The organism is Sinorhizobium glycinis (assembly GCF_001651865.1).
GTDB lineage: Bacteria > Pseudomonadota > Alphaproteobacteria > Rhizobiales > Rhizobiaceae > Sinorhizobium > Sinorhizobium glycinis.
Genome location: NZ_LPUX01000053.1, coordinates 674,323 through 731,993, shown reverse-complemented (window position 1 = coordinate 731,993; position 57,671 = coordinate 674,323). Strand labels below are relative to the sequence as shown.

Here is a 57,671-nt window from a genome sequence, read left to right as displayed (position 1 = left end):
CGCGTGCCGCAGAAGCGATGGCCTGCTCCAGCGACATTGGCGATGATCGATCGAGTCGATAACTGAAGCGCAATTCGTCAATATAAGTCAGCGACAACAGCGCCCACGCCGTCGCATAGCCGGGATACTGCCGGGTCGCCTGTTCAAGGCAATCTTGAACGGACGCGTGCGTCCGCGGATTCAAATCACCGCGGTAGTCGTAATAGGACAGGGTGCAGGCGTATGCTTCCCAATCGTCCGGAATCGACCGGGTGAAGCGCGTGGCGTTGTCCTGGAACACGATGCCGTAAGGCTGCGCCACCGCAGTGGCGACAGCCGCAGCGGCCTTCTCCTGCAGTTCGATAATCTTGTGCGCCTGCAGACTTTCATCGTAGTTGTTTGCCCAGACCACCGATCCGTCGGAGCGCTGAACGAGCCGTATTCCAAGCCGAAGCTTGTCACCGTCGAGCCGGACCCGACCTTCCAGCGTATATGCCGGACCATCGCCTGCGACATGCGAAACGAGCACTTCATCGGCGACGACGGTGATCTCTTTGAACCTGGCTATATTGCTGATTACCTCGTCGGCGAGCCCTCGCGCAATCATCGCCGATCGCGGTGTTCCGGAGAGATCCTCAAAGGGCTCTACGACCAGCTTCGGGATGTTTGGCCGAATGCGGGCATTCTCGACTTTTTCGACGGTTGCCACAGGGCGGAGGAGTGTATTTGCCGCCAAGCCGGCGACGGCAAGCGCGAGCGCTGCAATTCCGGCCCATATCCATGGCCGACGAGAGCGGTGAACGAACGGTGCCGACCAAGCGCTTGCGGACTGCTCAGGCGCATTGACGCGCCTCTCGAACGTTGGCACGTAGGCGCCTTTTGGAACCCTTATCACGATCGGGTCGTCCAGACCTGCGACGAGATAGTAGCGCTCGAGTGCGCGCCGGAGCCGCCCCGCTTCGATTCTGACGGCAGGATCCGTTTGGGCGTCGAAAGAGGAATCCCGTCCGAATACGTCGGTCGCTATCGAGTAGGCCTTTATTCGATCGGCGTGACCGGCAAGCGCCTGGTCGACGACATAAGCCAGGAATTTGCGTGCACGGTCCGGTGCATCGAAATCGGCGCTGGACCGTATCCGATCGAGTTGCGCGAGAATTTCCGCGTCAGTGGGTAGAGCGGTTGTCGGTCCAACCCGGACGCCCTGCTGGCCTGCAATTGCCATGTCCGCCGCCCCCATGGACACAACATAAGGCTGTCTGTACCGGCACTGTAACCTCCCGTATCTTACGTCCTCACCCGGCCAAAGCGCAATATAGATAGGGGAATTTATAGGAGTTGTATTTCATTTCGGACCCGGAGGGGGAGGAGCGGAATGAACGGGCGCTCGGGGGGAAACAACGAGGAACACGGGCTTGCGGCGGCATTGCGCCGATTTCCCGCCCGCTCATTGCAGATCAGGGAGTTGTCGATCCGGGACGAGAGTTTCAGGGGGATGTGCGAGGATTTCGCAGCCGCTGAACATGCGCTCGCTCGCGCCGATCAGCTTCCTTCCCATATTCGCGAAGAGCGCCGTGCGGAATTCGAGAGCTTAGTAGAGGGCCTGGCGGCAGAGATCGAACAGGCGCTCGGGCCTACAAAGGGTTTCATCTGAAATGGAAACCTGACCCAGCGATAGCCGGCGGGGCCGGTGCTTGATCGATCCGGCTCTTTGGTCGGGGCTGTTAGAACACCAGGAAGCAATGATGCTTTAGTCGCCGACGAAGCGACAAAGGGCATTGTCATGGGAGTGAAACGATGCACACGTCGATGTCGGCTCCTTCGGGAGCGCGAATAAATGCAATCCCCCTGCAACTGCGCGAACAGGGGGAAGTCGAATCGAGGCCGACCAGCAGCTTTGTCGACGGACAAAGCATCTATTCTTCGGGGGAGCGCGCTGGCCAAGCCTATCGGGTCGAGTTCGGGGCCGTGCGCGTATACCGCGTGCTTGCGAACGGGCGACGGCAAATTCTTGCATTCCATTTTGGGGGGAGCTGGTTCGGCCTGCAAAATGGTGACCATCACCGCTCCACGGCCGAGGCAATAGGCGTCACTGGCGTGAAGTGCGTCAGCCTCAGGGAAAGTCCGCACGTGTGGAATGGTTTGTTGCCGGCGGTACTGGAAAATTTCTCATCAGCGCAAGAACACCAGTTGGTCATCGGCCGTCAAAGCGCCGTCGAAAGGATCGCCGCCTTCCTGCTGGAGATGTCTGCCCATGCGGGCCATTCGCGAAGGTTCGAACTCTTCATGCCCCGCGTCGATGTCGCCGACTATCTCGGGCTGACGATCGAAACCGTCTCGCGGTCGCTCACAAAGCTGAAGAACAAGGACATCATCAAGCTGCATGGCGCCAGGGGCATCGAGATCGTGGATTATCGCGCGCTTCAGAATCTCTGCCTCTAGTGATTGCCAGGAAGGTCTCGTGCACTGGTCCAAGCCCCTAAGACTGCATCTTAGTGTCCTGGTCGTAGCACTGCTCCTTTGCACTTCGACGCCGATCATCTGGTTGGCTTTCAGCCAGGGGAGAGAGGCTGCCGTACTCTCGGGCGAGAAGCAGATGCGCGAGATGAGCTTGCGCCTGATCGAGGGATACAGGAATACGCTGGAGGGAGGTTACGAGGCCGTCGCGCTAGCATCCACTCTGCCGCAGCTCGGTTCCCCCCCGCCTCAAGACTCGGAGGCAAAACATGCGTTCTTTCTGGAGGTTCTCCGAAACGTCCCCAACGCAACGAGCGTCTATGGCGGCTATTCTGACGGCTCGTACCTGCAGGTGATCAACACCGCAAGTTCTTATGTCCGCCAGAGCCTATCTGCACCCGACGGCACGACGTTCGCCATCAGGACGATCGCTCTGAGACATGAAGTAGACGTGATGTCGACACTTCGGTTTCTCGACAGCGAAGCAAGGGTGATCGGAGAACGGAAATTCGAGTATGCATCATTCGATCCGCGGCAACGCCCGTGGTACCGTTCCGCGATCGGAAAGGGTTTGCCGGTTTCCGTCGGGCCCTATGTCGCCGGAACGGTCAAAGTTCCGACCCTGACGATTGCCGCGCCCCTGATGGGCAGACAGGTAGTGGTCGGTATCAACATCCACCTGCAGACGATCAGCCGACTGCTCGATCCGCGAGAGATGTCGCCGCGCGCCCGAGCTTTCATAATCGATGGGGGCGACAATCTCGTAGCCCATTCCGACCCGGCAATGATGAGCAGGGTGCTGGGAACGTGGTCCGGAAGCGCGGGTGCTACCGGCGGTTTGGACACCAGCCTGGAAACCGTGGTCCGGCTACGGCAAGACCCTGCGTATTCAAGCGGGGGCATGACACGGCTCGATCTCGATGGCGAGACCCATCTTGTACAGATCACCCCCGTCAGCGTGTCCGGCCTGTTCAAGGGTAGCCTGGTCGCAATCATCGTGCCGCTGGAGGACCTTGTCGCAGAGGCCAACCGGCTGCTGGCGCGCAACCTCCTCGTCGCCGCCGCCTGCGTAATCGCGGGCGTCGCTGCATCGATAATGCTTTCTCGGATGATCAGCCGCTCGATCTATCAACTCGCGGACGAAGCGCGGCGGATCGGCGACCTCGACGTCACCGAGAGAGGCGCGTCCCATTCCTGGATAACAGAGATCAACACGCTGGCGCGTGCGCTTGCGGCAAGCCGTCACGCTATCGGCCAGTTCGCCCTGTATGTTCCGCGCGAGGTCGTGCGGCGGATCGTCGGCCCTGAGGGGAGCGCGCTGGTAAAGGCGACGCGGCAGGATGTAACTGTCCTGTTCACCGATATTCGCGACTTCACGACAATATCCGAACAACATTCACCCGAGGACGTGGTCGATATCCTGTCAACCTACTTCGAACTCGTGAATACTGTTGCCGAGCGCCATGGCGGAACCGTCGTCCAGTACTTCGGCGACTCCGTCTTCGCAATGTGGAACGCCCCAATCCAGGACCTGCGGCATGCCGAAAACGGCGGTCGATGCGCGCTTGCCCTGAAAGCGGCGATCGATGACTTGAACGACGCCAATCGCAAGCACGGCCGCCCCGAACTGTGCACGCGATTCGGATTGCATACCGGGCCAGCGGTCGTAGGCAGCTTCGGGGCGATTTCACGCCAGCAATACACAGCCATGGGTGATACGATCAACGTGGCATCACGATTGGAAGGATTGAACAAGGAGTTCAACACGTCGATCTTGACCAGCGCGTCCATCCACGCCGCTGTTGTCGACGATTTCGAACTTCGACCGATTGGTCTGGTGCCGCTGAAAGGACGTTCCGAGAAGGTCGATGTATGGGAATTGGTTGGCGAGAAACGCAACTAATGCAGCGGACGACAACGTATCGGAAGGTCCGGTTTTCGCGGGGAATGTGCCCTTCGGAAAGGGGGAGCCGATGTCCGAGAAGGTGAAGGTTTTTCGATGCGGGCCTACACAGGCCAAGCCGCCAGCATCGCGCCGCGGCCGGTATCGACAAACCTTCACCTTCTTAGCCTGGACGAAAAATGGATCTGCCGGCGAGCTGATCTTCCACGGGCTCGGGGCTATCTGAGCCCCCATGACGTCGTCACCTGGTTGGCGTCTCAGATCTCAAATCGCGGGTTCGGCGAAGACGCCGATCATGGCGAGGCTGTGCAGGATCACTTGCAGGCCAAGGGCGACCTGAGTAACGCCAAGAACAACGGCAAATACCTGAAGCGCCGTTCCAACCCATTTCAGGATGGTCTCGGCGAACAGCATCGCCGTCCAGTCTAATGTGAGGATGAGCAGCACGATGCCGGCCACCGTCAACTCGGCGTCGTATCGATTTCCGGCCAACGTTGCGAACACGATCACTGCTGCGATTCCATAGGGTGTTACTATCGTCGGGAACGCGAGCGGCGTGAAGGCCAGTTTGAGATCGGGCGGTTGGTCGGCCCATTTTGGGAAGTTCACGGCGCCGGCAGATTGCTGCAGCACTGTTTGCAGAGCCACAAGAAACAGAATCACGCCGCCGGTGAGGGCGAGCACCGGCAATGAGATCTCGAAATTCTCGAGCATGCTGCGTCCGAGCACACCTGCAAGGGCAAGCGCAGCTGCGGAAAACAGAATGGCTCTTCTCGCCAAAGCACGGCGAAAGGCGGGATCGAAACCCTGCGTCATGCCTACAAACGGAACCAGAATCTTGATCGGACCGAGCATCAGGAACAGCATGAGAAAAATTTTGCGTGCACCAAATTCTGGTCCCTGGGCTACCGTTCCGGATGGCACTTGCGCGAACGCAGGCATCGCGAGGAGCACCGAGAGCCCCGCCATCAGACAAAGTGACGTCAGGCGGTTTCGGTCGAACTGTCGCGGCGCCAAATCTTTTGGGTTACCGTTGCAGTCGCAGGTGTTAATCGCCATTGCTTTCACCAGAATCCGCGCATCTACTGTCCGGGTGAACGGACGCTGTCACAAGGGGAAGCCAGTAGAGAGCACTCGGTCTCGTGATCGCTAACCAATTACGACATGAACATCGTGCGTCAGCCCGTCGTCAGTAAGTGGTACGATCCCGTCAGCAAAGACGGTTCCGTCCAACGTAACGGAGCGCACTCCCCGACCTGCCCTTTTTGAATTATCGAAATGGACGCGGTATGTCGCCGATCCATGCTTGTAGCTCAACTCATAACCTGACCAGCTTGCCGGAACACGGGGCTCAAATCGCAGGGTCTGGTCTTGTCGGCGCAGTCCAAGGATGGCTTCCAGTGCCACTCGATACAACCAGGCGGCTGATCCGGTGTACCACGTCCAGCCACCACGTCCGGTGTGCGGTGGTGCACCATAAACGTCGGCGCTGACGACATAAGGCTCGACCATATAGTGCTCGGCATCACGCTTCGTCGAAGCATGATTGATCGGATTGATCAGGCCCCAAAGCTCCAGGGCCCGATCGCCGTCTCCTTGCAGTGCCGACGCGAGCACGAACCATGCGGCCGCATGGGTATACTGTCCGCCATTTTCTCGTATGCCGGGAACATAGCCCTTGATGTAGCCCGGCTGCAGGGACCCCCTGTCGAACGGCGGGTCGAACAACTGAATCAGCTTGTCTTGCCGGCGCACGAGCCTTTGATAGGCCGCGCTCATCGCCTTCGACGCGCGCTCCTCGTCGGCCAAGCCAGAGATGACGGCCCAAGCCTGCGGAATGGCATCGATCTGGCATTCGTCGTTGGAGGATGAACCGAGAGGCGTGCCGTCGTCAAAATAGGCGCGGCGATACCAGGCGCCGTCCCAAGCATGTGCTTCCAGGGCAGCGCGCAGTTCCTCGGCGCGTTCTAGGCACCACTTGGCACGGCCGTCATCGCCGCGCGAAGATGCGGTCATCGCAAATGAATTCAGTACCGTCAAAAAGAACCAGCCGTTCCAAACGCTTTCACCTCTGCCGCCGGCTCCAACCTTGTTCATGCCATCGTTCCAGTCGCCGGTTCCCATGAGCGGCAAGCCGTGGCGGCCGAGCCGGAACCCGTGCTCCAATGCCCGGACGCAGTGCTCGTAGACGGTACCGGCCCCTTCGCTGAGTACAGGAACGCCGAAATCCTCTTCCTGATCCTCCTTCAGTGGTGGTGATGCGATGAAGGGTACCCGCTCATCAAGCAGGTGGGCATCGCCAGTAATCGAAACATAGTGGTGAACCACGAAAGGCAGAAAATACAGGTCATCGGTCATGCGCGTGCGCACCCCGACGCCGGACGGAGGATGCCACCAGTGCTGGACGTCGCCCTCCGTGAATTGGCGGCCGGCCGCCCGCAGAATCTGCGAACGAGTCTCATTCGGCGCACTGTGGACCAATGCCATCACATCCTGGAGCTGATCCCTGAAGCCGAACGCGCCTCCGGACTGATAGAAGGCAGAGCGCGCCCAGACGCGACAAGCGAGCACCTGGTACAACAACCAACGATTCATCATCAAGTTCAAGCCGATGTCCGGCGTTGAAACCCGCACCGCATTTAGAATTTCGTCCCATTCACGAGATATGACGGCGAAGCTTTCACGAGCACGGCCGGATTCGGCATGTTCGCGAACAAGCCGGCGGACCTCGTCGAGCCCAGCAGCCTGTCCAAGGACGAAGACAATCTCCTTGCTCTCGCCGGGCGCCAACGAAACACCTACCATCAACGCACCGCAGGGATCTTGCAGAGGGCCGAAACTCTCCGCCAGACCGGAGTGCTCCAGGGCTGCCGGCCGAAAAACGGTACCGTATTTGCCCAGAAACCCCGTGCGATCCGACGTGGCTGAACTCGCAGCGGGATTGGCGGCCACAAATGCCAGTTTTCCAGCAAAGTCGTTGGCCCATGGATTCCACGCCACGATGGCTCCTGAAGCGGCATCGCGTTCGCAGACGATCTGCATCGCGGCGTCTTCACGGTGCACCCCCAGAACCCACTCGACGAAATAAGTTGCCGATAGATGGCGACTCTTGGAGTCACTGTTGGTCAATCCGAGACGAACGATCTTGATTTCATCATTCGGCGGAACATGCACGGTTAATGTCTGATGGAGCTTTCGACTGTCGCTTTCATAACGACTGTAGCCCTGGCCATGCCGAACGGTCACGAACGTTCGCTCGCCGAGTGGCAAGGGCGTCGGAGTCCAAACCTCTCCGGTCTCTTCGTCCCGCAAGTAGACGACCTCGCCAGGCGTGTCCGAAACCGGGTCGTTCGACCAAGGCGTCAACCGGTTCATCTGGCTGTTGCCGGCCCAGGAATAGCCAAGTCCGGCTTCCGTCGTTAGGCAGCCGAAACTCGGGTTTGCGATGACGTTGCTCCACGGAGCCGGGGGCAGTGCCGACGGTTGCGAATTGACCCCGTCCACCGCAACGACGTATTCGCGCCCGTCAAGGGTGAAGCCTCCGAATCCGTTCCAAAACAGCAGATCCTTCACTGGGGCGGATGCAGGTTCCTTGAGTACGTCGCTTGCTCGCGACGTCCGCGCCTGTGAGGAACGCGATTCAACCGGGTCTTGCCGATCAAACTGCTTGGCGAGTGAACCCGATCTACTCGACAGGACGATGCGGGAGGCGGCGGCGATCGTTTCCACTTGATCGTCCGAGGCGGTGGCGGCTGACAAGACAAAGATTCCTCCTGGCTTGCCCAGCATGTCGGCCTCCGACCCGGCTTGCAGTTTCGTGATCAATCGCTTGGTACTGGTGGCGCCCCGCTCATCGAACAAGACAAGGTCGAATTGCAGACCTCGGCGGCGGCTGAAGTCGTGCGCAATCGTGACCTCACGAACAAGTGGCTTGTCGCCGTCGCTATCGATACGAACCAACACGATCGGAAGATCGCCCGAAATTCCGTGAGCCCATAGAGCCGCTCGGTCCAATCGGCTTTTCTTGAATGGACCCGCCTGCCGCATGGTCGGATTAGCAAACACGATACAGCCAGCGAGCCGGTTGAATAGGGCCACCTCGTCGGCAGTCAGCTTCAGATCTTCGGTTTGATGACTCTCCAGCGCGGCAGCGAATGCCTCATCGACCGCGTCGATACTCGAATACTGCTTGGCGATTGCCCGGACTGCCGATTCGTCGTCATCGGCTCCCGTCACGAAAGCCACGCGCGCCGTAGCGCCAGGCTCCAGATGCACCGTCCGTCGCAGACAGAAGACCGGATCGAGAACGGGACCTGTCGTTCTGGAAAGCGCTGTGCCTGCGTCAAATGCTGCGGGATTTGACGGCGTGCGGCCGCGTCCAAGGAATCTCAATCGATCGGTCTCATACTCCAGTACCTCGCCGACCTGTTCGCTGGACGACGAAACATGAACCGCCCAGACTGGTCTTTCTTCTGCATGGCGCGGCCTGCGACGCGCAAACAGGGCGCCCGTCACATCATCGTAGTCTGTCTCCACGAAGAGCTTGGCAAATGCCGGGTGCGCCCGGTCCGCGCGGCGATCGTTCAGGCACACCTCGGAATAGCTGGTGAATTCGAGGCTTCGTTCCCTTTTGCCATGGTTCAGGACCGTAAGCACCCGCACCTCCGCGTCGGCATTCGGTGGGACGCAGACTTTCCAGGAAATATCGATGTCTTCGGCGCGACAGCGGAACTCGGTCCTGTCACCATGAAAAGCGTGCTCGTAGATGGTTGCAGGTCGGAAGACTGGTTGCCTTCCAATGGACCACAGCGTGTTGTCTGCCAGATCTCGAACGTAGCAGAACTGCCCCCAGCAATCTCGTGTCAGATCCTCCCGCCACCGAGTAACGTCAAGGTCCCGCCACCTGCCACGACCGGCACCGGCGCCCGTGATCATGACGCTGTAGCGACCGTTAGAGAGCAAAGCGACGGCATGCCCCGGACCTAGCAACTCAGGACGGCCACTCTGTCTCGCCTTAGACGCGCCAAGGACCGATTTTGACATCAGCGTTTCCCCACCTTAACGCAAAGCTGGACGACGGCGCCCGCGCCAGAGCGGCGCAGATGTGGCGTTGTTCGAGCCCGCAGGGCGCAAAAGCCATGCGAGCATGCAAAAGGTCTCCGGCTCGCCGGAAACGCCCGGCGCTCCACCGGGTTCTAGCCAGCGAGGTGTCCATTCCAGATCCTCACTGCGGGTATCTCGTGGTAGTAGGCGAGAACGCTCAACGTGCCGGTATTCAAGAGAAAATGCTGTCCTGCACGCGGTGGCAATCCAATCCACCTTGCCGCGAGCACGCGCAGCACGTGCCCATGTGCGAACAGCGCGACGTCGCCGTTAGCAGCCCGCGCCCGACCCACGACCTGATCCACACGAGCACCAACTTGCGCCGGTTTCTCCCCGCCCGGGCATCCGTCCCGGAAAATCAACCAGCCCGGACTTTTTGCCTCGATTTGCTGAGGCGTCAGCCCCTCGTATTCGCCGTAGTTCCACTCCATCAAGCCCGGATCGACAATGGCGTTCTCGCCGAAGCCCGCCAAGTCGCAAGTCTCCCGTGCCCGCTGCAGCGGGCTTACGAGAACGAGCGCGAACGTCTGCTTGGCCAGTACCGGCCGCATTCGCTCAGCCTGTCGTCGTCCATTGTCGGTCAGGGAGACGTCTGTTGTGCCGGTATGCTGACCGCTCAGGCTCCACTCGGTCTCCCCATGTCTGATTACGAATATATTCACGTCCAGCCCTCCCAGCTTGGACGTTTGAACGTCCCATCCGACCGGCGCCAGGATGCACCGACGGTATTCCTCGTCGCCCCGGCTGGCCGCAATGGGGCGGATGCCCTAGGCTAGCGCTTCCATCTCATCGGTGTATGCCCCGAGACTGGCCGCCCCGTTGCAGCGAGCCCGGTGGTAAAGAGCCTGCTGACCCAGCTGCAGGTTCTCATCGCGCCCATGCCACGCCTTCAACGCCGGATCCTGGAGGGCGCGCCCATAGGAAAAGCTGATCTTCCAGGGGTTTGGTCCGGGCAGTCGGTTGATGGCGTTGAGGTGGGCGGTGGCCACCAGGTCGTCCTGACCGCCTGACAGGAACACGATACCGGGGACCGCCGCGGGGACGTGCTGGCGCAAGCAGCGGAGTGTGGCAACCGCAACCTCCTTCACCTTGTCCGGAGGAGAGCACTCTTCACCCGCGATCACCATGTTGGGCTTGAGCAGCATGCACTCCAGTACGACACGCTGCTCGAAGAGGGCGCGGAAGACCGCGTGAAGGACCACGCCGGTCACCTCCTCGCAGCGGGCGATCGTGTGCGATCCGTCCATCAACACCTCCGGTTCGACGATCGGCACGAGATGCTGCTCCTGACAAAGCGCGGCGTATCGACCGAGCGCGTGTGCGTTGGCACTGACGCACGCGGCACTCGGCAGGTTGTCCGCAATGCGAATAACTGCACGCCACTTCGCGAAGCGGGCGCCCATACTGCGGTACTCGGAGAGGCGATCTCGAAGCCCGTCGAGCCCTTCAGTGATCTTCTCGTCGAAAGAGCCGGCGAGAGGCTTTGCGCCGGTATCGACCTTGATGCCAGGAAGGATGCCCTGGTCGGAGAGGAGTTGAGCGAACGAGACCCCACTGGAGCTCTTCTGGCGGATAGTCTCATCGTGCATGATGACGCCGCTGATGAACTCGGCCGCGCCTACGGACGCGAAGAGCATTTCACGGTAGGTGCGTCGGCTTTCCTCGGTGGACTGGATTTTCAGCGCGTCGAACCGCTTGGTCAAAGTGGGGACGGTTTCATCCGCCGCCAGAATGCCCTTTCCCTTTGCGACTAGCGCCGCCGCGATGCTCCCCAGATCGTGGTTCATCGTACATCCTCTGGTCTTCGAAAGAATATCAGTCGAGATCAGAGCTGGCTTTGACTTCGATCAACAGGACGCGAAATTCAATTTCGCTCGGCCAAATCCAATGCATGCTGGGCGATCATCACTTCTTCGTCAGTCGGGACAATGAGCAAGGCGAAGCGGCGTCTTCGCTCGACATCTCCAGCTCTGCCGCTGTGTTGGCGGGTGAATGGAACGTGCTCCGGGCGTTCGAGCTTCGCTGTCCGGCGTCAATCTTCGAGTCCCCGCATCTGCAACGCCGCACTTTGCGGTCCGGAGGCGTGGGGCGATTCATGTCCGAACAAGGGCGCCTCATTGATTCAACGCAATGCCGGGTCGATGAAATTGAAGTAAAGTTTTGGTTTCGGCTGACGTGCCTCCGTCGCTGCTCAGCCGCAGCTTGTGGTGGCGCGTGCCTGTGTCGAGAGGAGCGACCCATGGCTTCGACCAACACTGCAATCAGCATGAACCACGATACCGTCGAGAGTTCAGCGGCATCTCGTCCTCTTTCGCCTGACGAATTGCATCTGCTCGATGCTTACTGGCGGGCTTCCAACTATCTCTCGGTCGGCCAGATATACCTGCTCGACAATCCGCTGCTCAGAGAGCCGCTGAAGCGCGAGCACATCAAGCCGCGATTGCTCGGGCACTGGGGAACCTCCCCGGGCCTCGACATGCTCTATGTGCACCTGAATCGGGTCATCAAGCGCGACGACCTCAACATGATCTACGTCATCGGCCCTGGCCACGGCGGACCGTCACTCGTCGCTCACGCTTACCTCGAAGGCACCTACAGCGAGGTCTATCCCAATATCAGCCAGGACGCGCAGGGCATGAAGCGGCTGTTCAAGCAGTTCAGCTTCCCCGGCGGCATACCGAGCCACGTCGCACCTGAAACGCCCGGCAGCATCCACGAGGGCGGCGAGCTCGGATACGCGCTCAGCCATGCCTACGGCGCGGCATTCGACAACCCCGACCTGATCGTCGCTTGCGTCGTAGGCGACGGGGAAGCCGAGACCGGGCCGCTCGCGACCGGATGGCAGGGCAACAAATTCCTCAATCCCGCCCGCGACGGCTGCGTGCTGCCGATCCTTCATCTGAACGGCTACAAGATTGCCAATCCCTGCTTTCTCGCCCGCATTCCCGAGGAGGAACTGCGCAAGTTCTTCGAGGGCATGGGCTACAAACCGTATTTTGTCGGGGGCCGCGATCCCGAGGATGTCCACCAGAAGCTCGCCGGCGTGCTCGACATCGCCGTCGGCGAGATCAAGAAAATCTGGGCCGATGCGCGTACGAACGGTAATCTCAAGCGCCCGGCATGGCCGATGATCGTCTTCCGGACGCCGAAGGGCTGGACATGCCCGCCGGAGATCGACGGCAAGAAATGCGAGGACTACTGGCGCTCGCACCAAGTGCCCATGGGCGAGATGGACAAGCCGGAGCATATCCGCATTCTCGAGCAATGGATGAAAAGTTACAGGCCGGAAGAGCTTTTCGACGAGACCGGCCGGCTCAAGTCCGAAATCGCTTCCCTTGCTCCTGAGGGCGCTCGGCGGATGAGCGACAATCCGCATGCCAATGGCGGGCTCGTTTTGCGTGATTTGAAGATGCCCGACTTCAAGGACTATGCCGTGGAGCTTTCCGGCCACGGAACGACTGTCGCAGAGTCGGCCCGCGTCATGGGCAAGTTTCTCCGGGATGTGATGAAATCGAACCTGGAGAGCCAGAACTTCCGCTTGTTCAGTCCAGACGAGAACAACTCAAACCGGTGGCAAGATGTGCTCGAGGTCACCAACCGCTGCTACATGGCAGAGATTTATCCGGAGGACGACCACCTTTCGCCGGATGGTCGAGTGATGGAGGTGCTGAGCGAACACCAGTGCCAGGGATGGCTCGAGGGCTACCTACTGACCGGACGCCACGGCTTCTTTTCCTGCTACGAAGCATTCATCCACATCATCGACTCGATGTTCAACCAGCACGCCAAGTGGCTGAAGGTCTCGAAGGAAATCCCGTGGCGGCGCCCGATCGGCTCTCTCAACTACTTCCTGAGCTCCCATGTCTGGCGGCAGGATCACAACGGCTTCAGCCATCAGGACCCCGGCTTCATCGATCACGTCGTTAACAAGAAGGCCGACGTCATCCGGGTTTATCTGCCGCCGGACGCGAACACGCTGCTATCGGTTACGGATCATTGCCTGAGGAGCCGCGACTACGTCAATGTCGTCGTCGCCGGCAAACAGCCCGCGCCGCAATGGCTTACCATGGACCAGGCGATCAAGCACTGCACCGCCGGCCTCGGGATCTGGGAGTGGGCGAGCAACGACAAAGGAGCCGAGCCGGATGTGGTGATGGCCTGCTGCGGCGACGTTCCGACCCTGGAGACGCTGGCAGCGGTCGAATTGATCCGTGAGCACCTGCCGGATATCAAGGTGCGCGTCATCAATGTGGTGAACCTGATGAAGCTGCAGCCAGCGGAAGAGCATCCGCACGGCCTGTCGAACCGCGACTTCGATGCATTGTTCACCAAGGACAAGCCGATCATCTTCGCCTTCCATGGATATCCTTGGCTGATCCACCGACTCACCTACCGTCGCGCGAATCACAAAAATCTGCACGTGCGCGGCTACAAGGAAGAGGGTACGACGACCACGCCATTCGACATGGTGGTGCTGAACCAGCTCGACCGATACCATCTGGTCGAGGACGTGATTGACCGGCTGCCGCAACTGGGGGCCCGTGCCGCCTATTTCAAGCAGGCGATCCACGAGAAACTGATCGAGCATAGGCAGCATATCGAGAAATACGGCGACGACATGCCTGCGATCAGCGGCTGGAGATGGGGCCTGAAAAGTACCGCCAGTAAATCTCAGGGCACGTCGACTGAAGGGGATAACGTTTAAGGACACCACGCGTCGGAAACTCGAGGGTCCTGATACAAGGGACCAACCCCAAGGACATGGGATACGAACGCATTCGTCCTCAGGAGATCGCCCGACGGAGCAGAAACCATGCCCGAGATGCTCTCGACCGATGCCGATCTCCATGGGCAGCCGACCGATGAAAACCTCGGGCGGCTGCAGTTCACGACATTGCTGTACTACCTGCAGGTCACAAATCCGGACAACGGCTTGGTTCGTGACAAAACGGAACCGAGCGCCCCGGCAAGCATAGCGGCAATCGGCATGGCGCTGGGGACGATTCCCGTTGTTGTCGAACGCGGCGTAATCATCCGCGAATTCGCGGCCAAGATTACCCGCAAGCGATTGCGATTCTTGTTGGAACTTCCACAAGGACCAGAGCCGGACGCCTCTGGTTACAAAGGCTTCTTCTATCATTTCCTCGATATCGAGACCGGGCGCCGGGTCTGGCAATGCGAATTGTCGACCATTGATTCGGCTTTCCTGTTTGCGGGCGCTTTGACCGTGGCAGCCTATTTCGACCAGGACACGGCCGCCGAAGCGGAGATCCGGCAACTTGCCACGGCGCTTTACCGGCGTGCCGACTGGAACTGGGCCCGCGATCATGGCCCTACTATCACCCACGGCTGGCGGCCGGAAAGCGGGTTCATCCCTTACCGATGGCGCGGATATGACGAGGGACTGCTTCTCTATATCCTCGGCTTGGGTTCGCCGACCCATCCCTTGCCCACAGAATCCTACACCGCCTATACGGAAAGCTACGAATGGAGGAATATATTCGGCCGCGAGCTGCTCTATTCAGGCCCCCTCTTTACGCACCAGCTTTCCCATATGTGGGTTGATTTTCGGGGAATCCGCGACGCCTTCATGCGCGAGCACGACAGCGACTACTTCCAGAACAGCCGACAGGCGACGTTCGTGCAGCAGGAATATGCGATTCGCAACCCGATGCAGTTCGTAGGCTACGGCGAGCACTGCTGGGGTTTCACCGCAAGTGACGGGCCCGGTTGGGTCACGCGAGTGGTCAATGGCGTCAAGCGGGAGTTCTTCGATTACATCGCCCGAGGGGCTCCATTCGGGCCAGACGACGGAACTGTTTCACCATGGGTTGTCATCGCTTCGCTTCCATTCGCGCCTGAAATTGTCATTCCGACAGCCCGCAACTTTGCCCGAATGAACCTCGGCATGACACGACTGTACGGGTTCAAACCATCGTTCAATCAGTCGTTTTCGGTGGAAAACAGTCCCACTGGATGGTGGGTCACTCCGTACCACTTTGGCATCGACCAGGGACCGGTTGTGCTGATGGTTGAAAACTACCGGACGGGCTTGCTCTGGGACATCATGCGCCGATCCGGACCCGTTGTGTCGGGGCTGCGCAGAGCCGGGTTCACCGGGGGTTGGCTGTGACACGCATGCTCATAGAAGGGCGGAAGGCGCCCTGCCGATCCACTGCGCCCGCCTGCCTTTCGTAACCCGTCCACGAACTGCCCGGCCGCTACTGCCGTCTTTTGCATCTCGGACAAGACGAGCGGCGCCGGAGGACGCGGACTGCCTGAACCTTCGGAAGCGTCGGTCATGGCGATCGCCGATCCCGACTTGTCGCTGCGCGACATTGCCGCCCAGTTGGACCAGATGCATGAGCGGCCGCCACGGGGGCGGCCGGAAATGGTAGCCGTCTTCCGTCAGTCCGCTGTTGGACGAGGCGAGCCGCGTCGGGCTCGTTCGCTTGTGCGCGCCTGGCCATGAGGTGCCCGAGCTTGCAAAGACGCGCCATTGCCGCCAACGGACGGATGACAGCTTCGCGCGCCACCAGAATCCTTCGCTTTCAAACCGTCACCGACTCGAATAGTCCTCGAAGGAGAGAAGCGCTTCGTTGAAGTGCTGTGCGCTCCTGTGCGTCAAGATCAGGGAGCAGTTCGGTTGTAATGCCTTCACGACCCACGACACGGGGTATCGATAAAGCTACATCCTGCACTCCCGCGACCACTGCGGTGACACTCGAGACCGATAGCACCGCCTGCTCGTCCTGTCTTATCGCCCCGACAATTCGGGCAAGACCCGCTCCAATCCCGTAGTAGGTAGAGCCTTTGCCCTTGATGATTGTGTAGGCCGCGTTACGGGTCTTGCTGTCGATGTCTGCCCGGACGGCGTCCGTAATTGGCGCGCCGACCCGTGCACCGAAGAGAGCAATCGGAACGGTGCCGGCCCTGGCGCCGGACCAGGCCAGCACCTGGCTGTCACCGTGTTCGCCAAGCACGTAGGCGTGAATGGATCGGGGCGACACGCGAAGGTGCGCCCCGAGCAGGCTGCGAAAGCGCGCGGTGTCGAGGATCGTACCCGAGCCGATTACCCGCTGGGTCGGCAGCCCCGAATAAATCGCGGCGATTTGGGTCATGATGTCGACCGGATTGGATGCGACGAGCAGAATTGCATTCGGGCAAAAGCGAATGATCTCGCCGACCACGGTGCGGAAGACAGCGGCGTTGCGACCCAGCAGGTCGGTCCGCGTCTCGCCGGGTCGCTGGGCGACCCCCGCGGCGATGACGACGACACCGGCATCTCGGAGGCGATCGTAGTCTCCGTGAACGATCGACGTCGCCGACGCAAATGGCATCGCATGTGCGATATCAAGGGCATGTGCCTCGGCGAGAGCTGGATCGAGATCAACCAGCACAATCTCGCTTGCCACGCCTCGCAGGCCGAGAGCGTAGGCAGTCGCACTGCCCACCATGCCGGTTCCGACAATACCGACTTTCATCCCGTGTCCCTCCATCGCGACCCGCAGCTGGGCGAGAAGGCGATCCGAAAGCTCGAAACGAGAACAAATTCTCCCAAACGGGAGCCCAAATGACTGAAAATGTTCCAACTGTGAGAAAGAAAAAGCGGCTTATAATCAAGTGGCTGGGGAACCTGGATTCGAACCAGGACTAACGGAGTCAGAGTCCGCTGGTCTACCGTTAACCTATTCCCCAAGGCCTGCAGGCGATGTGGCCGCCCGCGTCGGTGTGGCGGGCTTATAAACAAAAGAACTGCCGATGCAAATACCCTTTGGCAAAAAAATGCGGCCGGCCTGTGGTCAAGGCGCTGTCAGCGGGCACGGATCGCCGGCTTTTTGGACGCTGAGGCGGCGGAGCTGCGGTCGGTTGTGCGCCTCCAAAAAAAGTTTGGCGAAAAAGGGCGGCGCTGGTACAGTCGCGCCAACGCAAAATCGAGAGAGCGCCTTGAGCGGCCGGAAGGCTTCGCGCGGCGCGATGGTTGAGACAAGTGAAAGACCCCGATCACGGCGCAAAGCCGTCTGAATCCGGGGCGTCGGCAGCAGGTCGTGGCGAGGCGCATAAGCTTGTGCCGCGCGGCGGCAAGGGGAAACGGAGGCGGCGCAAGTCGTCCGGTTCGCCGTCTGCAGTTGCCAGCCGATCCGGGCATCCCGGAGAAGCAGGGCGTCCCGCAGCACTGGACGAAGCGGAGCCGGCGCGCAAGCGCAAGCGGCGCCGCCGTTCGAAGGCCGCAAGGCCGCAGGGCCAGGCGCCCGCCGTTTCAGGCGCCGCCGCCCACGAGACATCGATCACCGACAAGAAGGGCCAGAAGCGCGGCAAGAAGGCGCGCCAACGGCGCGGCCTGCAGGGGCGGCCGCTCGCGTCCAGCGGCAAGCCGCTTGCGGCGGAACGGCCCGCCGAAACCCAGCGGCCGCGCGAGGCCTCGGCCGCGCCGCAACAGCCGCGCAAGGATGAGCTGCGCGCTCCATATGTCACGCCCAGCGAGCCGCCCGTGCCGCTTTATGCGGCGCTCGACCTCGGCACCAACAATTGCCGTCTTCTGGTCGCGCAGCCGACCCGGCCGGGGCAGTTCCGCGTCGTCGACGCCTTCTCGCGGATCGTCCGGCTCGGCGAGGGGCTCGGCGCCAGCGGCAGGCTCTCCGACGATGCGATGGAACGCTCCGTCGAAGCGCTGAAGATCTGCGCCGGCAAGCTCAATGCCCGTTCGATCCGCCGCCGCCGGCTGATCGCCACCGAGGCGGCGCGCGCCGCCGAGAACGGCGAGACCTTCATGATGCGCGTCGCTGAGGAAACCGGGCTCGATCTCGAAATCATCGATCGCGAGACCGAGGCGCGGCTTGCCGTTTCCGGCTGCTCGTCGCTCGTCGATCGCGAGACCAAGTCGGTCGTCCTCTTCGACATCGGCGGCGGCTCGTCGGAAATCGCGGTGATCCGCATCGGCGACAACCGCTCGAGCCGGCTCGCCAACCACATCACTCATTGGACCTCGCTGCCGGTCGGCGTCGTGACGCTTTCCGAACGGCACGGCGGCGAGCACGTGACGCCGCAGAGCTTCGAGACGATGGTGCGCGAAGTCGAAGGCATGCTCGACCGGTTCGACGGCCCGTCGGTCGAAGCGCTGGAAAGCGCCTCCGGCAGCGGCTTCCATCTGATCGGCACGTCGGGCACGGTGACGACGCTTGCTGGCGTCCATCTCGACCTGCCGCGCTACGACCGGCGCCGGGTGGACGGGCTCTGGCTCACCGACGAAGAAGTCTCGGCCATGCAGGCGCGCCTGCTCTCCTGGGATTTTGCTGCGCGCGCCGCCAACCCCTGCATCGGCCCGGATCGCGCCGATCTGGTGCTTGCCGGCTGCGCGATCCTCGAGGCGATCCGCCGCCGCTGGCCGTCGACGCGGATGCGCGTCGCCGACCGGGGGCTGCGCGAGGGCCTGCTGACCGACATGATGGCTGACGACGGCGCCTGGCGCCGGGCGCGTCCGCGTCGTTATCAGCGCGGTCAGGGACCCACGGCTGCAAGCGAGGAGCGGCTGAGGCCCCACGAAGGGAACAAGGCATGACGAAATCCCCGATCGGCGGCAACCGCAGCGGTCGCAAGCTCGGCCAGAAGGTGAAGAAGGGCAAGCTCAAGGCGTCGTCACGCCGCTGGCTGGAACGGCACATCAACGACCCTTACGTGCAGCGCGCCCAGCTCGAAGGCTATCGCGCCAGAGCAGCCTTCAAGCTTCTGGAGATCGACGAGAAGCACAAGATCCTATCGGGTGCCCGACGCATTATCGATCTCGGCGCCGCACCCGGAAGCTGGTCGCAGATCGCGGCCAAGGTGACGAATTCGAGCGATGCCGACCCGCGCGTGGCGGCGATCGACTTTCTCGAGATGGACCCGATCCCCGGCGTCCGCTTCCTGCAGATGGATTTCCTAGATCCGCAAGCGCCGGAAAAGCTCAAGGAGGCGATCGGCGGGACGCCGGACCTCGTGCTCTCCGACATGGCGGCACCGACCACCGGACACCGGCAGACCGACCATCTGCGCACCATGCATCTCTGCGAGGTGGCGGCGCATTTCGCGGTCGAGGTGCTGGCCAAGGGCGGGCACTTCCTGGCGAAGACCTTCCAGGGCGGCACGGAGCGCGATCTTCTCAACATGCTGAAGCAGAATTTCCGCCAGGTCATTCATGTGAAGCCGGCTTCGTCGCGTGCGGAATCGGTCGAGATGTTCCTGCTTGCCAAGGGGTTCAAGGGCCGGGATGCGGCCGCGAGCGAGGAGGCGGCGGAGGACGCCGCGGCGGAATAGGACCATGCTGCTTTACGTGACGGTCGGCACCAACGATCTCGAACGCGCCGGCGCCTTCTATGATGTCGTGCTCCCGACCCTTGGCTACCGTCGCCAGCGGCAGGACGAAACCGAGATCGGCTACGGCGCCGATGGCGATGTGCGCGTCCGCTTCTGGGTGGTCACCCCGTTCAACCGCGAGCCTGCCACCTATGGCAACGGCGTGAGCATCGCGCTCGTGGCCGAGACGCGGAGCGCTGTCGATGCCTTCCATGCGGCGGCGCTGGCTGCCGGCGGCACCGACGAGGGCGCGCCGGGGCTGCGGCCGTTCCACGCGCATTTTTATGGCGCCTGGGTCCGGGATCTCGATGGCAACAAGATTGCCGCCGTCTGCGAACGCCCGGAATAGAGCACGATGCTGCCCGGCCGCTTTGTGAGGGCAGTTGGCGGAGCCCACCCCCCTCTGCCCTGCCGGGCATCTCCCCCACAAGGAGATCGACTCGCGGCGACCCCCTCGTTCCCGCATTTGCCTTGCAGCACTGCGGCATCCGCGGCCTTGATGTGGGGCGTGGCGATGCTTCCGGCCAATCTCCACCCTTGTGGGGGAGATGCCCGGCAGGGCAGAGGGGGGTGCCGATGTCTGGAACAGCTCCCGTCCAGCCGCCCAGATTGTATTCTACTTGCCCGCCGTGGCCTCGGCTTCCCGGAGCGCTTTTCGATGGCCGGATACGGACGCTCCGGCATTCTTCGCCATGGTCAGGAACGGGATCGCCGCCAGCAGGTTGGCCGCCGCGATCATCATGAAGGCGATGTGGAAATCGTCGAGGGCCAGCGGCCCGCCGTCGATCGCGGTTTGAATCTCGAGGATCGCACCGGCCACCGCCACTCCGAGCGCGAGACTGATCTGCTGCAGCACGGCGCTCATCGATGTCGCCTTGCTGGCGTCCGCGTCGTCGATGTCGGCGAATGAGAGCGCGTTGACGCTGGTGAAAAAGAAGGAGCGGGCGAAGCCGGCGACGAGCAGGATCGAAAGCATGGCAAGGTACGGCGTCGCCGGCGTGAAGAAACCGTTCGCGAAGGTGGTGACGGCGGCGATCACGGCGGCAACGATCAGCGTGGTCCGGAAGCCGGCAAGGGCAAGCACGCGCCGGGCGAAGAACTTGGTGGTGATCGCGCCGACAGCGCCGATGAAGGTAATCAGCCCCGACTGGAACGGATTGAGGCCGAAGCCGATCTGCAGCATCAGCGGCATCAGGAAAGGAACGGCGCCGACGGAGATACGGAAGATCGTGCCGCCGACCGAGGCGGCGCGGAAGGCGCCGTCGCGAAACAGCCCGAGATCGAGCACCGGCGCCGGATGGCGGCGGGCGTGGAAGATGTAGAGGAAGGTCGCTGCGACACCGGCCGAGACCGAAGCGATGCCGACCGCAGGCGGCAGGGCCGGCAGGCTGACGACCGACAGGCCGAAGACGATGCCCGACGCGGCGATGCCGCCGAGCAGGAAGCCGAGGATGTCGACCGGCGGCGGGTTTCGTACCTCCATCTCCGGCAGGTAGATGCCGGAAAGCACATAGCCGGCGATGCCGACGGGCACGTTGATCAGGAAGATCCAGTGCCAGGAGAAATAGGTGGTGATGAAGCCGCCGAGCGGCGGGCCCGCCAGGGGGCCGACAAGGGCGGGGATGGTGAGCAACGCCATGGCCGAGACGAGCTCGCTGCGCGGGGTGCCGCGCACCAGGACGAGGCGTGCGACCGGCGTCATCATCGCGCCACCCATGCCTTGCAGGAAGCGCGACAGCACGAAGGCGACGAGGCTGTCGGCGACGGCGCAGAACACCGACCCAATGATGAAGATGAGGATCGCAGCGCGAAAAATGCGCTTGGCACCGAAGCGGTCCGCCATCCAGCCGCTCAACGGTATGAAGATCGCCAGCGCCACCATGTAGGCGGTGAGCGCCAGCTTGAGCGTGATCGGCCCGACCCCGATGTCATGCGCGATCGCCGGCAGCGATGTTGAAATGACGGTGGAATCCATCTGCTCCATGAAGAGAGCGATGGCGAGGATCATCGGGACGATGCGGTTCATGAGAGGCCTTGGATGCGGGGCTCGGTGTCCGGTAGACGGTCCCGATGGCTTTGTCGGGGCAAAACCGGCGATTGCAGATCAAAAGCCTGTGATGTGGCTGACCTTTTCTGTCAAGGCCGCTACTTCTTGCCTGCGGCGAGCAGGAGCAGCGCCGATCAACAGGAGCGATCATGATCACACATAGTTTCAAGCGCCGAACCCTTTTCGGGGCAGGGGCGGCTGCCTTGGCAGCGCCGGGCCTTTTGACGGGGATCGCAACGGCTCAGGAAAGTGCGGAAATGGGCGCCATGGCAAGTGATGCGGCTTTCAAGGTGTTGAAGCTCGGCACCTTCAAGGTGACGGTGATCAGCGACGGCACCCGCGCCTCGGAAAACCCGCACGAGACCTATGGCACCAACCAGCCCGCAGAGGCGGTCTCCGCGTTGCTCGAACAGAATTTCCTGCCGACCACCGGTCTTATCAACGGCTTTGCCCCGGTTCTGGTCGATACCGGATCGGAGATCGTGTTGTTCGACACGGGCCTGGGCGAGGGTGGCCGGGAGGCCGGAACCGGAAAACTCGCCGAAGGGATCCGGGCCGCCGGCTACGCGCCGGAGCAGGTCTCGGTCGTCGTCATCACTCATATGCACGGCGATCATATCGGCGGCCTCGTGGAAGGCGGCAAGCCGGCCTTCCCGAACGCCCGCTATGTGACCGGCCAGGTGGAGTTCGACTTCTGGAAGGACGAGGCTCGCGTCGGTACGCCGGCCGAAAACGGCCACAAGGCGGTGCTGCAGAAAGTCGTCCCCCTGGCGGAAAAGACCACCTTCATCGCTGACGGTGCCGAGGTGGTTCCGGGGATCGCCGCCATCGCTGCTTTCGGCCACTCCCCAGGGCACATGATCTACCGGCTCGAGTCCGAGGGCAAGGCGCTGATCCTGACCGCGGACACGTCCAACCACTACGTCCTGTCGCTGCAGCGGCCGGATTGGGAGGTTCGCTTCGACATGGACAAGGCTGCGGCGAGCGCCACACGCAGAAAAGTCTTCGACATGATCGCGACCGACCGGCTGCCCTTCATCGGTTACCACATGCCGTTCCCAGCCGTCGGCTTCGTCGAGCGGCAGGACCAGGGCTACCGCTTCGTGCCGGCAACCTACCAGTTCGACATTTGAATTCAGAGCTTTGTTGCTCTGCAACAACAAATATGCGGGGCCCGGGAGATTTCCGGGCCTTAACTATTTCCATTCTGACATAACCGTGTTACGAGCCCTCGCCAACTTCCAAGACAAGCTTTGAAGTCACCCGGTGGACAAGTCGCTGATGGTCCCCGGGGATTTTCGTATATTCGAAGAGGAACTGGCCATGGCGCGCATCATCGAAACGGCAACCGGTCTGGAGGCTCTGACCTTCGACGACGTCCTGCTCCAGCCGGGACATTCCGAGGTTATGCCGGGCCAGACGAACATCGCGACCCGCATCGCCCAGGACATCGACCTCAACCTGCCGATCCTTTCCGCTGCCATGGACACGGTCACCGAGGCGCGGCTGGCGATCGCCATGGCCCAGGCCGGCGGCATCGGCGTCATCCACCGCAACCTGACGCCTGCCGAACAGGCCGAAGAGGTGCGCCAGGTCAAGAAGTTCGAAAGCGGCATGGTCGTCAATCCGGTGACGATCGGTCCGGATGCGACGCTGGCCGACGCGCTGAGCCTGATGAAGGCGCACGGTATATCCGGCATCCCGGTCGTGGAAAACGGCGGCAGCGGCGGCCAGAAGCAGGGTCGCCTTGTCGGCATCCTGACCAACCGCGACGTCCGCTTCGCTTCCGATCCGAGCCAGAAGATCTACGAGCTGATGACCCGGGAGAACCTGGTCACGGTCAAGGAAAACGTCGACCAGCAGGAAGCCAAGCGCCTGCTGCACAAGCACCGCATCGAGAAGCTGCTCGTCGTCGATCCGGAAGGCCGCTGCGTCGGACTCATCACAGTCAAGGACATCGAGAAGTCGCAGTTGAACCCGAACGCCTCCAAGGACTCCCAGGGACGGCTGCGCGCCGCCGCGGCGGTCAGCGTCGGTGATGACGGCTTCGAGCGCGCCGAGCGGCTGATCGATGCCGGCGTCGACCTGATCGTCGTCGACACCGCCCACGGCCACTCGCAGCGCGTGCTCGACGCGGTCGCCCGGGTGAAGAAGCTGTCGAACTCGGTCCGCATCATGGCTGGCAATGTCGCGACGGCGGATGGGACGAAGGCGCTGATCGACGCCGGCGCCGATGCCGTCAAGGTCGGCATCGGTCCCGGCTCCATCTGCACGACGCGCATTGTTGCCGGCGTCGGCGTGCCGCAGCTGGCGGCCATCATGGCGGCCGTCGAGGCGGCGCAGGCCTCCGGCATCCCGGTCATCGCCGATGGCGGCATCAAATATTCCGGTGATCTTGCCAAGGCGATCGCCGCCGGTGCGTCCGCCGTCATGGTCGGCTCGCTGCTCGCCGGCACCGAGGAAAGCCCGGGCGAGGTATTCCTCTATCAGGGCCGCTCCTTCAAGGCATATCGCGGCATGGGTTCGGTCGGCGCCATGGCGCGCGGTTCGGCCGATCGCTATTTCCAGGCGGAAGTCCGCGACACGCTGAAGCTCGTGCCAGAAGGCATCGAGGGCCAGGTTCCCTATAAGGGGCCGGTCGGCGGCGTCCTGCATCAGCTCGCCGGCGGCCTCAGGGCGTCGATGGGCTATGTCGGCGGCGCGACGATCAAGGAGTATCAGGAACGCGCCACCTTCGTGCGCATCTCCGGCGCCGGCCTTCGCGAAAGCCACGCGCACGACGTGACGATCACCCGCGAGAGCCCGAACTATCCGGGCGCCGCCTGATGTCTGCGGTGGGACGCCGCCCGGCGTCCCACGTCCGTGCTTCATCCTTCACCCTGCGCGGGTCGACGACGGCCGCATCGTTCTCGACCCGAACAGACCCTGCTGTAGATCACGACAAGTAACGCAGTTTTGACGTGTGCCTGCCGTCTGCTGACCTATGCTGTCGGCGCGCGGCCGGCTGTCGACACCGGTTCGCAAGAAACTGCCGGAGGAAAGCATCATGAACAAGCCTGTGATCACTCAGGCAATGATCGATGCCTATGACGAATACACGCACCTTACCCTCGATCGCCGCCGCTTCATGGAGAGGCTGACGACGCTTGCCGGTTCGGCGGCGGCGGCCGCGGCAATTGCCCCGATGCTGGCCGCCGACAGCGCCAAGGCCGAGATGGTCGGCGCGACGGACGAGCGGATCAAGGGAGAGGACATCACCTATCCCGGTGCCGATGGCGAGATGAAGGGCTACCTCGTCAGGCCGGCCAATGCGTCCGGAAAGATCCCGGCAATTATTGTCATCCATGAGAATCGCGGCCTCAATCCACACATCAGGGATGTCGCGCGCCGCGTCGCCCTCGAAGGATTCGTCGCGCTCGCTCCGGATTTCCTGTCGCCCGGCGGCGGAACGCCGCGTGATGAGGACAAGGCGCGCGAGATGATCAGCGCGCTCGACGCGGGTGAAACCGATTCCAACGCGGTGGCGACCGTTGCCTTCCTCATGGATCACGCGGAAAGCACCGGCGATGTCGGCGCGATCGGCTTCTGCTGGGGTGGCGGCATGGTCAATCGCCTTGCCGTCAATTCTCCCGATCTCAAGGCCGGCGTCGCCTACTACGGCTCCCAGCCGAAGGCCGAGGACGTGCCGAAGATCAAGGCCGCGATGCTTCTTCACTATGCGGGGCTCGACGAGCGCATCAATGCGGGCATCGAGGCTTACCGCAAGGCGCTGACGGAGAACGGGAAGGACGCCACGATCCACGTCTATGACGGCGTCAACCACGCCTTCAACAACGATACCTCGGCCGCCCGCTACGACAAGGCTGCAGCCGATCTCGCCTGGGGACGCACCATCGAGTTCCTGAAGACGAAGCTCGCCTGACCCGCGACGAATTCTCGGGATAGGGGACCGCTGCGTTCTCCTATCCCGTGGCGGCAGCCTCGTCGGATATCGAGCGAGCGCAATGGACGATCGCTTCGGCAAGCGCGTCCATATCGCGCCGGCGTGGGTTGCTGCGGCGCCAGATGAGCCCGATCTCGCGCGCCGGCCCGGGCGCGGCAAAGGGCACGATGCGGATGGAATTGCGCGACGCCTCGCTCGGTATGGCGATCTCCGGAATGAGCGTCATGCCCATGCCGTTGGCCACCATCTGCAGAAGCGTCGCCATGGAAGTGGCGCCGAAGCTCGTCAGCTGCCGCTTGCCGGCGGTATTGCAGACGGCCAGCGCCTGGTCGCGAAGGCAATGACCTTCCTCGAGCAAGAGGAGTTGCGAGATATCGACCTGCTGCTCGGTCAGGGGCGACATCAGCACGTTCCGTTCGTTGTCCGCGACTGCCATGAAGAACCGGTCGGAAAACAGAGGTCGCGTGGCGATGCCGTCGGCATCGATCGGCAGTGCCGCGACGACTGCGTCGAGGCGGCCGTCGGCAAGATCGGCGATCAGCCTATCGGTCAGCGACTCCTTGAGCTCGATTTCGATCTCTGTGTATCGCGCCCGCAGATAGGGAATGAGCCGCGGCACCAGATAGGGTGCCAGGGTCGGGATGACACCGAGGCGGACACGCCCTTCGAGCGTTCCGGAATTCGCGCGGGCGCTCTCCTCCAGCCTGTCGACATCGGCCAGGATGGCCCGGACCCGCGCCAGCACGTCCTCGCCCTTGCCGGTCAGAAACACGCCGCCGCGGCTTCTCTCGACAAGTTTGACGCCGAGATGCTCTTCCATCTCCATGATCTGCGCCGAAAGGGCCGGCTGGCTGACATGAGCGAGCTCGGCCGCTCGGCCGAAATGGCGGGCCGTGGCGAGAGCATCGAAATAGCGCATCTGCCGAAGCGTCAACATGATAGGAATTGCTTATTGAAAATGCGGCTGAGATACAATCACTGATTATCGGATTGAACGAACCGCCGCCACGGAGCGAAGGCGCAAGCGACCCCGAAGTAAGGTGCGAGGGCCACGCCTCGGGAGAGGCGTGGCCCTCGTTTCGGCCGTCAGGCGGGCTTACCAGCCTGGCAGCATATGGCTCTGCCTGAGGCGCGGGTAGCGCGGATAGCCCTTGATGTCGTTGTCGAGATCGTCGTTGACCGCGACCGGGGTGATATTGTCGAGGCAGGCGGTGATGTGGTTGGTGATCGCGTTCGAGAGCGATGGCGAAAGCCCGGGGCGCTTCATGATGCCGATCTGCACGGGGGCGAGCGCCGGGAACCCGTCCGCGAGCGTCAGCACCTTCATGCCGGGGCGAAGAGCCGACTCCGGCAGGACCGAAACCGCCATGCCGGCGAGCACCGCGGCGGCGACGACCGTCGACGACCAGCTCGTGAACAGGATCTGGTATTCCCGGCCCGTCGCATCGAGCGCGGCACAGGCGGCCTGGCGCCAGATGCAGTCGCGGCGTCCGACGGCGAGCGGAATCGGCGCGTTTTCCGGAAGCGGATGGTTGATCGAGCCGACCCAACAGAGCGGTTCGGTCCTGACCACATCGGATGGCCGCACCCGCGGATTGTGGGTGACGAGCGCGATGTCGAGGTCGCCCTTCGCCATCTTCTCGGCGAGGTCGGGCGAAGGCTCGCAGACGATGTAGAGCTCGACGTTCGGGTGCGTCTTCGCAAAGCGAACGATGATCTCGGGCATGTAGCGGTCGGCATAGTCGTCGGGGGTGCCGATCCTGAGCGTGCCTTCGAGCCGGTTATCGTCGAAGGAGGCGATCGCCTCGTTGTTGAGGCGGATCATCCGCCGGGCGAAATTCAAAAGCCGGTCGCCCTCGACCGTCAGCCGGTTGCCGCGCCCGTCCTTCATGAACAGCGGCTTGCCGATGCGTTCCTCCAGCCGGCGCATCTGCATCGATACCGCCGACTGGGTCTTGAAGACGCGATCGGCGGCCTTGGTGAAGCTGCCCGTATCGGCGATGGCGACGAAGGTTTGCAACTGATCGATGTCGAGCGGTGCGGACATGGTCAATACCCATAAGATTGTTTGATGAATACCATTAAAAACATTCGTTGGACTGATCAATAAGCATTTGCGATTCATAGCGTGCAAATCACGTCAATCCTCTCGGCGACTTTAGCCGTCGACCAACCAAACCATTCCCGTTTGCCCCTGCGATGACCTCCCCGCAGGGAACGGGTTTCTTCGTGCCTGAAAAAGGAGTTCCGCCATGCGCACGACCCAACACGCCCTCGATCTCGACCTCGCTGCAGGCAAGCCGTCGCTTGCGTCCCGCACGGCAGGTGTCATCGGCGTGCTGACGGCTGTCTGGCGCCTGTACCGAAACCGCTGCCAGATTGCGCGTCTTCACGATCTCGACGACCGGCAACTGCTCGACATGGGGCTGAAACGAGAAGATCTGCACGAGGCGATGACCTCGTCCTTCTTCGAGAACCCGGGCAGCTTCCTGACGCGCGCGTCGCGAAACCGGGCGCATCTCTTCTACAGGGGTGTCCGCCACGATTGATCCCAATGGCATGTCCCCCGCCTCGGATACGCCATTTGCGGCATGATCCCGCAAAAGCTTGCCGCCATCGCGCGGATCATGCCGCGAAATTCCAGTTACGGTGACGCTTATCACCGATCTGTTCCCCGCAGGGTATGAGCCAATAGACCCTGCCCCTTGCCCGGTACATGCCAAGACGTGTACCGGGCTTTTTTGTCCGTCAATTAGGAACGGCGAACCGAGTTTTTGCCCCTCATCCGCCTGCCGGCACCTTCTACCCGCAAGCGGGGCGAAGGGGTATGGCGCGCCAACCTCGTCCGCTCTTCCCGTCGAGACGTCGAGACGGGGAGAGGGGCAATTCCGCCGCGTTAACCCTTCGTACCTGAACCGCCCTTGTAGCTCTCGAACAGGGCGTCGATGTTCTTCTGATATTCCTTCTGCATCACAAGGCCAGTGTCGAACATGCTGTTCATCATCTGCGAGAACTGCGCGAGGGCGGGGTTTTCGTCGGGCTTCTTCTCGGCCGCTTTACCGCCGTTGCCCATCATGTCCTGGAACGCCTTGACGAAGGGATTGTCCGCGAAGAAGTCGGGTGTTTTCGGTTTCGCATCTCCCTTGCCGACGCCGAAAAACCCCTGCATCGCTTGGGTGAAGGGATTGTCGAACGGGTTCGGCGGAGGCTCGGGCTTCTTGGCGAGGCCGGTCGCCTCCATCCATTGCCGCATCAGCGTCATCATCGGATTGTTGGCGAGCGCTTCGTTCACCTGGCTGGTCGTCTCCTTGAAGAGACCGCCCATGAGCGTGGTCGCCATCACCGGCAGCATCTGCTTGTAGACTTCCTGGCCGATGCCGGTCATCTGCGCCGCCTGCGTGGCGATGGCCCGCGACATCTCCTTCGAGCCGAAGAGCTGGCCGAGAATATCGTTGCCGTCTGCCACGCCCTGGGGCGTGAAGGCCTGCCTCATATCCTCGAAATATTTCACATAATTGCCGGTCGAGAGTGCCGTCAGCAGCGCGCCGAAATCATAGGGATTGGCGGTGTTGCGCTTGAAGCCCGTGGAAAAGGCCGGCATCAGCGCCGCTGCCGCCTTCGCCATCTGCTCCTGGGCCAGGCCGAACTGCTTCGCCATCAGCTCGATCGCCTGGCCATTTTGCGCTTGTGCGAACATGTCAAAAAGCGGTGCCATGGCATTTCCTTCCCGGGCGAGCGACGCATGTCATTGCACTATAACGGGAATCGAAGGGCTGGAAACCGCTTTTTGCTTGGACGTGGGACGCGTGCCGCTCCTCAGTATTGGTATTCGGTGAAGACCGGATCGACGGAACGGTTCCAGCGGCCATCGTAGAGGGCGAGCAGGTCCTCGGCGAGCGTCGCCTTCTTCGCCAACACCTCGTCGAGCGGCTCCAGGAAGTGGCTCTCGTCTATGCCATCGCCATTCAGATTGTTGCGCCGCTTCAGCCCGGCGCGCGAAATCGCCAACACTTCGCGGGCGATGTCGAAGAGCGACGCCGTTCTGAACTTCGCGGACAGCCCCTCGGCGGGAACCGCGTCCCTGAGAGCCTGAACCTCGTCGTAGCCCCAGTCGCGCGTAAGAGCCTCGGCATCCGCCAACGACTGGTCGTCATAGAGCAGCCCCACCCAAAAGGCGGGCAACGCGCAGATCCGCCGCCACGGCCCGCCGTCGGCGCCGCGCATCTCGAGGAAGCGTTTCAGCCGGACGTCGGGGAAGAGCGTCGAAAGATGATTGGTCCAGTCGCCCATGTTGGGCCGCCATTCGGCGATCTCGCCCTTCAGCGCCCCGTCCATGAACTGGCGGAAGGTCACATGGGTACAGTCATGATAATGGCCGTCGCGCACGACGAAATACATCGGCACGTCGAGGGCCCATTCGACGTAGTCGGCAAAGCCGAAGTCGGGCTTGAAGGCGGATGGCAGGAGGCCGGCGCGTCGGTTGTCGGTATCGCGCCAGATGTCGCCGCGCCACGAAAGCAGTCCGTTCGGCTTGCCGTCGGTAAAGGGCGAGCTCGCGAAGAGGGCGGTGGCGAGCGATTGCAGCTTCATCGATACCTGCATCTTGCGCCGCATGTCCTCCTCGGAGGAGAAGTCGAGATTCACCTGGATCGTGCAGGTGCGATACATCATGTCGAGGCCCTTGGTCCCGACCTTCGGCATGTAGCGCGTCATGATCGCGTAGCGCGACTTCGGCATGCGCGGCGTCTCTTCGAAGGTCCACTTCGGGCTGCCGCCGATGCCGAGGAAGCGGATGCCGAGCGGCTCGGCGATTTCGCGAAGCACGGCGAGGTGCTGGTTTGATTCCTTGCAGGTCTGATGCAGGTTCTCGAGCGGCGCACCGGAAAGCTCGAATTGGCCGCCGGGCTCCAGCGAGATCGCGCCATTGCCCTCGCGTTCCGCAAGGCCGATGATGTTGCCCTCGTCGAGGATCGGCTCCCAGCCGTTCCTTTGAGCCATGCCCTTCAGAAGCGCCTCGATGCTGGCCTCGCCGAAATAGGGCACGGGGGTGTTGTCTGCCTTGAAGAAGGCGAATTTCTCGTGCTCCGTCCCGATCCGGAATTTATCCTTCGGCTTCGATCCGGACGCGAGGTAGGCGGTCAAGTCGGCAACGGAGGTGACCGGCGTCTGGTCGGTGGTGTCTCGGGCCATATTCGTCTTCTTCGTATGTGCGGGATCCCGCCAATAGCAGGACTGGATGGAGGGTGCTTGAACCGTAATCAAGTGCGGTGCAAGTCAATTTCTTTCAAGATGCCCTCAAAAAAACTCGGTTCCTGTGCCGCTGCCGATCGATGGCGTCATCGCCAATCGCCAAGCGTTGCCTGGATGATCGCAAGTGCGGCCACGGCTGCCGTATCGGCGCGCAGGATGCGCGGGCCGAGCGGGATCGCGGTGACGTAGTCGAGGCTGCGCAACAGCACCCGCTCGGCATCCGAGAAGCCGCCTTCCGGGCCGATCAGCAGCGCGAGACGGCGCTCGCTGATCCTATTGAGGATCGGCAGCGGGTTCTGGCTCTCATTGCCCTCGTCACAGAAGATGATGCGCCGTTCGCGCGGCCAGTTCGCCAGGAGTTCTTCGAGCTTTCGCGCCGGCTCCACGGAGGGAATGCCGAGAACACCGCACTGCTCCGCCGCTTCGATGACATTGGCGCGCAGCCGGTCGAGATTGCCGAACTTGCCTTGCACATGCTGCGTCATCACCGGCTGCAGCACGCCGGCGCCCATCTCGACAGCCTTCTGGACCAGGTAATCGAGTCGCCCCACCTTGAGCGGGGCGAACAGGTAGACGAGGTCCGCGGGTGCGGGCTGTGGACGCGTCTGCTCGCTCGCCGTGAGAACCAAATGCTTCCGGGAAGGCAGGGACAGTTCCGCACGCCACTCGCCGTCTCGTCCGTTGAAGACCAGGATCGACGAGCGCTCGCCGAAGCGCAGCACGTTGACCAGATAATTGAACTGATCCTTCGTCGCTTCGTGCCTTGCCCCGGCGTGAAGCGGGCTTTCGACGAACAGCCGTTGCATGCGGAAATTGGCGCGCATTCGGTACCTTCACAGAAACAGGCCGGCGAGGAGGCGATAGACGAGCGCCGAGAGCAGTGCGGAGGCCGGAAGCGTGATCACCCAGGCGGCGACGATCGTCAGGAAGTAGGAGCGGCGCACCAGCCTGCGGCGGCGCACTTCCGCGAAATTCGTTTCGATGGCCTCGCCCATGAAGCCCGATTGCCCGGTGCGGCGCCGGACATACTCCAGCCGGCGCCGCGAATGCTGCGTGTACCATTCGCGGAAGAAGCCCACGCCGAAAACTGCGCCGACCGCCGTATGCGTGGAACTGATCGGCAGGCCCAAGGCCGACGCGAGGAGCACGGTGACCGCAGTCGCCAGCGCCACACAGAAGGCGCGCATCGGATTGAGGCGGGTGATCTCCTCGCCGACGACGCGGATCAGGATCGGCCCATAGAGAAGCAGACCCAACGATATGCCGAAGGCGCCGATAAGCAGCACCCAGAAGGGCGCTTCCGACCGCGCCGTCGAAATCACGCCGCCGACCGCCGAGACGATCGCCGACAGGGGCCCGATGGCGTTCGATACGTCATTGGCGCCGTGCGCGAAGGAGAGCAGCGCGGCGGAGAAGATCAGCGGCAAGCGGAACAGCTTGCGAAGCGACTGGTTGCGGTTTTCGAGTCCCTCGGATTGGCGATGAATCCACGGCCTGCACAGCACGTAACATGCAGTGCCGGCGAAGATGCCGATAGGCAGGCCGGTCCAGAGCGAAGCTATTTGCAGACGGACAAGGCCGAAGACGGCCACATAGGTCGTGAACGAGCCCGCCGTGACGCCGAGCACGATCGGCATCCAATACCGTGCCGCCTGGATCTTGTCGTCGCGGTAGATGACGAATTCCTTGAGGAATGCCAGGAAGAGGGCGGCAATGGCGCCGCCGAGCAGGGGTGAGACCGACCAGCTCGCGGTGATCCCGGCGATTGCCCACCATTTGACGCTGGCGAAGCCCTCGGCTGCCAGGCCGGCGCCGATGATGCCACCGACGATCGAGTGGGTGGTCGAGACAGGCGCGCGCGAATAGGTGGCGATATTGATCCATATCGCTGACGAAAGCAGCGCGGCCATCATCACCCAGACCAGCACCTCTGGCCCGAGTAATCGTGCGCCGTCAACGATGCCAGCCTCGATGGTGAGCGTGACCTTACGCCCGGCGATCACGGCTCCGGCAATCTCAAAGACGGCGGCAATGCAGAGAGCCGTCGCCATCGTCATGGCCTTCGCGCCGACCGCGGCTCCGACATTGTTGGTGACGTCGTTGGCGCCGATGTTCATCGCCATGTAGGCGGCGACTGCGGCCCCGGCCACGACAATCGCCGTGCCGGACGCGCCTGTGAAATAACTGGCGGCGAATGCCATGCTGAGGATCAGGAAGAGCAGGCCGAGGCCGGGGGCGGCAAGCCCGCGCATGACGTATTGCGACGCCTCCTCGGCAAGGCTGACCTTGTCTAGATCCTTGTCGAGCGTCAGCTTTTCGAGGCGCGGCCTGGCCACAAATATTTCTCCATTGTCATATTCGCCAGTAGCGGTCCGCGACGGCGCATTCAAGCAGTGTCGGAAAAATTGGCACGGGGAAGGCGCGACGGATGGGCTGGCCGCTGGACCGTCAGTCCTCGGACGTCTCGGGCTCCGGCGGCAGGGCGGCGGCCATTCGCTTGCCGAAGCCCAGGATTAGCTCCCTCAGCGAAGGCTCGGCGACGCGCCTGGCAGCCTCCTCGTAGTCGACCCACTCGAGCTTCCGCTCGCCCTTCTCGGGGAAATTCTTGCAGAGATTGCCGACTTCGAGGGCGTGGACCTGGACCTTGCAGGGAATCTTCAGCCCGTGGTCCATGCGTTTCTGGTAGACATAGGAGCCGATCGCGGCCTTCTGCGCCTTCCCCTTGACCCCAGCCTCTTCATAGGCCTCACGCTCGGCGACTTCGTGCGCCCACTTTCCCTGCATCGGCCATCCCTTGGGGATGACCCAGCGGCCCGTATCGCGACTGGTGAGCAGGAGAATTTCCGGAGACCTCGTCTTCTTGCGGATGCGGTAGCACAGCGCGGCATATTGCATGCGCGCCGGTCGACGCAGCATCAGATGCACATCAGAAGCTAGACGGTGCAAGAGGTTCAAGGGAACCGATACTCCTTTGCGAATCACATTCAAAACCAGACATTCGAAAATTATGGCGCGCCTGACTTGCGTGTAAATGACGCCCGCCGATCAATAACCGATAAAGTGCGTTGCGGTTCCGTGAGCGGAACGCCGTTGCGAATACATGTAATGCTTCCGCGCGCCGCTTGCCAGAAAACGGCATTGCGGGTCGCATTCACTTCACATTGGAAACCTCGAGCGGCGCACCACCTGGAAAAGCCGGCCTTGCGCCTGATGCATGTCGCCCAGAAGTGTGCAGCGCTTTGGAACAACGACATGGATAAAGACAAAGACCTAAAGCGCGTCGCGTGAACCCGTTTGATCGCGACGCGCTTTAGGAGCCGGCGCGGTCACGTTGTTGCAGGCGCAGTCGCGCGATGCGGGCCCACTCGCCGCTGCGCTCCGCATCGCGCGCCGCGGCGGCGACGAAGTCGATATGGTCTTGTGCGGCAGCCTTGGCGGCCCCGGGGTCGCGCGCCATGATGGCGGCGTAGATCGCCTCGTGCTGGGCAAGCAGCCGGTCGCGCGCGCCCGGTGCGCCGAAGACCGAGCTGCGATGAAAGAAGATGCCCTGGGTCAGGAGCCGATAGCAGGCCCTCAGCGTGTGCAGCAGGATGATGTTGTGCGCGCTTTCGCCGATCGCGTTGTGCAGCTCGACGTCTGCTTCGAGCTCGTCGTCGAAATTGCCGCTGGCATGTGCCCCGCGCATCCGCTCGATGACGCGGGTAAGAAGGTCGCGGTCAAAGTCCGTGGCACGCGTCGCGGCAAGTTCCGCCGTCAGTCCCTCCAGTTCGCGCCGGTATTCAAGATAATCCTGCGTTGCCTTGTGGTGACGGCCGATGAGCTCGATCAGCGGTTTCGAGAAGATCTGGCCGACGACGTCGGCGACAAAGGTGCCGCCTCCGTGGCGGCTTTCGAGCAGCCCGCGCGTTTCCAGTTCCTTGAGCGCCTCGCGCAGGATCGGCCGCGACACGTCCAACCTCTTCGACAGATCCCGCTCGCCCGGCAACCTATCCCCATCACGCAGCACGCCCTCCAGAATCAGGAGTTCGATCTGCTGAACGACCTCGTCCGCGGTGCGGCTGTGGCTGATGCGCGCGTAGAGGTCGCTCTGGTCTTCGGTCACGGCAAATCTCCCGGGATACGGAAATGCTTGTTTCTTCCCGCTCACGCCATCGGCGGCAATCTAGCAGGCCCCATGAAGTGGTCAAATCGATTGTCCACTTGCCGAGATGCGGCTGCTAAAAGTCAAGCTGCGTCAATGCGTCCTGTTCTCTTTGCGCCCCCGGTTGATAAGAAAAAGGTGATGAACGCGTGAGGGGGATGAAACGCTTCATGGCGAAGGCAAGCTTTGGATTTCCGGCGGCGCCCTTGCGCGCCCAGGTGCTCGGCGAAGTTCATTCTCGACCCTATGCGCTGGTGTCGACGCCGCGCGTCATTTTTCAGCTCGCCTTCATCACCGAAGGCGGCTCCATCGTCGACCATGCCGTGCTCTCGGAACTGTCGCGCTCGCGCGGCATCGCGCCGCCCGGTCGCGATGCCAACCACCACGCCATGGCCTGGGGGCAGGGGACGTTGCGCTGGGAGCGCCACACCGAGTTCTCCACCTATTTCTGGGACGCGCCGGCGCCGGAACGCTTCGGCGGCGAGGTGCCGATCCATCCTTTCGGCGACGGTTTCTCTCCGCCGGGCCTGCTGATTTCCGGGATTCGCCTGGAAATCCGTCCGGATACGCCGGAAGCACGCGAGGCGATCAAGGCCTTCGATCCGACAAGCCTTTGTTACAGCGAGACAAAGAACGGCCAGGCGGTACTGCTGACCGACTTCCGGCAGAACGGCGATGGTCTCACCCAGATCCTCATCCTCGACCGGGGCCTGACGGAGGCGGGCACGGGGGCTCTCATCCAGCGCCTGCTCGACATCGAGACCTACCGCACCCTTGCCATGCTCGGACTGCCGCTGGCGCAGTCGCTGTCGCCGGAAATCCGCCGGACCGAGGATGGCCTGACTGGCGTCACCCAACGGATGAAGGAGAACGTCCGCGAGGAAGCGGACGAGATGCTGGCGGAGATCACCCGGCTTGCCGCCGACCTCGAAGCCGGTGCTGCGCTCAGCCTCTATCGCTTCGGCGCAAGCCGCGCCTATTACGGTATCGTCCAGGAACGCATCCGCACGCTCTCCGAAATGCCGGTGCCCGGCTATGAGACGATAGGCACCTTCCTCGAACGCCGACTGGCGCCGGCGATGCGCACCTGCCAGTCGGTCGAGGAACGGCAGGCCAATCTGTCGCGCAAGCTCGCCCGCGCAACGGCGCTGCTGAGAAGCTGGATCGATGTCGAACTGGAACGGCAGAACAGCGCGCTGCTCAACTCGATGGACCGCCGGGCGAAACTGCAGCTTCGCCTCCAGCAGACCGTCGAGGGCCTCTCGGTTGCGGCGATCTCTTATTATGTCGTCGGGTTGTTCGGCTATCTCGCCAAGGCGGTAAGCCACGAGATCCCGGTCGACCCCGGTGTACTGACCGGCCTTGCCGTGCCTGTCGCGGTTCTCGGCGTCTGGCTGGTGGTCCGCCGCATTCGCCGCCACCACGAGGAAAGCGCCCACAAATAGCGGCGCTATTTGCCGGATTACTGTTCCCAGTAGGGAACGGGGCCATAGAGGGCGGTGAGGTAATCGACGAACAGCCGCACTTTGGCGGGCAGAAACTGCCGGCTCGGATACACGGCCGAGAGCGTCAGCTTGTGCGATCCTTCCCATTCGGGCAGGATCTGCAACAGCCGCCCGTCGCGCAGTTCCGTGCTGACGTCCCAGGTCGAGCGGAGCGCGATGCCCACTCCGGCGATCACCGCTTCGCGGATGATCTCCGACGAATTGGTGACGAGCGGTCCCTCCGGACGGTAGGCGAGCGAACCGCCCGGGCCCTCCAGCTTCCAGCTCTCGTTGTTATGCGCCGGCAGGCAGATATGCTGGGCAAGGTCGCCGATCTCCTTGGGCGCGCCGTGCCGGGCGATGTAGGCCGGTGCCGCGCAGAGAAGGCGACGGACCGGCGCGAGCTTGCGGGCGACGAGGCTCGAATCACTGAGTTCGCCGATCCGAATGGCGAGGTCGAAGCCGTCGGCAACGATGTCGCTGAACTCGTCGCTCAGCACGATATGGAGCTTCAGGTCCGGATGGTCCTTCATGAAGCCGGTCAGATGCGGCGCTATATGCATGCGTCCGAACGAGGTGGGCGCCGTGATGCGCAGCGTCCCCTGAGCCTGCGACGAACGGCCCGAAGTATAGGCCTCCGCCTCCTCAATCCCGGCGAGGACACCGAGGACGCGGTCATAGAAGCCCTGGCCGGCTTCCGTCAGTGAGACCTGTCGCGTCGTGCGCTGCAGGAGGCGCGTGCCGAGCCTCTCCTCGAGCCGCTTGACGCGCTTGGAGATCACCGCCGCGGAGAGGCCGAGTGCGCGTGCGGCCGCGGACATGCTGCCGGTGGAAACCACGCGCGCGAACACTTCGAGATCGCCAAGATTCGTCATCAATTCCGGCCGTTGTTACCAAAAACGAAGAGACGATTAGCAGTTGCTGAATGCCCCTCATAGAGCATTCCGCTTTCACAAAGCGGACAAGATGCTCTAAGATTCCGAGTCATAAACGTGATCGATTCTACAGCGCCGTGCGTCTTATCAGACGCACAAAGGACGCTGTAGCACCTTGAATTACTGCATGTTTTTATCCTTAAATCGGCTACGATTTAAGGAAACATGCAGTAAGAGGTTGAGACGCGGAGAACAGGCGGGAACCGCCCGTGCTTCCCCTCTTGCCACTCTGGTGGTAAATAAAACATACCACTTGGTGGCGCGTTGGTTGGAGGAGTTCATGCCGGAGACGATCGGGTTCCTGAAGCCCAGGCAGGCCGTCCTCGACCGCCGGCGGGAAATCATCGCGGACCTCGCCGAGCTCTTGCCGGAAGGCTGCCTGATCAGCGACGAGCGGGGGCTGAAGCCCTTCGAGACGGATGCGTTTCTTGCCTATCGCCGCCTGCCGCTGGCCGTCGTCCTGCCGGAAACGACCGACCAGGTCTCCGCCGTTCTCAAGTATTGCAGCCGCTACGGGATCCCGGTCGTGCCGCGTGGGGCTGGCACCTCGCTCTCCGGGGGCGCTATCCCGCAGGAGGACGCGATCGTCGTCGGCCTCTCGAAGATGTCGCGCATTCTCGACGTCGACCTCTTCAACCGGACGGCGACGGTAGAGGCGGGCGTCACCAACCTCAACATTTCCGAGGCGGTAAGCGCCGAAGGGTTCTTCTATGCGCCCGATCCGAGTTCGCAGCTCGCCTGCACGATCGGCGGCAATATCGGCATGAATTCCGGCGGCGCCCATTGCCTGAAATACGGGGTGACGACCAACAACCTGTTGGGCGTCAAGATGGTGCTCTTCGACGGCACGGTGATCGAACTCGGCGGCAAGGGGCTCGATGCGGCAGGCTACGATCTGCTCGGCCTCGTCTGCGGCTCGGAGGGCCAGCTCGGCATCGTCACCGAGGCGACGGTGCGGCTGATCGCCAAGCCCGAGGGGGCGCGTCCCGTCCTCTTCGGCTTCGCCTCGTCGGAGGCGGCCGGTTCCTGCGTCGCCGATATCATCGGATCGGGCATCATCCCGGTGGCGATCGAATTCATGGACAGGCCGGCGATCGAGATCTGCGAGGCCTTCGCCCATGCCGGCTATCCGCTCGACGTCGAGGCCCTGCTGATCGTCGAGGTCGAAGGGTCCGAGGCGGAGATGGAGGCGATGCTCCGCGGCATCATCGAGATCGCCCGGCGCCATGGCGTCATAACGGTCAAGGAGTCGCAATCGGCGCTCGAGGCGGCTCTGATCTGGAAGGGCCGGAAATCCGCCTTCGGCGCCACGGGCCGGGTCGCGGACTATATCTGCATGGACGGCACGGTCCCGCTCAGCCAACTCTCCCATGTACTGCGCCGGACCGGCGAGATCGTCGCGAGCTACGGGCTGCGCGTCGCCAATGTCTTCCATGCCGGAGACGGTAACATGCATCCGCTCATCCTCTACAACATCAACGATCCGAAGGACGCTGCCCGCGCGGAGGCGGCCGGCAACGACATCCTGAAGCTCTGCGTCGATGCGGGTGGTTGCCTGACGGGCGAGCACGGGGTCGGCATCGAGAAGCGCGACCTGATGCGGCATCAGTACAGTAAGAACGATCTCGATCAGCAGATGGCGGTGCGCGCGGCCTTCGATCCGCAATGGCTTCTGAATCCCTCGAAAGTATTTCCGCTCGAAGGACGGCCTGCGGCATGATCGTCCATTTCGAACCGGCAAGCGAGGAGGGGATCGCCTCCGTGGTGCGCTCCGCAGCCGCCGAGCGCGTCACGCTTGCCATCGTCGGCGGCGGGACGCGCTCGGGGCTCGGCAATCCCGTGCGGGCCGACCGGACGCTTTCGACGCGGCGTCTTTCCGGCATCGTCACCCACAATCCGGCGGAGATGACCATGAGCGCGCTTGCCGGAACGCCGCTTGCCGAGATCGAGGCAGCGCTCGCGGCCAATGGCCAGATGCTGTCCTTCGAACCGATGGACCATCGCCCGATCTTCGGAACGGCGGGCGAGCCGACGATCGGCGGGGTCTTCGCGGCCAATGTCTCCGGGCCTCGCCGCTATGTTGCCGGAGCCGCCCGCGACAGCCTGCTCGGCGTGCGTTTCGTCAATGGCCGAGGCGAACTGATCAAGGCCGGCGGCCGCGTCATGAAAAACGTCACCGGGCTCGATCTCGTAAAGCTGATGGCGGGCTCCTACGGGACGCTCGGAATTCTGACGGAAGTAACATTCAAGGTCCTGCCGATCCCGCCGGCCGCCGCGACCGTCGTCATTTCTGGTCTCAACGATGCCGAGGCCGCCGCGGTCATGGCCGAGGCGATGGCCCAGCCGGTGGAGGTCTCGGGTGCTGCGCATCTGCCGGAAAGCGTGCGAGGCCGCTTCATCGATGGCGCGCTGCCCGCGGGGGCGGCAACGGTGCTCAGGCTCGAGGGCGTGCCGGAGTCGGTGGCGATGCGCGCCGAAAAGCTCGTTGCGGCGCTGTCGCGCTTCGGCCCCGGCTCGCAACTGGACGCCGGGCAGACGAAGATGCTCTGGGCCGAGATCCGCAACGTTAAGCCTTATGCCGACGGCACCGCGAGGCCGCTCTGGCGTGTCTCGGTCGCCCCGTCCGCGGGGCACCAGCTCGTTGCCGCGCTGCGTCTTCAGGCGGGTGTCGATGCATTCTACGATTGGCAGGGCGGACTTGTCTGGCTGCGAATGGAAGCTGAGTCCGAGGCTGAACTCGTACGCCGGTACGTGCGCGCGCTAGGCGGGGGTCATGCGACGCTTGTCCGCGCCGACGGCGAAGCGCACGCCCGGATACCGGCCTTCGAACCGCAGGCTGCGGCCGTGGCGCAACTCAGCGAACGCGTGCGTGCCTCGTTCGATCCGGCGCGGATCTTCAACCCGGGCCGGTTGGCCGCCGCCTGATCGGAGGCGGGCGCCGCCGCAAGCCGAGCCGAGACGCGAAAGGAGAATTCGATGAGTGATCCGGGTCCGCAGACGCCGCTTTCTCGTGACACCGATCGCTGGTTGGAGCCGGGCAAGGTCAACATCCAGATCATCTACCTGCTTTATCTGGTCGGTTTCGCCGTAGCGATCACCCCGCTCGTCGGCATCGTGCTTGCCTATCTCAACCGGGGACAAGGATGGCGGCTGGGCGAGGACGCACTATATCTGGGCGATCCGCACCTTCTGGATGGCCCTGCTGTTCGCCGTCATCTCGGCGCTTCTGTCCGTATTGCTTATCGGCGTGCTCGGGTTCGTCGCGACGGCGGTCTGGATCGTCGTGCACTGCGTCATCGGGCTTCAGAAGGCGGCCCGCGAGGAGCCGATCACCGATCCCGAAAGCTGGCTGGTCTAGCGCGTCGCGGCCTGGCCGCCGCGAGAACCGCCGCCGTGAATTGAGAGTGGAGTACCCGGTTGCAGACAAATTTCTCCCCAGAGCAACTTGCCGACCCGCATGTCGCCGAATCTGAAAAGATCCTGCGCAAATGCGTCCATTGCGGCTTCTGCACCGCCACCTGTCCGACCTATGTGCTGCTTGGCGACGAACTCGACAGTCCGCGCGGGCGGATCTATCTCATCAAGGATATGCTCGAGAACGGGCGGGCGGCCGATGCCGAGACCGTCACCCATATCGATCGCTGCCTCTCCTGCCTTTCCTGCATGACCACCTGCCCGTCGGGCGTCGATTATATGCACCTGGTCGATCATGCCCGTGTCCACATCGAGAAGACGTACAAGCGACCGCTCAAGGACCGTTTTGCCCGCTCCGTCATTGCCGCGACCTTGCCTTATCCTTCGCGCTTCAGGCTGGCGCTCCGGGCGGCGAGGCTTGCACGACCCTTGGCGGGCCTGCTGAAGCGGGTTCCCTGGCTCAGGACCTTCGGCGTCATGCTCGACCTAGCACCCCGCGCGGTGCCCACGGCGTCGGACGGGGCGAGGGCAGCCGTTTACGCCGCCAAGGGAACGCCGCGCGGCCGTGTCGCGCTGCTTACCGGATGCGCCCAGCCGGTATTGAGGCCGGAGATCAACGAGGCGACCATCCGGCTGCTCACCGGGCAGGGCATTGAAGTCGTCGTGTCCGCGGGCGAGGGCTGCTGCGGCGCCCTGGTCCATCACATGGGGCGAGAGGAGCAGGCGCTGGATGCCGCCCGCCGCAATATCGATATCTGGCTGAAGGCTGCCGAGGAGGATGGGCTCGACGCGATCGTCATTACCGCATCCGGCTGCGGCACGATGATCAAGGATTATGGGCACATGCTGCGGCTGGATCCGGCCTACGCGGAGAAGGCGGCCAAGGTGTCTGCACTTGCAAAGGACATAACCGAGTATCTGGCGGGACTGGACCTGCCCGAGCGGGTCCCGCGCGGCCTGACGGTGGCCTATCACTCTGCCTGCTCGATGCAGCACGGACAGAAGATCACGCTCGCGCCGAAGCAGCTTCTGAAGCGCGCAGGCTTTGCGGTTCGCGAACCGGCGGAAGGCCATCTCTGTTGCGGCTCGGCCGGCACCTACAGCATCCTGCAGCCGGAGATCTCGGCGAAGCTCAAGGACCGCAAGGTGCGGAACATCGAAGCAACCAAGCCGAATGTGATCGCGACCGGCAATATCGGCTGCATCACGCAGATCGCCAGCGGAACGGCGATCCCGATCCTGCACACGGTCGAACTTCTCGACTGGGCCTATGGGGGTCCGAAGCCGGCGGGGCTGTGAGTGGAGAGTGAGACGAGGGAAGGGGCCGCCCCTCATCCCGCTGCCGCGACCTTCTCCCCGTCATACGGGGAGAAGGGGCTAGCCGCAAGCTCCAAGTCCCCTCTCCCCGCGTGCGGGGAGAGGGCGAGTCCTCGGGTTAAACCCGAGGAGAGGGGCAAACGCTTCCCTACTCGTCAGCCACCAAAAATCTGGCGGAAGATATCGACGCCGCGGTCGTCGTAGCTGACGTCGCCCTGCTTGTTGCCCGGGCCGATGACGATGACCTTGGTGCCGACCGGCGCCCGGTCGTAGAGGTGCTCGACGTCCTCGTTCATCATCCGGATGCAGCCGGACGACATGTTCTGGCCGATGGTCCAGGGCTGGTTCGTCCCGTGGATGCGGAAGATCGTGTCGCGGCCGCCCTTGTAGAGGTAGAGGGCGCGGGCGCCGAGCGGGTTGTCGACGCCGCCTTCCTGGGTGATCGGCAGGATACGGCCCTTCGCTGCTTCGCGCTGGCGCATCTCCGCCGGCGGCGTCCAGGCCGGCCACTCGGCCTTGCGGCCCACCTTGACGACGCCGGACCAGCCGAAGCCCTCGCGGCCGACGCCGATGCCGTAGCGCGTCGCGCGGTTCGGGCCGTCGATGTAGTAGAGATATTTGTTGTTGGTATCGACGATCACCGTGCCGGGCGCCTCGTCCGTGCGGAAGCGTACCTTGGTGCGCCAGTATTTCTGCGGCGGCTTTTTCGGCTGGGCAGCCAGGACGACATCGGATCGCTTGGCCTGAGCGCCGGCAATGTCGGCCGGGGTGAAGGCGGACGCGTTTGCGGCAGCAAGAAAGGCAGCGGCCGCGACGGTGAGCGCCGCCAGCCTGGTGGCATGAAGTCTCATCTATGATTCCCTCTGAACCCTCGTTGCGGGCAAGCTATGCGAATTGGACGCAAGCGCAAGCCCGCAATACATCCTATAGAACAAGGCGAGGGCCGGAACTTGTATCGCAGGGAACGGCTGTTGCTTTTAGATCACGATAAGGCGCAAGCAATAAACGGTGTGCCTCGAAAGTATTCTATGGGCGGCTGCCGCTATATCACGATAACCTTGGTGCCGACTTTGACGCGCTCGTAAAGATCGACGACATCCTCGTTGCGCATGCGGATGCAGCCGGACGAAACGCCATAGCCGATCGACCAGGGCGCATTGGTGCCATGGATGCGATAGAGCGTGGAGCCGAGATACATGGCCCGGGCGCCGAGCGGGTTCTGCGGACCGCCGTCCATGCGGGCCGGTAGATAGTGACCCTTGGCCGCTTCGCGCGCGATCATCTCCTCGGGCGGCGTCCAGGTTGGCCACTCCGCTTTCCGCGTGATCCTGTGCTCGCCCGCCCACTCGAAGCCCGGCTTGCCGACGCCGACGCCGTAACGGCGCGCTTGTCCGTCGCCGGTCACGAGATAGAGGAAGCGATTGTTGGTGTCGATCACGATAGTCCCGGCCTTCTCGGTCGTCTCGTAGCCCACCATCTGCGGCAGGAATTGCGGGTCGAACTGCGACTTCACCGCTCTTTGCGCGCGGCCGGCGTCAGGCTGCACGGCCGCCGTTTCCAGCTGGCGCTTGATCTGGCTGCGCTTCACCTGTTTTCGGGTGGCGGCGGGTGCCTGCGGCCGATAGACGGCCGGACGCACCCCTTCGCCGGTCAACTGCATCACCCAGGGAGCGGTGAGATCCGGGCTGACGATGACCGGCGGCCGGTTCTGGTATCGATCCTGCGCGCCGGCGCCGACGGGGAGGGTGCAGACAAGGCACGTGGCAAGCAAAAGGAATTTCTTCATCATCGGACCGACTCGCTACCTTACGCCGAATAGACTTCTTGGGGCAGCGCGGCGGCTGCACCTTGGATGGCGCGATGCTCGCACTCCTCCGCCACCGAATGGTAAACGCCGGTTCGCTAGAGTGCCGCGATGTGGATAAAGCTTTGAGTAGGGTTATTCCCCGCTTTATGAATCTGGTTTGCAAATGGTAAATGGAACAAAGAGGAAACAACGGGAGAAGTCGGCATGGCGGCAAGGGGCCTGATTACGGGCGATGATGGGCTGCAGCGTTGCGCCTGGCACGGCAATCTCGAAGACTACCGCCGCTACCACGATGAGGAATGGGGCCGGCCGGTGACAGACGATCGCCGGCTGTTCGAGAAGATCTGCCTTGAGGGCTTCCAGTCGGGCCTCTCCTGGCTGACGATCCTGAGGAAGCGCGAGGGGTTTCGCTCCGCATTCGCCGGCTTCGATTTTGATGTGGTTGCGGAATTCGGCGACGCCGATATCGAGCGCTGCCTGGCTGATCCCGGCATCGTCCGCCACCGCGGCAAGATCGTCTCGACCATCAACAATGCGCGGCGGGCCAAGCAATTGCGTTCGGAGTTCGGCTCGCTCGCCGCCTATTTCTGGGCGCACGAGCCGGACGGAAGCGAGCGCCCGAAGATCGTCGACCACGCAACGCTGATCGCCAATCCGACGACGCCGGCATCGGTCCGGATTTCGAAGGACCTGAAGAAGCGCGGCTGGACCTTCGTCGGTCCGACAACCGTCTATGCCTTCATGCAGGCCATGGGGCTCGTCAACGATCACCTGGAAGGCTGCCATTGTCGCGCGCGGGTGGAGGAGATGCGGCGGAAACTGGTCAGGCCCCTGCGAGCGCCCGCCGGAGCCACACGCTGACGCAATCTTTCGGTTGCAGACGGATTCAATTCGGCTTTTGATTGTAGTGCGTCTTATCGGATCACCGGGGCAGAAAGACTATGCTTATTCTTGATGCCGGTTCGTGGTGGTCGGACTGGTCCTGTGCGGCTCGGCCTGGGCGGGTCTATCTGGCTGCACTCGCGGTCGCCGCACTGCTGGCAAGTGCGGTATTTCTGCGCCTGCGCGTCGAGGCGTGGGTGAAACCTGCCAATGCCCTGCCCGCACCTACTCCCGGAGAGCGGCGCGCAACACTGTGCATCATCTTTTTTTCGTCGGAGCGGTCGCGCTCATCGCGATTGTGCCAGCACTGTCTCGCGATCGGGATCTGATGTTCGTTCAGCACGGAAAGCTCGTCGAAACTGGCTGCCACATGTTTAACGTGTATAGATATGAATTCGAGCTGGGAGACGTCAGGGTCAAGTATGTTTATGTGACAAAAGGCAAGAGACATCTGCTTAACATCATGCCGCGCAAGACAGGGCGCACTACAGCCATCAATTTGAAAGCAAACCCACATGTGGCTAATCTTGTCGCCTTTGCGCCCGCGGAAATGCGCAAGTATGCGCAAAAGCTCGCCGAGAGGGGCGACGAGATTCCACCGGAATTGGCGCATCTGCTGCGACCGTCCGCGACTTCGAACTGAAGCCCGCCGCGCAGTCGGCGCAGCGGGCTTCATCATCACTCGCCGTTTTTGGCGAGCCATTCCTTCATCATCGTGATCTCGGCCTCCTGGGCCTTGATGATGTCTTCCGCCAGCTTGCGCAGCTTCGCATCCTTGCCGTGCTCGAGTTCGACCTTCGCCATGTCGATCGCGCCCTGGTGGTGGGCGATCATGCCGCGCAGGAAGTCGATGTCGGCATTGCCGGTAAAGTCGATATCCATGTCCTTGTGCATCTTGGCGTTCGCCTCGGCGAAGGCCTTGCTGGACGGGGCCGGCTCGGCCGCCGACGTATGCATGGCTTGGTGGCCGCCTTCCTGGGCGCCGGCGGGAATGCCGAACGATGCGGCAAGCATCAAAGCAATTATGATCCTTTTCAAGGACATAATAAGTACCTTTCCATTCAATCTGAGTTCATGAGGTCGGAGCGACCGCGACGGAGCGTCTTCGCGCTCGCCGGGAAAATCCGTTGCTAGATGGAAAGGCTGTATTTGGGCGGGGGAGACAGTGGCTTTGGAGCTTGGTCGATGAGCGCCGCGTGACGCTGTGGTGAAAGCCGCGTCGAAGGCCCCTCGGATCGCATGAGCCCAAGGGGCGTTGCATGGATCGCGACGCAGGCCGAGCAGAGCACCGGATGGTCTGACTTTGCCGGGCTTGGACAACGAGCCTGCTGCGCACAATGGCTGCCGGGATCCGTGGAGGCGTGGTGCATGGTATCGGAGGTCACCGGGTGATGGTGTGCGCTCACCGTCTTTGCCGCAGCATCGCGCGCCTGTGCAATGGCGGGAAGGGCTCCACCAAGCGGGGCGGACAGAAGCAGAAGGGTGATGGCGAGCCAACGCAGCATGGCGGGAAGATAGGCTAGTCGGTCCCGAATAAGAAGGGGCGATGCGAGAAGATCGCCAAGTCGTGATCGACTTGTATCACGCCGACAGCCCCGTTCCGCTCCGCGGAACCGCGAAGACGCCTTGCAGGGAACCTCCTTCGCCATGCTCGCCGAGCGTCGAATTTCCGATGCAGCAAAGCTGGTACGAGCTTCCGTCTGGCCGTCGGACAATCGCGGAAAAACAGAAGGAGGAGGACGTCTCGGTCGCCTGTTCGAGAATGCTCAGGATCGTCGACCGGTCTACTTGGTCACAGGCCCGCACGAGGTCGATGATGCCACAGGGATTCTGCCTCAGCCCAAGAAGAGAAAGGGTCCGCGGACCGACCAGAAAGGCGCCGCTGTCGACGTCACAACGCCATGGCTCGATCATACAGCCGGCTTTCACTATCGTGCGGGTCCAGGCCCCGTGGGTCTCCGGATTCAGCGGCTTTATCGCTGCCGCCCCGGGCGTCATGACAGTCAGCATTTTGCCAAAGCCTCCGTTTGATGCCCTTGCTCGAACGCCTTAACTTATAAGCGTATCGGCATAGTTTTACAATCATCGCTTTGTGATCGTGCCTGTCAACGCGGAACGCATTGCAGCGCGACCCGGTTCCGTGACCTTCACGCCGGCAGGGCTGGCAGCCTTTGTCGACCGCCGCCCTTGCCGCCCTTGACGCGATCCGGTAGGGAAGGCACCGATCAAGCTTCACAGCCCGGAATGCCTTCCATGAACGACAAACCGAAGAAACCGCAGAAGCTCAAGGCGCGCCTGCCGCGCGGCTTCGTCGACCGTTCGGCAGCGGATATCCGTGCCGTCGACGAGATGATCGCGAAGATCCGCGAAGTCTATGAGCGCTACGGTTTTGACCCCGTGGAAACGCCGCTGTTCGAATACACCGACGCGCTTGGCAAGTTCCTCCCCGACAGCGACCGCCCGAACGAAGGCGTGTTCTCGCTGACGGATGACGACGAGCAATGGATGAGCCTGCGCTATGACCTGACCGCGCCGCTTGCCCGTCATGTGGCCGAGACCTTCAACGAGATACAGCTTCCCTACCGCACCTATCGCGCCGGCTACGTGTTCCGCAACGAAAAGCCCGGGCCGGGCCGCTTCCGCCAGTTCATGCAGTTCGATGCCGACACGGTCGGCGCCGCCGGCGTCCAGGCCGATGCGGAGATGTGCATGATGATGGCCGACACGATGGAGGCGCTCGGGATTGCGCGCGGCGACTATGTGATCCGGGTCAACAACCGCAAGGTCCTGGACGGCGTGCTCGAGGCGATCGGTCTTGGCGGCGACGACCGATCGAATGCGCGGCTGACGGTCCTGCGCGCCATCGACAAGCTCGACAAGTTCGGCCCGGAAGGCGTGCGCCTGCTGCTTGGCGAGGGGCGCAAGGACGAAAGCGGCGACTTCACCAAGGGCGCCGGCCTGAATGAGGAGCAAATCCGCAAGATCCTCTTCTTCGTCGGCATTACCGACTACGCGAAGAGCGCCGATCAACTCGCCGACCTCGTCGCCGGCACAAGCAGAGGCAAGGAAGGCGTAGAGGAGCTCAACACGATCCGCAGTCTCGTCGTCAGCGCAGGCTATGAGGCGGATCGCATCAAGATCGACCCGTCGGTCGTGCGCGGCCTCGAATACTATACCGGCCCCGTCTTCGAGGCCGAGTTGCAGTTTTCCGTCACCAATGAGAAGGGCGAGAAGGTCGTCTTCGGCTCCGTCGGCGGAGGCGGCCGCTACGACGGCCTCGTCTCGCGCTTCATGGGCCAGCCGGTGCCGGCAACGGGCTTCTCGATCGGCGTGTCGCGCCTGATGACGGCCCTCAAGAACCTCGGAAAGCTGGGGGTCGAAGAGGTGGTCGCGCCGGTCGTGGTCTGCGTCATGGACCGCGATATCGACAGCATGGGGCGCTACCAGCGCTTTGTGCAGCAGCTGCGCCATGCCGGCATCCGCGCCGAGATGTATCAGGGCAACAAGAAGAATTTCGGCGACCAGCTGAAATATGCCGACCGGCGCGGCTCGCCGATCGCCGTCATCCAGGGCGGCGACGAGCGCGCCTCGGGCGTTGTTCAGATCAAGGACCTGATCGAGGGCAAGCGGCTTTCGGGCGAGATCGAGGACAACGTCGCCTGGCGCGAGGCCCGCGTCGCCCAGGTCTCGGTTCCGGAGAGCGACCTCGTCGCAAAGGTCCGCGAAATTCTCGCAGAGCAAGCCGAGGACCGGAAAAGGGCAGGCTGATGCCGCTGATCAACCTTCCCGCCTTTGCCGGCGATCTTCTAGCCGATTTCGAGCGGCTGAAGACTCTGCGCGTCGACACGCCGGTCATCCAGCCTGCCGAGCCTTTCCTCGACATGGCGGGAGAAGACCTGCGCCGGCGGATATTCATGACCGAAAGCGAGACCGGCGAGAGCCTCTGCCTGCGGCCGGAATTCACCATCCCTGTCTGTCTTCGCCATATCGAGACCGCGACAGGGACGCCGCAGCGCTACGCCTATCTCGGCGAGGTGTTCCGGCAGCGCCGCGAGGGCTCGAGCGAATTCTACCAGGCGGGCATTGAGGACCTCGGCGACGCCGACACGGCCGGCGCCGACGCGCGGGCGATCGGCGACGCGATGCAGGTGCTGGCCAACCGGCTGCCGGGTCAGCGGCTCAAGGTGACGCTCGGCGACCAATCCGTCTTCGAGGCGGTCATCGCCGCCTGCGGATTGCCGGGCGGCTGGCAGAAGCGCTTGATCCACGCCTTCGGCGACCAGAAACAGCTGCAGAGGCTCCTGGGCGAACTTGCTGATCCCAAGGCGTCCGGCGTCTTCGGCCCCGAGGTCGAGCGGCTCGCCAAGATGGGCGTCCTGGACGACGAAGAGCGGCTCGTCGCCCATCTTGCCGAGACGATGGAGGCGACCGGCTATTCCACCAATGTCAGCCGTTCGCCGCGCGACATAGCCCGTCGCCTCAAGGAGAAGATGGAGCTTGCGACGACGCGGCTCGACAAGGCTGCACTTGCCGTCATGCGCGAATTCCTGGCATTCGACCTGCCGCTTTCCGAGGCTCCAGCGGCACTCCACGCATTCGCGAAGAAATCGAAACTGAAGATAGATGGCGCCCTGTCGTTCTTCGACGCACGTGTCGCGGCGCTTGCCGAGGCAGGCGCCGATCCGGACCTCATCCGCTACCGCGCCGCCTTCGGCCGTCCGCTCGACTACTACACGGGTCTAGTCTTCGAAATCGGGATTGAAGGAGCGCCGGCGGTCCTGGCGGGCGGCGGGCGCTTCGATCGGCTGCTGACATTGCTCGGCGCCCGCGAGCATATCCCGGCGGTCGGTTTCTCTCTCTGGCTCGACCGGATCGAAAGGGCGATCGCTGCCGCAGGGGGCGCGAAATGACCATTACCATTGCGCTTCCGTCCAAGGGGCGGATGAAGGATGATGCCTCGGCAATCTTCGAGCGGGCCGGGATGCGGATCGTCGCCGTCGGCAACGACCGTTCCTATCGCGGCCGCGTCGAGGGCTGGGACGACGTCGAGGTCGCCTTCCTGTCGGCCTCCGAGATCTCCCGCGAGGTCGGCAGCGGCGCCGTCGATTTCGGCGTTACCGGCGAAGACCTGGTGCGCGAAGGCATCGCCGACGCCGATGCACGCGTCGAATTCGCGGCCCGGCTCGGCTTCGGCCATGCCGATGTCGTCGTCGCGGTGCCGGAGGTCTGGTACGACGTCGATACCATGGCCGACCTTGGGGATGTGGCTGCCGACTTCCGCGCCAGCCACGGCCGCCGGCTCGCGATCGCCACCAAATACTGGCGGCTCACCCAGCAGTTCTTCTCGGGCAGCCACGGCATACAGCTCTATCGCATCGTCGAAAGCCTGGGCGCGACCGAAGGCGCGCCGGCATCCGGCTCGGCCGACATCATCGTCGACATCACCTCGACCGGCTCCACCTTGAAGGCGAACCACCTGAAGATTCTTTCGGACGGCGTGATCCTGCGGTCCGAGGCGTGTCTCGTCAGAGCCCGAATGGCGGCCCACGAGGGCAATCCCACCATCGATCGGATCATCTCTTCCGTGCGCGCGGCCCTCTGAAGCCACCGGTCGGAAATTTCCCCCCGGGTCTGACAAATGCAACCGGAGATAACTATGTAGGGATGGCAGAGACTTCATCCTCCCATCCTCCTACCTCGAGGCATCCTTATGGCTGATCTTTCCTCCTTCCCGATCACGAGCCGCTGGCCGGCGAAGAACCCCGACATCATCCAGCTTTATTCGCTGCCGACGCCGAACGGCGTGAAGATCTCGATCGCTCTGGAAGAACTGAGCCTGCCCTATGAGGCGCACCGCATCGCCTTCGACGCGAACGAGCAGAAGTCGCCCGAATTCCTGTCGCTCAACCCGAACGGCCGCATCCCGGCGATCATCGATCCGAACGGACCGGGTGGCAAACCGATCGGCCTCTTCGAATCCGGTGCAATCCTGATCTACCTCGCGGAAAAGACCGGCAAGCTCATTCCGGCGGATGCCGCCCGCCGCTATGAGACGCTGTGCTGGGTCATGTTCCAGATGGGCGGTGTCGGGCCGATGTTCGGACAGTTCGGCCACTTCTTCAAGTTCGCCGCCGAAAAGGTCGCCAACAATTCCTATCCGGTCGAACGCTACCGCGACGAGTCGAAGCGGCTGCTCGGCGTTCTCGAAACGCGGCTCGAGGGCCGGCAATGGCTGATGGGCGACGAATACACGATTGCCGATATCGCCACCTATCCCTGGGTCGAAGGCGCACGCAAGTTCTATGGCGGCGGCGAGGTGCTCGAATACAAGAGCTTCCCGAACGTCCTGGCTTGGCTGGAGCGTGGCCTGGCGCGCCCGGCCGCGCGGAAGGGCATCGAAATTCCCCGCAAGGAGTAAATCTCGCGCGGGGCGAGTCTCGGCCCGAGTTGACGAAGCTCGGGCCGGAAGGCTACCGGTTGGGGGAGCGGATAGGAAAGTGCAGGCGGATTTTTCGCCCGGCTCGAGCTCCGGCTCTGAGGGTCGATAGTGAAGCAGGTGGAGACGGTGTCGGGAAGACTTGTTGTTGTGGGTGGCGGTCAGGCGGCTTTTGCCTTGGTCGCCAAGCTTCGTGCGCTTCAGGACGGGCGTCCGATCACCGTCATCTCTGCCGAGGCAAGCCTGCCCTACCAGCGGCCGCCGCTTTCGAAGAAATACCTGTTGCGCGAATTGACGCTCGACCGCCTGCTCTACCGGCCGGAGGCCTGGTATGCGGAACACGCGATCGACATACGCCTGTCGACGACCGTGACGCGGGTGGACCGCAGGACAAGCGAAGTCGTGCTCGGCGACGGCTCGAGGCTCGGCTACGAAACGCTCGCCTTCGCGACCGGTGCCACGCCGCGCCGCCTGCCGGCTTCGATCGGCGGCGATCTCGCAGGCGTCTATGTGGTGCGCGACTACAAGGACGCCGACCGACTTTCCGAGGAGATGCAGCCGGGGCGCCGTGTCCTGGTCGTTGGCGGCGGCTATATCGGCCTGGAGGCGGCGGCGGTCGCGCGCACCTGCGGGCTGGAGGTCACCGTCATCGAGATGGCGGACCGCATCCTGCAGCGCGTCGCTTCCGCCGCGACCTCCGCGATCGTCCGCGAGATCCACCGCTCGCACGGCGTCGATATCCGGGAACGCATGGGCCTGAACCGGCTGATCGGCGAAAACGGGCGCGTGACTGCGGCGGAGCTCGCCGACGGCTCGGTCATTCCGGTCGACGTGGTGATCGTCGGCATCGGCGTGGCGGCGAATGACACCCTGGCGCATGATGCAGGTCTCGAGACTTCCAACGGCATCCTCGTCGACAGCCACGGCCGGACATCCGATCCGGCGATCTTCGCGATCGGCGATTGCGCGGTCCTGCCGTGGCAGGGCATGCGCATCCGTCTTGAATCCGTGCAGAACGCCGTCGATCAGGCGGAAGCGATCGCCGCCATCCTTGCGGGCGGCTCCAAGCCCTATGACCCCCATCCTTGGTTCTGGTCCGACCAGTATGACGTCAAGCTGCAGATCGCCGGCTTCGGGCTTGGCCACGATGAGACGCTGGTCCGCCCCGGCCAGCGCGAAGGCAGCGTCTCCGTCTGGTATTTCCGCCAGGACAAGCTGATCGCCGTCGACGCCATCAACGACGCCAAGGCCTACGTGACGGGCAAGAAGCTGCTCGAAGCGGGCAAGACTCCCGGCCGCGCGCTCCTGGCCGATCCGCAGGTCGATCTGAAAGCGTTGCTGGCATAACGGGCTCACGCGGGGAGAGGGACCGGAGGCGTCCGCCTGCCTTTTCTCCACATTCGCCGCTGGGGCGCCGCGATTCCCCTTCGCCCCGTCTGCGGGGAGAAGGTGGCCGGCAGGCCGGATGAGGGGCCACCAAAACGACCACTCTGAAGTCGCTCACGTGTTTACCGAATAGAAAAGGGCGGCCCGAAAGCCGCCCTTCCGATCCGGATGGATCACCTGTGCTAAGGCTTGCGCCTTATCACATCATGTCCATGCCGCCCGTTCAGCGCGCTTGACGCGCTGAACTCATTTAAGAGCATGGGCGAAGCTTTATGGACCTGCTGTGCTAAGGCTTGCGCCTTATCACATCATGTCCATGCCGCCCATGCCGCCCATGCCGCCCGGCATTGCCGGAGCGTCCTTCTTCGGCAGCTCGGCGATCATGGCTTCGGTGGTGATCAGCAGCGAAGCAACCGAGGCTGCGTCCTGCAGGGCGGTGCGAACGACCTTGACCGGGTCGATGATGCCCATGGCGATCATGTCGCCATATTCGCCGGTCTGCGCGTTGTAGCCGAAGTCGTCGGTGTTCTTCTCGAGGATCTTGCCGACAACGATGGAGGCTTCATCACCAGCGTTCTCGGCGATCTGGCGGGCCGGAGCCTGCAGAGCGCGGCGAACGATGTTGACGCCGGCGTCCTGGTCGTCGTTTTCGCCCTTGGCGGTGATCTTGACGGAAGAGCGCAGCAGGGCGACGCCGCCGCCCGGTACGATGCCTTCCTGAACGGCAGCGCGCGTCGCGTTGAGAGCGTCGTCGATGCGGTCCTTCTTTTCCTTCACTTCGATTTCCGTCGCACCGCCGACGCGGATGACGGCAACGCCGCCAGCGAGCTTGGCAAGGCGCTCCTGCAGCTTCTCGCGGTCGTAGTCGGAGGTGGTTTCTTCGATCTGGGCCTTGATCTGGGCAACGCGGCCTTCGATGTCGGCCTTCTGGCCGGCGCCGTCGACGATCGTCGTGTTTTCCTTGGAGATCGAGACCTTCTTCGCACGGCCGAGCATGTCGAGCGTGACGCTTTCGAGCTTGATGCCGAGGTCTTCGGAGATCACCGTGCCGCCCGTCAGGATGGCGATGTCTTCGAGCATGGCCTTGCGGCGGTCGCCGAAGCCCGGAGCCTTGACGGCAGCGATCTTCAGGCCGCCACGCAGCTTGTTGACGACGAGCGTAGCGAGAGCTTCGCCTTCTACGTCTTCAGCGATGATGAGGAGCGGCTTGCCGGTCTGGACGACGGCTTCGAGAACCGGGAGCATGGCCTGGAGGTTCGAGAGCTTCTTCTCGTGCAGGAGAACGAAAGCGTCTTCGAGGTCGGCGACCATCTTTTCCGGGTTGGTGACGAAGTAGGGCGACAGGTAGCCGCGGTCGAACTGCATGCCTTCGACGACTTCGAGTTCGGTCTCGGCGGTCTTGGCTTCTTCGACGGTGATGACGCCTTCGTTGCCGACCTTCTGCATCGCTTCGGCGATGTCGAGGCCGATCTGCTTCTCGCCGTTTGCCGAGATCGTGCCGACCTGGGCGACTTCGTCCGAGGTGTTGATCTTCTTGGCCTTGGCGAGCAGGTCCTTGACGACTTCAGCGACGGCGAGGTCGATGCCGCGCTTCAGGTCCATCGGGTTCATGCCGGCAGCAACGGCCTTGGCACCTTCGCGAACGATCGCCTGAGCGAGAACGGTTGCGGTCGTCGTGCCGTCACCGGCGATGTCGTTGGTCTTCGAAGCGACTTCGCGGACCATCTGGGCGCCCATGTTCTCGAACTTGTCTTCGAGTTCGATTTCCTTGGCGACCGAAACGCCGTCCTTGGTGATGCGCGGAGCGCCGAAGGACTTGTCGATAACGACGTTACGACCCTTCGGGCCGAGCGTTACCTTGACTGCATCGGCGAGGATGTCGACGCCGCGCAGCATCTTTTCGCGCGCGGTACGGCCGAACTTGACTTCTTTAGCTGCCATTTTTGAAAGCTCCTGGTTTCGAAATTCCGGAACGGGTCCGGTTTCAAATTACGGAAGTTTGGAAGGGTTGCCGGCCGATCAGCCGATGATGCCCATGATGTCGGCTTCCTTCATGATCAGAAGGTCTTCGCCGTTGATCTTGACTTCGGTGCCGGACCACTTGCCGAACAGGACGCGGTCGCCAGCCTTGACGTCGAGCGGAACAACCTTGCCGCTTTCGTCGCGGGCACCCGAACCGACAGCCACGATTTCGCCTTCTTGCGGCTTTTCCTTTGCGGTGTCCGGAATGATGATGCCGCCCTTGGTCTTTTCTTCAGACTCGACGCGGCGGACGACAACGCGGTCGTGCAGCGGACGGAAATTGGTGCTTGCCATTGTCTAATCCCTCGATCAAATGACATTGCGGATCGTTGAGAGACCCGGTGGATGGGTGTTAGCACTCCTTACTGAAGAGTGCTAGCGCAGCCGAGATAAGGCTGGCCTCGGAACGAGTCAAGAATCGGCTTCGAGATTTTTTTGCCGGATGCGAACGTTGGCAGGAAATCCGGTTTTTGTTTGATGGATCTGTAGGGGTAAGCGAATGCCCCACGGGGCGTCATGCTGGAATGACGCTCTACGACGCGCTCTACCGCTGGGCGCGAGGCGTCCCAGGAAAAACACGATTGGTATCACACGGCGGCAAGGGAAAGCGCGACCCCATATCGTCTGGTTGCTGCACGGCACGCGCGGCGGGGTGGTTGCCGGCGCCGCCGAATCTTGGAAAGTGCGCCGTTTTTCCATATGCGAGGCTTGTATTCTTGGCCCTTCCTTGCGATGTCAGCCGGGAAGTTGAGTTTGCAGGAAGCCAGGATGGCCGTCAGGATCAACAGTTTTCGGGAAATCGCCAGCCGATATGACGTGGTGCTTTGCGACGTCTGGGGCGTGCTTCATAACGGCGTTCAGGCTTTCGCCTCCGCCTGCGAGGCACTGGCCGAGGCGCGTGCGCAGGGGGTGACGGTCGTCCTCATCACCAATTCGCCGCGGCCGCATCCGAGCGTCAAGGTGCAGATCCGCGGTCTCGGCGTTCCCGACGAGGCCTATGATCGGATCGTCACCTCCGGCGATGTCACGCGGGCACTGATCGCGTCCGCAGAAAAGCGGATATTCTTCATCGGCGCCGATCGCGACCTGCCGCTGCTCGAAGGCCTCGGCACCGAGATCGTTTCGGCTGAAGAGGCCGAGACGATTGTCTGTGCCGGCTTCTACGACGACGAGACCGAGACACCCGAACATTACCGCGCCACGCTGACGGGACTTGCCAAACGGAAGATACCGTTCATCTGCGCCAATCCCGATCTTGTAGTGGAACGCGGCCATCGGTTGATCCCCTGCGCCGGCGCGATCGCCAAGCTTTACGAGGAACTCGGCGGCGAGGCGCGCATCGCCGGCAAGCCCTACAAGGCGATATACCGCGCCGCGCTTTCCGAAGCCAAGGCGGTGAGAGGCGCCTTCGATCTCCCCCGCGTTATCGCCGTCGGTGACGGCATGCCGACCGATGTGAAGGGTGCGCAGGACGCGGGTTTCGATCTGCTCTATATCAGCGCCGGCATCCACGCGCAGGAATACATGCATGAAAGCCGCACCGACGAGGCGAAGCTTGCGGCCTTCCTGAAGAAAGAGGGAGCGACACCGAAGTGGTGGATGCCCCGGCTCGCCTGACGGGAAGACGGCAATGACGGTCTTTCATCGCAACGAAACCCGTGATCCGCTTCCCGAGCGCCTGCGCGGCGGCGTGATCGCGATCGGCAATTTCGACGGCGTCCATCGCGGCCATCAATCGGTGCTGAACCGCGCGCTCGACGAAGCAAAGAGCCGGAGCGTTCCGGCCCTCGTGCTGACATTCGAACCGCATCCACGCACCGTCTTCCGGCCCGACCGGCCCGTGTTCCGCCTGACCCCGGCGCCGCTGAAAGCGCGCATCCTCGAAGGAATGGGTTTCGGCGCGGTGATCGAATATCCCTTCGACCGGACCTTCTCCGAGCTTTCGGCCTCCGATTTCATCCATCGCATCCTGCGGGAATGGCTGCACGCATCGCACGTCGTCACCGGCTTCGATTTCCATTTCGGCAAAGGACGGGAGGGCGGTCCGGCCTTCCTGATGGCGGCGGGTGCTCAGGAGGGTTTCGGCGTGACGCTGGTGGACGCCTTCCGCGACGAGAACGCCTCGGTGATCTCCTCGAGTTTCATCCGCTCCCTGCTGGCCGAAGGCGATGTCTCGCATGCGGCCGGCCTGCTTGGCTATCGCTACACGGTGGAAGCGGAGGTGATCGGCGGCAAGAAGCTCGGGCGTGAGCTCGGCTATCCGACCGCGAACATGCGCCTGCCGCAGGAAGCCGAACTCAGGAACGGCATCTATGCGGTGCGGTTCCGCCGGGCGGACGGTTCTCTTTATGACGGTGTCGCAAGCTTCGGCCGCCGCCCGACCGTCGACAGCGATGGCGAGGCGCTGCTGGAAACTTTCGTCTTCGACTTTTCCGGCGACCTCTATGGCGAAGTCTGCGCCGTCTCCTTCTTCGGTCATCTTCGCGACGAGCAGAAGTTCGACGGGCTCGAGCCGTTGATGGTGCAGATGAGGGAGGACGAGAAGGAGGCGCGTGCGCTTCTTTCAGGTGTCCAGCCCTTGAGCGACATCGACCGCAGGATCAATTTCGCCTGAAGGCAAGCGGTGGACCTTTTCAAAAGGCCGAAAACGCCTTAAACAACCGGCCACTATGATCCGGCATCGTCGATTGACCATCGATCAGCGAATTATTGGCCCGGCTTTCCGCACGCGCTAGGGCGCGCCGGAAGGTCCGGGATTTCGGCGTTTCACGCCCTTCCAGTCATCTTCGAGACACCGAACCCTTCCGCCTGCCTGATAATTCGCGGCGGAAAAGAC

The 57,671-nt window shown here is 62.7% G+C and carries 47 protein-coding genes, 1 tRNA gene and 4 pseudogenes (1 of these 52 running past the window's edge); 29 read left to right on the top strand and 23 right to left on the bottom strand.

The window, feature by feature from the left end:
- On the bottom strand, nt 1–1,201 hold the 5' portion of the coding sequence (locus tag AU381_RS08375; protein ID WP_064241271.1) for a hypothetical protein. 536 nt of this gene lie to the left of the window's left edge; the window shows 1,201 of its 1,737 coding nt (coding positions 1–1,201); its start codon is at nt 1,199–1,201; the stop codon falls past the left edge of the window.
- Nucleotides 1,202–1,351: 150 nt separating this feature from the next.
- On the opposite strand from AU381_RS08375, the gene AU381_RS08370 reads away from it, so the two are divergent.
- The 4 genes and pseudogenes from AU381_RS08370 to AU381_RS08360 all read left to right on the top strand — a co-directional run bounded on the left by AU381_RS08370 (nt 1,352) and on the right by AU381_RS08360 (nt 4,336).
- A complete protein-coding gene (locus AU381_RS08370) occupies nt 1,352–1,630 on the top strand; it encodes a hypothetical protein (protein ID WP_064241270.1) in 279 nt (92 codons plus the stop codon).
- A 143-nt stretch (nt 1,631–1,773) separates the two neighbouring features.
- A pseudogene (locus AU381_RS30705) lies at nt 1,774–2,082 on the top strand (cyclic nucleotide-binding domain-containing protein); the annotation flags it as partial.
- A gap of 84 nt (nt 2,083–2,166) precedes the next feature.
- Complete coding sequence (locus AU381_RS30700) at nt 2,167–2,418, top strand: helix-turn-helix domain-containing protein (protein ID WP_244520047.1); 252 nt, start codon at nt 2,167–2,169, stop codon at nt 2,416–2,418.
- 19 nt (nt 2,419–2,437) lie between these two features.
- The gene (locus tag AU381_RS08360; RefSeq protein ID WP_064241268.1) at nt 2,438–4,336 is read left to right on the top strand and encodes an adenylate/guanylate cyclase domain-containing protein; all 1,899 of its coding nucleotides are present in this window, start codon (nt 2,438–2,440) and stop codon (nt 4,334–4,336) included.
- A gap of 264 nt (nt 4,337–4,600) precedes the next feature.
- On the opposite strand, the gene AU381_RS08355 is transcribed toward AU381_RS08360, so the two are convergent.
- From AU381_RS08355 to AU381_RS08340, 4 genes are all read right to left on the bottom strand, one after another.
- Nucleotides 4,601–5,395 (bottom strand): MarC family protein, encoded by a 795-nt coding sequence (locus AU381_RS08355; RefSeq protein WP_244520034.1) that lies wholly within the window; start codon nt 5,393–5,395, stop codon nt 4,601–4,603.
- A gap of 90 nt (nt 5,396–5,485) precedes the next feature.
- Nucleotides 5,486–9,379 (bottom strand): GH36-type glycosyl hydrolase domain-containing protein, encoded by a 3,894-nt coding sequence (locus AU381_RS08350; protein WP_064241267.1) that lies wholly within the window; start codon nt 9,377–9,379, stop codon nt 5,486–5,488.
- 152 nt (nt 9,380–9,531) lie between these two features.
- Complete coding sequence (locus AU381_RS08345) at nt 9,532–10,101, bottom strand: histidine phosphatase family protein (RefSeq protein WP_064241266.1); 570 nt, start codon at nt 10,099–10,101, stop codon at nt 9,532–9,534.
- 105 nt (nt 10,102–10,206) lie between these two features.
- Nucleotides 10,207–11,226: a class I fructose-bisphosphate aldolase gene (locus AU381_RS08340; RefSeq protein ID WP_064241265.1), complete on the bottom strand. Its 1,020-nt coding sequence runs from the start codon at nt 11,224–11,226 to the stop codon at nt 10,207–10,209.
- A 452-nt stretch (nt 11,227–11,678) separates the two neighbouring features.
- Here AU381_RS08340 and AU381_RS08335 point away from each other — a divergent pair, with 452 nt between their 5' ends.
- From AU381_RS08335 to AU381_RS30695, 3 genes and pseudogenes are all read left to right on the top strand, one after another.
- On the top strand, nt 11,679–14,144 hold the full coding sequence (locus AU381_RS08335; protein WP_082909720.1) for a phosphoketolase family protein: 2,466 nt from the start codon (nt 11,679–11,681) through the stop codon (nt 14,142–14,144).
- Nucleotides 14,145–14,252: 108 nt separating this feature from the next.
- A complete protein-coding gene (locus AU381_RS08330; protein ID WP_064241264.1) occupies nt 14,253–15,572 on the top strand; it encodes a glucoamylase family protein in 1,320 nt (439 codons plus the stop codon).
- Nucleotides 15,573–15,734: 162 nt separating this feature from the next.
- A pseudogene (locus tag AU381_RS30695) lies at nt 15,735–15,837 on the top strand (recombinase family protein); the annotation flags it as partial.
- Nucleotides 15,838–15,990: 153 nt separating this feature from the next.
- Here the strand turns inward: AU381_RS30695 and AU381_RS08325 are convergent.
- Together AU381_RS08325 and AU381_RS08320 are read right to left on the bottom strand one after the other, a co-directional pair.
- Complete coding sequence (locus tag AU381_RS08325) at nt 15,991–16,923, bottom strand: L-lactate dehydrogenase (RefSeq protein ID WP_064241263.1); 933 nt, start codon at nt 16,921–16,923, stop codon at nt 15,991–15,993.
- Between the two features lie 140 nt (nt 16,924–17,063).
- A tRNA-Gln gene (locus tag AU381_RS08320) sits at nt 17,064–17,137 on the bottom strand.
- A gap of 292 nt (nt 17,138–17,429) precedes the next feature.
- Between AU381_RS08320 and AU381_RS08315 the strand changes: the two genes are divergently transcribed.
- Genes AU381_RS08315 through AU381_RS08305 form a run of 3 tightly spaced genes read left to right on the top strand, consistent with a single transcriptional unit; the run spans nt 17,430 to nt 20,120 of the window.
- On the top strand, nt 17,430–18,998 hold the full coding sequence (locus tag AU381_RS08315; RefSeq protein WP_064241262.1) for a Ppx/GppA phosphatase family protein: 1,569 nt from the start codon (nt 17,430–17,432) through the stop codon (nt 18,996–18,998).
- Nucleotides 18,995–19,732 (top strand): RlmE family RNA methyltransferase, encoded by a 738-nt coding sequence (locus AU381_RS08310; RefSeq protein WP_064241261.1) that lies wholly within the window; start codon nt 18,995–18,997, stop codon nt 19,730–19,732. The genes AU381_RS08315 and AU381_RS08310 overlap by 4 nt, the downstream gene beginning before the upstream one ends.
- A 4-nt stretch (nt 19,733–19,736) precedes the next feature.
- Nucleotides 19,737–20,120, top strand: a complete 384-nt coding sequence (locus AU381_RS08305; protein WP_064241260.1) for a VOC family protein — start codon at nt 19,737–19,739, stop codon at nt 20,118–20,120.
- Between the two features lie 267 nt (nt 20,121–20,387).
- Here AU381_RS08305 and AU381_RS08300 read toward each other — a convergent pair whose 3' ends face one another.
- Nucleotides 20,388–21,797 carry a DHA2 family efflux MFS transporter permease subunit gene (locus AU381_RS08300; RefSeq protein WP_064241259.1) on the bottom strand — a complete coding sequence of 470 codons (1,410 nt, stop codon included), beginning with the start codon at nt 21,795–21,797 and terminating at the stop codon, nt 20,388–20,390.
- Between the two features lie 170 nt (nt 21,798–21,967).
- On the opposite strand from AU381_RS08300, the gene AU381_RS08295 reads away from it, so the two are divergent.
- The 3 genes from AU381_RS08295 (at nt 21,968) to AU381_RS08285 (ending at nt 25,740) form a co-directional block, all read left to right on the top strand.
- Nucleotides 21,968–22,951: an MBL fold metallo-hydrolase gene (locus AU381_RS08295; protein ID WP_064241258.1), complete on the top strand. Its 984-nt coding sequence runs from the start codon at nt 21,968–21,970 to the stop codon at nt 22,949–22,951.
- A gap of 190 nt (nt 22,952–23,141) precedes the next feature.
- The gene (guaB, locus tag AU381_RS08290) at nt 23,142–24,644 is read left to right on the top strand and encodes an IMP dehydrogenase (protein WP_064241867.1); all 1,503 of its coding nucleotides are present in this window, start codon (nt 23,142–23,144) and stop codon (nt 24,642–24,644) included.
- Nucleotides 24,645–24,864: 220 nt separating this feature from the next.
- On the top strand, nt 24,865–25,740 hold the full coding sequence (locus AU381_RS08285; protein WP_064241866.1) for a dienelactone hydrolase family protein: 876 nt from the start codon (nt 24,865–24,867) through the stop codon (nt 25,738–25,740).
- Nucleotides 25,741–25,780: 40 nt separating this feature from the next.
- Here the strand turns inward: AU381_RS08285 and oxyR are convergent, their stop codons facing one another.
- Nucleotides 25,781–26,698 carry a hydrogen peroxide-inducible genes activator OxyR gene (oxyR, locus tag AU381_RS08280; protein ID WP_064241257.1) on the bottom strand — a complete coding sequence of 306 codons (918 nt, stop codon included), beginning with the start codon at nt 26,696–26,698 and terminating at the stop codon, nt 25,781–25,783.
- A 159-nt stretch (nt 26,699–26,857) separates the two neighbouring features.
- Nucleotides 26,858–27,808 (bottom strand): LysR substrate-binding domain-containing protein, encoded by a 951-nt coding sequence (locus tag AU381_RS08275; protein WP_064241256.1) that lies wholly within the window; start codon nt 27,806–27,808, stop codon nt 26,858–26,860.
- Nucleotides 27,809–28,013: 205 nt separating this feature from the next.
- Here AU381_RS08275 and AU381_RS08270 point away from each other — a divergent pair, with 205 nt between their 5' ends.
- Nucleotides 28,014–28,310: a DUF1127 domain-containing protein gene (locus AU381_RS08270; RefSeq protein ID WP_064241255.1), complete on the top strand. Its 297-nt coding sequence runs from the start codon at nt 28,014–28,016 to the stop codon at nt 28,308–28,310.
- Nucleotides 28,311–28,657: 347 nt separating this feature from the next.
- On the opposite strand, the gene AU381_RS08265 is transcribed toward AU381_RS08270, so the two are convergent.
- From AU381_RS08265 to AU381_RS08240, 6 genes are all read right to left on the bottom strand, one after another.
- Nucleotides 28,658–29,476 carry a DUF937 domain-containing protein gene (locus AU381_RS08265; RefSeq protein ID WP_064241254.1) on the bottom strand — a complete coding sequence of 273 codons (819 nt, stop codon included), beginning with the start codon at nt 29,474–29,476 and terminating at the stop codon, nt 28,658–28,660.
- A gap of 101 nt (nt 29,477–29,577) precedes the next feature.
- Entirely contained in the window at nt 29,578–30,951 is a 1,374-nt protein-coding gene (locus AU381_RS08260; RefSeq protein WP_064241253.1) for a glutamate--cysteine ligase, read from the bottom strand.
- A 146-nt stretch (nt 30,952–31,097) separates the two neighbouring features.
- On the bottom strand, nt 31,098–31,835 hold the full coding sequence (locus tag AU381_RS08255) for a 16S rRNA (uracil(1498)-N(3))-methyltransferase (RefSeq protein WP_064241252.1): 738 nt from the start codon (nt 31,833–31,835) through the stop codon (nt 31,098–31,100).
- Between the two features lie 9 nt (nt 31,836–31,844).
- Entirely contained in the window at nt 31,845–33,347 is a 1,503-nt protein-coding gene (locus AU381_RS08250) for an inorganic phosphate transporter (protein ID WP_064241251.1), read from the bottom strand.
- A 112-nt stretch (nt 33,348–33,459) separates the two neighbouring features.
- Nucleotides 33,460–33,966, bottom strand: coding sequence for an NUDIX hydrolase (locus AU381_RS08245; protein ID WP_082909719.1), 507 nt, complete (start codon nt 33,964–33,966; stop codon nt 33,460–33,462).
- Nucleotides 33,967–34,321: 355 nt separating this feature from the next.
- Nucleotides 34,322–35,113, bottom strand: coding sequence for a FadR/GntR family transcriptional regulator (locus AU381_RS08240; protein WP_082909718.1), 792 nt, complete (start codon nt 35,111–35,113; stop codon nt 34,322–34,324).
- 209 nt (nt 35,114–35,322) lie between these two features.
- Here AU381_RS08240 and AU381_RS08235 point away from each other — a divergent pair, with 209 nt between their 5' ends.
- On the top strand, nt 35,323–36,597 hold the full coding sequence (locus tag AU381_RS08235) for a DUF3422 family protein (protein WP_064241248.1): 1,275 nt from the start codon (nt 35,323–35,325) through the stop codon (nt 36,595–36,597).
- A 17-nt stretch (nt 36,598–36,614) separates the two neighbouring features.
- Here AU381_RS08235 and AU381_RS08230 read toward each other — a convergent pair whose 3' ends face one another.
- Entirely contained in the window at nt 36,615–37,511 is an 897-nt protein-coding gene (locus AU381_RS08230; RefSeq protein WP_064241247.1) for a LysR family transcriptional regulator, read from the bottom strand.
- Between the two features lie 340 nt (nt 37,512–37,851).
- On the opposite strand from AU381_RS08230, the gene AU381_RS08225 reads away from it, so the two are divergent.
- The 4 genes and pseudogenes from AU381_RS08225 (at nt 37,852) to glcF (ending at nt 42,284) form a co-directional block, all read left to right on the top strand.
- A complete protein-coding gene (locus AU381_RS08225; RefSeq protein WP_064241246.1) occupies nt 37,852–39,291 on the top strand; it encodes an FAD-binding oxidoreductase in 1,440 nt (479 codons plus the stop codon).
- A complete protein-coding gene (gene glcE, locus AU381_RS08220) occupies nt 39,288–40,496 on the top strand; it encodes a glycolate oxidase subunit GlcE (protein WP_082909717.1) in 1,209 nt (402 codons plus the stop codon). Before AU381_RS08225 ends, glcE begins: the two co-directional genes overlap by 4 nt.
- A 51-nt stretch (nt 40,497–40,547) precedes the next feature.
- Nucleotides 40,548–40,929, top strand: a pseudogene (locus AU381_RS08215) (DUF4870 family protein).
- A gap of 59 nt (nt 40,930–40,988) precedes the next feature.
- Nucleotides 40,989–42,284, top strand: a complete 1,296-nt coding sequence (glcF, locus tag AU381_RS08210; protein WP_064241245.1) for a glycolate oxidase subunit GlcF — start codon at nt 40,989–40,991, stop codon at nt 42,282–42,284.
- Between the two features lie 173 nt (nt 42,285–42,457).
- On the opposite strand, the gene AU381_RS08205 is transcribed toward glcF, so the two are convergent.
- On the bottom strand, nt 42,458–43,153 hold the full coding sequence (locus AU381_RS08205) for a L,D-transpeptidase (protein WP_064241244.1): 696 nt from the start codon (nt 43,151–43,153) through the stop codon (nt 42,458–42,460).
- A gap of 191 nt (nt 43,154–43,344) precedes the next feature.
- On the bottom strand, nt 43,345–44,091 hold the full coding sequence (locus AU381_RS08200; protein ID WP_064241243.1) for a L,D-transpeptidase: 747 nt from the start codon (nt 44,089–44,091) through the stop codon (nt 43,345–43,347).
- Between the two features lie 222 nt (nt 44,092–44,313).
- Between AU381_RS08200 and AU381_RS08195 the strand changes: the two genes are divergently transcribed.
- Both AU381_RS08195 and AU381_RS08190 read left to right on the top strand, forming a co-directional pair.
- Nucleotides 44,314–44,970: a DNA-3-methyladenine glycosylase I gene (locus AU381_RS08195; RefSeq protein WP_064241242.1), complete on the top strand. Its 657-nt coding sequence runs from the start codon at nt 44,314–44,316 to the stop codon at nt 44,968–44,970.
- 103 nt (nt 44,971–45,073) lie between these two features.
- Nucleotides 45,074–45,634: a hypothetical protein gene (locus AU381_RS08190; protein ID WP_156528560.1), complete on the top strand. Its 561-nt coding sequence runs from the start codon at nt 45,074–45,076 to the stop codon at nt 45,632–45,634.
- 35 nt (nt 45,635–45,669) lie between these two features.
- Here the strand turns inward: AU381_RS08190 and copM are convergent, their stop codons facing one another.
- Both copM and AU381_RS08180 read right to left on the bottom strand, forming a co-directional pair.
- The gene (gene copM, locus AU381_RS08185) at nt 45,670–46,035 is read right to left on the bottom strand and encodes a CopM family metallochaperone (protein ID WP_064241240.1); all 366 of its coding nucleotides are present in this window, start codon (nt 46,033–46,035) and stop codon (nt 45,670–45,672) included.
- A 537-nt stretch (nt 46,036–46,572) separates the two neighbouring features.
- A complete protein-coding gene (locus AU381_RS08180) occupies nt 46,573–47,001 on the bottom strand; it encodes a hypothetical protein (RefSeq protein WP_064241239.1) in 429 nt (142 codons plus the stop codon).
- A 234-nt stretch (nt 47,002–47,235) separates the two neighbouring features.
- Between AU381_RS08180 and hisS the strand changes: the two genes are divergently transcribed.
- From hisS to AU381_RS08155, 5 genes are all read left to right on the top strand, one after another.
- A complete protein-coding gene (gene hisS, locus AU381_RS08175; RefSeq protein WP_064241238.1) occupies nt 47,236–48,759 on the top strand; it encodes a histidine--tRNA ligase in 1,524 nt (507 codons plus the stop codon).
- Nucleotides 48,759–49,901, top strand: coding sequence for an ATP phosphoribosyltransferase regulatory subunit (locus AU381_RS08170; protein WP_064241237.1), 1,143 nt, complete (start codon nt 48,759–48,761; stop codon nt 49,899–49,901). Before hisS ends, AU381_RS08170 begins: the two co-directional genes overlap by 1 nt.
- Nucleotides 49,898–50,593 carry an ATP phosphoribosyltransferase gene (gene hisG, locus AU381_RS08165; protein WP_064241236.1) on the top strand — a complete coding sequence of 232 codons (696 nt, stop codon included), beginning with the start codon at nt 49,898–49,900 and terminating at the stop codon, nt 50,591–50,593. Before AU381_RS08170 ends, hisG begins: the two co-directional genes overlap by 4 nt.
- A 108-nt stretch (nt 50,594–50,701) precedes the next feature.
- Nucleotides 50,702–51,409, top strand: coding sequence for a glutathione binding-like protein (locus tag AU381_RS08160; RefSeq protein WP_064241235.1), 708 nt, complete (start codon nt 50,702–50,704; stop codon nt 51,407–51,409).
- A gap of 147 nt (nt 51,410–51,556) precedes the next feature.
- Entirely contained in the window at nt 51,557–52,774 is a 1,218-nt protein-coding gene (locus tag AU381_RS08155) for an NAD(P)/FAD-dependent oxidoreductase (protein WP_082909850.1), read from the top strand.
- Between the two features lie 342 nt (nt 52,775–53,116).
- On the opposite strand, the gene groL is transcribed toward AU381_RS08155, so the two are convergent.
- Nucleotides 53,117–54,754 carry a chaperonin GroEL gene (groL, locus tag AU381_RS08150; RefSeq protein ID WP_064241234.1) on the bottom strand — a complete coding sequence of 546 codons (1,638 nt, stop codon included), beginning with the start codon at nt 54,752–54,754 and terminating at the stop codon, nt 53,117–53,119.
- Nucleotides 54,755–54,832: 78 nt separating this feature from the next.
- Nucleotides 54,833–55,129 carry a co-chaperone GroES gene (gene groES / locus AU381_RS08145; RefSeq protein WP_012706990.1) on the bottom strand — a complete coding sequence of 99 codons (297 nt, stop codon included), beginning with the start codon at nt 55,127–55,129 and terminating at the stop codon, nt 54,833–54,835.
- 224 nt (nt 55,130–55,353) lie between these two features.
- On the opposite strand from groES, the pseudogene AU381_RS31200 reads away from it, so the two are divergent.
- From AU381_RS31200 to AU381_RS08135, 3 genes and pseudogenes are all read left to right on the top strand, one after another.
- A pseudogene (locus tag AU381_RS31200) lies at nt 55,354–55,446 on the top strand (sulfurtransferase); the annotation flags it as partial.
- Between the two features lie 157 nt (nt 55,447–55,603).
- Nucleotides 55,604–56,452 (top strand): TIGR01459 family HAD-type hydrolase, encoded by an 849-nt coding sequence (locus AU381_RS08140; RefSeq protein WP_064241233.1) that lies wholly within the window; start codon nt 55,604–55,606, stop codon nt 56,450–56,452.
- A gap of 13 nt (nt 56,453–56,465) precedes the next feature.
- Entirely contained in the window at nt 56,466–57,449 is a 984-nt protein-coding gene (locus AU381_RS08135; RefSeq protein ID WP_064241232.1) for a bifunctional riboflavin kinase/FAD synthetase, read from the top strand.
- The last annotated feature ends 222 nt before the right edge of the window (nt 57,450–57,671 follow it).

Coding starts and splice junctions, on each gene's coding strand:
- AU381_RS08260 (WP_064241253.1), bottom strand. CDS start 30,951: ATGGCCCGAGACACCACCGACCAGACGCCGGTCACCTCCGTTGCCGAC.
- AU381_RS08140 (WP_064241233.1), top strand. CDS start 55,604: ATGGCCGTCAGGATCAACAGTTTTCGGGAAATCGCCAGCCGATATGAC.
- AU381_RS08200 (WP_064241243.1), bottom strand. CDS start 44,091: ATGATGAAGAAATTCCTTTTGCTTGCCACGTGCCTTGTCTGCACCCTC.
- AU381_RS08235 (WP_064241248.1), top strand. CDS start 35,323: ATGGCGAAGGCAAGCTTTGGATTTCCGGCGGCGCCCTTGCGCGCCCAG.
- AU381_RS08310 (WP_064241261.1), top strand. CDS start 18,995: ATGACGAAATCCCCGATCGGCGGCAACCGCAGCGGTCGCAAGCTCGGC.
- AU381_RS08330 (WP_064241264.1), top strand. CDS start 14,253: ATGCCCGAGATGCTCTCGACCGATGCCGATCTCCATGGGCAGCCGACC.
- copM (WP_064241240.1), bottom strand. CDS start 46,035: ATGTCCTTGAAAAGGATCATAATTGCTTTGATGCTTGCCGCATCGTTC.
- AU381_RS08355 (WP_244520034.1), bottom strand. CDS start 5,395: ATGGCGATTAACACCTGCGACTGCAACGGTAACCCAAAAGATTTGGCG.
- groL (WP_064241234.1), bottom strand. CDS start 54,754: ATGGCAGCTAAAGAAGTCAAGTTCGGCCGTACCGCGCGCGAAAAGATG.
- AU381_RS08135 (WP_064241232.1), top strand. CDS start 56,466: ATGACGGTCTTTCATCGCAACGAAACCCGTGATCCGCTTCCCGAGCGC.
- AU381_RS08300 (WP_064241259.1), bottom strand. CDS start 21,797: ATGAACCGCATCGTCCCGATGATCCTCGCCATCGCTCTCTTCATGGAG.
- AU381_RS08335 (WP_082909720.1), top strand. CDS start 11,679: ATGGCTTCGACCAACACTGCAATCAGCATGAACCACGATACCGTCGAG.
- AU381_RS08350 (WP_064241267.1), bottom strand. CDS start 9,379: ATGTCAAAATCGGTCCTTGGCGCGTCTAAGGCGAGACAGAGTGGCCGT.
- AU381_RS08180 (WP_064241239.1), bottom strand. CDS start 47,001: ATGCTGACTGTCATGACGCCCGGGGCGGCAGCGATAAAGCCGCTGAAT.
- AU381_RS08305 (WP_064241260.1), top strand. CDS start 19,737: ATGCTGCTTTACGTGACGGTCGGCACCAACGATCTCGAACGCGCCGGC.
- guaB (WP_064241867.1), top strand. CDS start 23,142: ATGGCGCGCATCATCGAAACGGCAACCGGTCTGGAGGCTCTGACCTTC.
- AU381_RS08370 (WP_064241270.1), top strand. CDS start 1,352: ATGAACGGGCGCTCGGGGGGAAACAACGAGGAACACGGGCTTGCGGCG.
- AU381_RS08275 (WP_064241256.1), bottom strand. CDS start 27,808: ATGTCCGCACCGCTCGACATCGATCAGTTGCAAACCTTCGTCGCCATC.
- AU381_RS08230 (WP_064241247.1), bottom strand. CDS start 37,511: ATGACGAATCTTGGCGATCTCGAAGTGTTCGCGCGCGTGGTTTCCACC.
- AU381_RS08295 (WP_064241258.1), top strand. CDS start 21,968: ATGATCACACATAGTTTCAAGCGCCGAACCCTTTTCGGGGCAGGGGCG.
- hisS (WP_064241238.1), top strand. CDS start 47,236: ATGCCTTCCATGAACGACAAACCGAAGAAACCGCAGAAGCTCAAGGCG.
- AU381_RS08205 (WP_064241244.1), bottom strand. CDS start 43,153: ATGAGACTTCATGCCACCAGGCTGGCGGCGCTCACCGTCGCGGCCGCT.
- AU381_RS08170 (WP_064241237.1), top strand. CDS start 48,759: ATGCCGCTGATCAACCTTCCCGCCTTTGCCGGCGATCTTCTAGCCGAT.
- AU381_RS08325 (WP_064241263.1), bottom strand. CDS start 16,923: ATGAAAGTCGGTATTGTCGGAACCGGCATGGTGGGCAGTGCGACTGCC.
- AU381_RS08265 (WP_064241254.1), bottom strand. CDS start 29,476: ATGGCACCGCTTTTTGACATGTTCGCACAAGCGCAAAATGGCCAGGCG.
- AU381_RS08255 (WP_064241252.1), bottom strand. CDS start 31,835: ATGCGCGCCAATTTCCGCATGCAACGGCTGTTCGTCGAAAGCCCGCTT.
- hisG (WP_064241236.1), top strand. CDS start 49,898: ATGACCATTACCATTGCGCTTCCGTCCAAGGGGCGGATGAAGGATGAT.
- AU381_RS08340 (WP_064241265.1), bottom strand. CDS start 11,226: ATGAACCACGATCTGGGGAGCATCGCGGCGGCGCTAGTCGCAAAGGGA.
- oxyR (WP_064241257.1), bottom strand. CDS start 26,698: ATGTTGACGCTTCGGCAGATGCGCTATTTCGATGCTCTCGCCACGGCC.
- AU381_RS08285 (WP_064241866.1), top strand. CDS start 24,865: ATGAACAAGCCTGTGATCACTCAGGCAATGATCGATGCCTATGACGAA.
- AU381_RS08270 (WP_064241255.1), top strand. CDS start 28,014: ATGCGCACGACCCAACACGCCCTCGATCTCGACCTCGCTGCAGGCAAG.
- AU381_RS08195 (WP_064241242.1), top strand. CDS start 44,314: ATGGCGGCAAGGGGCCTGATTACGGGCGATGATGGGCTGCAGCGTTGC.
- AU381_RS08160 (WP_064241235.1), top strand. CDS start 50,702: ATGGCTGATCTTTCCTCCTTCCCGATCACGAGCCGCTGGCCGGCGAAG.
- AU381_RS08225 (WP_064241246.1), top strand. CDS start 37,852: ATGCCGGAGACGATCGGGTTCCTGAAGCCCAGGCAGGCCGTCCTCGAC.
- groES (WP_012706990.1), bottom strand. CDS start 55,129: ATGGCAAGCACCAATTTCCGTCCGCTGCACGACCGCGTTGTCGTCCGC.
- glcE (WP_082909717.1), top strand. CDS start 39,288: ATGATCGTCCATTTCGAACCGGCAAGCGAGGAGGGGATCGCCTCCGTG.